Origin of the sequence: Azospirillum sp. (assembly GCF_035627195.1) — a bacterium.
In the GTDB taxonomy this organism is placed as follows: Bacteria; Pseudomonadota; Alphaproteobacteria; order Azospirillales; family Azospirillaceae; genus Azospirillum.
In genome coordinates this window covers 1-44,964 of record NZ_DASPMG010000064.1, presented here as the reverse complement: position 1 = coordinate 44,964, position 44,964 = coordinate 1, and the positions used below count along the sequence as shown (strand labels likewise).

Here is a 44,964-nt window from a genome sequence, read left to right as displayed (position 1 = left end):
GCACCGCCCTGCGGTTCAGGGTGAAGACCTTGCCGGCCTCCAGCGAGAGGTCGACCTTGTCCTCGTTGCGCGGCAGGAGCGGGATGATGCGGAAGATCTCGTGCACGGCGATGTCCAGCTCGTGCCGGCTCTTGCCCTGGGCGTCCGCCCACAGCGCCGTGATGAACTCCCACCCGTCCAGCAGCCAGGACAGGCGCGTGCACGCCTGCCGCACCACCTTGCGCTGGGTGTCCCACTGGCGCAGCAGCACCTCGAACGACGCCACGGCGCCGTCCAGGCGGCCGATCACCGTGCGCACGTGGTTCAGCGTGTGCTCCGCCACCTCCGCGCAGAAGCCGCCGATGGGTGCCGCCTCGGAGACGTTGTCGGTCGCCCAGTCGGCGATGGAATCGCGGAAGCGCACCAGCTCGCCCATCAGCCGGCGCAGCCGCGCCGGCTTGGGCGAGGAGACGAGGCCGATCGGCTCCATGGCGCTGGCCAGCTCGGCCACGCGCAGGTACAGCTCGGTCGGCTCGATGCCCAGGTGCTGGCCGGCCTTGATCATGTAGGTGCGGGTCAGCCGCTGCCCCTGCTCGGACGCCAGGCCGGCGCGCAGGATGTCGGTCGATTCCAGCCCCACCGCCTTCAGCACCTCGCCGATCAGCTGGAAGTTGATGAGCAGCCGCTGCTCCTCGTCGTCCTTGTGGGCGGCCTCCGCCGCCTCCTGCGCCTCTGGACCGGCGAGGCCCAGGCGCGCGACCTCCATCGCCGCCTTGCGCAGGTCGTCGGGCGAGCAGCCGCCGTTCCGCGCGATCAGGTCCTGCAGCATGCGGTCGTGCACCGTCATCGGGAAGGCCAGCGGCAGGCCCTTCCAGGCGACGACGTAGACGCCGCGCCCCTCCGACAGGTTGGGGATCAGCACTTCCAGCTGGTCGCGCTCGTCCTTTCGCACGCGGGTCTGCGCCAGCACGGGCGTGGTGAAGGCGACCGCGGCGCCGCGTTCCTCGAAGGTGGCGGGGGTGAAGTTGGTCAGCGAGCGCATGGGGCGGGCGGCGGTCGGCGGCGTCTGTGGTCGGCCCTGCATTGCAGCGCAGGCACCCTGAAAAATTTATGAAGATTTCGCGCCAAAAGCAACGAACCGCCGGCGCTCCGGCCTCGCGTTCATTGGAGGTATGCCGCTTCTGTGCCGCCCCACTATCCGGATGAGAAGCGTTGAGTCCCACGGGTCGCCCGCGTGGCGTCCGCTTGGGGAGGGAACGGCGCATGGCCGTGCTGAAGTGGATCGGCCTGGGGCTCCTGGGCCTCGCCGGGCTGGTGGTGGTGGGCGGCGGGCTGGCGCTCGCCCTGTTCGACTGGAACGACGCGCGCGGTTTCGCGGCGCGGCAGGCGAGCAAGGCGCTGGGGCGCGAGGTCGCCATCGACGGCACGCTCGACGTAAAGCTGGGCGATCCCATCCACATCCACATCGAAGGGCTGCGCGTCGCCAACACGGACTGGGCGAAGGAGCCGAACTTCGCCGAGGTGCGCGTGCTCGACGCGCAGGTTCGCCTGTGGCCCCTGCTGCGCGGCGACATCGAGGTGCCCGAGGTGAAGGTGTCCGGCCCCAAGCTGGCCATGGAGAAGAACGCCGAGGGCGCCAACAACTGGACCTTCGGCAACGACCCCCGCAAGGAGGCGGCGGAGGAGACGGTCAAGCCCGACGACCGCAGCGAGGTCCCGCTGATCGAAAGCCTCGTCATCGAGGACGGCCGCGTCGGCTACCTGGATCCCAAGAGCGAGATCGACATAAACAGCACCATCAACACCGCCACCGGCGGCAGCGGCGATGCCAGCGTGCGCCTGGACGGGCAGGGCAGCTTCGCCGGCAAGCCGTTCAAGCTGGCCGTCGACGGCGGCTCGCTGCTGTTCCTGCGCGACACCGCGCAGCCCTATCCCATCAAGGTCGAGGCGTCGGTCGGCAAGACCCGCGGCAAGGTCGAGGGCAAGATCGCCGAGCCGGTGAAGCTGGAGGGCGTCGACCTGTCCATCGAGGTGGCGGGCGACGACATGGCCGAGATCTTCCCGATCTTCGGCATCCCCACGCCGAAGACGCGCCCCTACGCGCTGTCCGGCCGGCTGGGCAAGGAGGGCAACGTCTGGCGCTTCGACGGCATGAACGGCAAGGTCGGCGAGAGCGACCTGGCCGGCAACCTGGCGATGGACACGGGCGGTGAGCGGCCGCGCATCACCGCCGACCTCACGTCGCGCCGGCTGGCGGCGGTGGACCTCGCCGGCTTCGTCGGCGCCTCGCCGCGCGGCAGCGGCGACTACCCCACCAAGGGCCCCGGCCGCATCCTGCCGGCCACCGAGGTGAACCTGGAGCGCCTGCGCTTCGCCGACATGGACGTGCGCTTCAAGGGCCAGCGGGTGGAGGCGCCCATGGCGCCGCTCGACGGCCTGGACGCGCACCTGAAGCTGGAGAACGGCAAGGCGACGCTGGAACCGCTGAGCGTCGGCATCGGCAAGGGCCGCGTCGCCGGCACGGTGGTGCTGGACGGGCAGGGCAGGTCGGCGGCGCTGCGCACCAACCTGGAGGTGCGCGGCGTGCAACTCGCCCAGTTCTTCCGCGACACGCCCTTCGCCAAGGAGATGGGCGGCACCGTCTCCGGCCGCGTCCAGCTGACCGGACGCGGCCCGACGGTGGCCGACATCCTGGCGGCGGCCGACGGCAAGGTCGGGCTGGCGGTGGACGGCGGGCGCATCAGCGCGCTGGCGGTCAAGGGGCTGAAGACCAACGTGCTGGAGACGCTGGGCGTGGTGCTGTCCGGCGACCGGCCGCTGCCCTTCAACTGCCTCGTCACCGACGTCGAGGCGCAGAACGGCGTGGCCAAGGTCAACGCCCTGGTGCTCGACACGCCGGAGACGCTGATCACCGGCCAGGGCGGCGTCAACCTGAAGGAGGAGCGCCTGAACATGCGCGTGCAGGGCAAGGCCAAGCACCCGCAGATCTTCGCCACGCACGTGCCGGTCACCGTCGGCGGCACGCTGGGCGACCCGGACATCGGCGTGGACGCGACCGAGACGGCGGCGCGCGGGGCGGCGGCGGTGGCGCTGGGCGTCCTGCTGACGCCGCTGGCCAGCATCCTGCCGCTGGTCGACACCGGCACGGACGAGGAGGCGCACTGCGGCTCCCTGATCCAGAACGCCAAGGCGCCCGCCGGCCCCGCCGGAAAGGCTGGCAACGGCAAGGACACCAACACCGGCCGCTCCGGCAACGGCACCCGCCAGCCATCGGGCAGCGGCCGATAACCCCAGGGTTTCATGACCACCGACCAGATCGTCGCCTTCTCCCTCGTCGGCGCGGTGATCGCGCTGCTCATCTGGGACCGCCTGCGCTATGACCTCGTGGGCATGCTGGCCCTGGTCGCCGGGCTCGTGGCCGGCGTCATCCCGACGAAGGAGGCGTTCACCGGCTTCTCCGACGACATCGTCATCATCGTCGGCTCGGCGCTGGTGGTCAGCGCCGGGGTGGGGCGGTCGGGCATCGTCGAGACGGCCATGCGCCCGCTGGCGCCGCTGATGCGCGTGCCGTGGACGCAGGTGGCGGTGCTGACCGGCGCCGTCACGCTGCTGTCGGCGGTGATGAAGAACGTGGGTGCCTTGGCCGTCTTCATGCCCATCGCCATCCAGGTCGCGCGCCGCACCGGCACGCCGGTGTCCTACCTGCTGATGCCGATGGCCTTCGGCTCGCTGATGGGCGGTCTGATGACGCTGGTCGGCACCTCGCCCAACATCATCGTCTCGCGCATGCGCGGCGAGATCCTGGGCCAGCCGTTCGGCATGTTCGACTTCACGCCGGTCGGCTTCGCCATCTCGGCGCTGGGCGTGGCGTTCCTCGCGTTGGGGGGCTGGCGGCTGCTGCCGGGCAAGCGCGGCTCCAACTCGGGGCAACCCGCCTTCTCGGTGGATGACTTCACCACCGAGGCGCGGCTGACCGCCGAATCCGCCTTCGTCGGCCGCACCGTGCACGACCTGGAGGAAGCGGGCGAGGGCGACGTGACCGTGGCGGCGATCATCCGCGAGGGGCACCGGCGCTACGTGCCGTCCGGCCACTGGACGCTGTTCGCCGACGACATCCTGGTGCTGGAGTGCGACACCCACGCGTTGGCCCGCATCGTGCCGGCCGCCGGGCTGCAGCTGGTGGCCGAGAAGGAGCTGCGGGGCGTCACCAGCGCCGACGAGCTGACCGTGGTCGAGGCGGTGGTGGCGCAAAGCTCGATGCTGATCGGCAACACGGTGGAGGACGTCTGCCTGCGCGAACGCTACGGCGCCAACCTGCTGGCGCTCAGCCGGCGCGGCCGGCCGATCCGCCAGCGGCTGCGCCGCATCCGCTTCCGGTTCGGCGACCTTGTGGTGCTCCAGGTCCGCGCCGCCGACGCGACCGCCACGCTGGCGGCGCTCGGCTGCCTGCCGTTGGCCGAACGCGACGTGGCGCTGGGCCGGCCGCGCAAGCAGCGTTTGGCACTGGCCATCGTGGCGGCGACCATCGCGCTGGTGGCGACCGGCACGGTGCCGGTGGCGCCGGCCTTCTTCGGCGCCGCCGTTGCCATGATGCTGACGCGCGTGCTCAGCCTGAAGGAGGCCTACGATTCGGTGGAATGGCCGATCCTCATCCTGCTCGGCAGCCTGATCCCGGTCAGCGAGGCGTTGCGCACCACCGGCGGCACCGACCTGATCGCCGGCCTCCTGTCGGACGTGGCGCAGGGGTTGCCGCCGCTGCTGGCGCTGGGCCTCATCCTGGTGGCGGCGATGGCGGTGACGCCGTTCCTCAACAACGCCGCCACCGTGCTGGTGATGGCGCCCATCGGCGCCAGCCTCGCCGGCCACCTGGGGCTGCGCCCCGACGCCTTCCTGATGGCGGTGGCGGTGGGGGCGGGGTGCGATTTCCTGACGCCCATCGGGCACCAGTGCAACACGCTGGTCATGGGCCCCGGCGGCTACCGGTTCGCCGACTACTCGCGCCTGGGGCTGCCGCTGTCGATCCTGGTGATCCTGGTCGGCACGCCGCTGATCGCCTTCGTCTGGCCCCTGGTGCCGCATTGACGGGCGTCCGGCGTGCCCGCGACGCCGGCGGAAACGCGACCCGGCCGACGCGCTACGGCGCGCGGTAGCCGGCCGCCAGCGGCTCGTCCAGCTCCGGGCTGTTCAGCAGCAGGATTTCCAGCGCGGGCAGCAGGTTGCCCTCCTCCGTCTGCAAATGGCGGGTCAGGCGGTCCGTCAGGTCCCAGCCGAAGTGCACGAAGGCGGCGTAGCTGTCCTCGTCGAACCCCTCGGCCAGCGCCAGCGCGCAGTAGCGCTGCAGCCGGCGCCCGATGGGGCGCATCGCCTCGTGCTCGTCGGTCAGCAGGCGGGTCAGCTCATAGGCGCCGCCCTGCGCGACCAGCGGGAACACCGCCTCCTCCTCGAAGTCGAAATGCGCGCCCAGTTCGCGGTCAAGCATGGCCGACAGGTCGGTGACCAGGGCGCGCACCGTCGGGTCGTCCAGGGACGGGATGCCGCGCGTCTCCGCCTCCGTCAGGTGCGCCTCCAGCCGGTTCAGCATGTCGGCGGTGCGGTGGTGGTCGTCGTGGACGAGGCGGCCGGTGTGCGTGTTCGTCTGCATCCCATCCCCCGTTAGTGGGCCTTCCTTCGCGGACGCCGCAGGATGCGCGCCACGGCGCCCAGGATCAACAGGTGCGCCACCGTCCAGGCCACCGCCGCGGCGGGCATCAGCCATGCCGGAGCCGCCCAGCCGGCGGCGACGCGCAACACGGCCGCGGCGCCGATCAGCACCACCGCCAGCGTCGCGGCCGGAGGGAAGTCCGCCGCCCACGCCTCGCGCTGCAAGGACACGCGCACCATCATGGACGCGGCGATGGTGCCCAGCGCCGCAGCACCCAGCAGGTGCCAGCCCGCCCCGCCCGGCAACGGCGCCACGCGCTCCACTCCTGCGGCGATCCAGCCCAGGCCCAGCCAGGCGTAGCCCAGATGCAGGCTCCACAGATCCGGCCGCCCCAGCGTCGCGTCGGTCCGCCAGCGCGCCAGCCGGGCGAGCGCGCAGACGCCGGTCAGCATACCGCCCGCCGCCCCCGCCTCCGGCAGCCATCCCGTGGCGACGGACAGCATCGCGGTGATGGCGCCACCGACGCCCAGCCATTCCAGCCGCGGCTGCACCCGCGCCACCAGCACGCCGCCCTGCTGGCGCACCGCGCCCGCCGTGGCCGACGGGATAATCCGCCCGCCCATGGTGAACAGCAGCAACCCCACGAGGTGCAGCGCCAGCAGCGCCCCCGCCCGGCCGCCGTCGCCGCCGGCCCAGACCAGCGCCTCGGCCGCCGCGAAGGCGCCGATCAGCGGGCCGAACACCGCGTTGTGGCCGCTCTTGGCGGCGCGCAGGAAGGGCAGGCCGCCGTGCACGAACAGCACCACGGGGTAGGCGAGGGTGGCCGGCACCGCCCAGGTCGGCGGCAGCCCGGCCAGCATCGCCGCGCGCCCCAGCAGCCACGCCCCCGCGGCCAGCGCCAGCACGGGCCGCGTCGGCTTGGTCAGCAGGAAGCCGCCGACCACCGCCAGCGCGAAGCCCATCACCATCTCGTGCGCGTGCACGGCGGGCGTCCACGCCACCGGCAGCCAGCCCAGGTAGCCGGCGGTCCAGTACGGCACGCCCAGCACCGCGAAGGCGAGCGCCAGCGGGAAGAACACGCGGTGCCCGCCCATCCGCCGGGCGGCGTCGGGGAAGACGAGCGTCATGCCGACGGCGCGCCCAGCCACGGCGTGACGGTGATCAGCGCCGGGTCGTCGGCATGGTCGACCAGCAGCCGCTTCACGCGGTCCTGCCACAGCGCCTGAAAGCGAAGCGCGTCATCCGCGTCGCCGTGGCCGTGCAGGACGGCCGGCAGCAGGTCGCGGATCTCCGCGGGCGAGGGGACCAGGGCGGCGTTGAAGCGCATCTGCACGCCCGTCCCGGTGTCCTGCCGCTGCAGCGCCATGTCGCCCTCCATGGGAACGGCGAAGCGCAGCAGGCCACGGCGGTCGAAGCGGCCGCCGATGCCCTTGAAGCCATCCTCGCCCGCCGCCCCGGTCAGCAGCGCCGCCACCCGGCCCATGACGCCGGTCACGCCGGCGGTTTCCGGATCGCGGAACGCCACCGCGACGTTGCCGCGCACCGGCGGCTCGGCGCCGTACAACGCTTGCAGACCGCGCACCGTCATCAGGTAGGCGCCGGCCACCGTGGGGCAGGAATGCCCGGCCAGCTTCACCGCGTCGGCATAGCCGTACGCGATGGTCCCGCCGTCGGAGGCGCCGAGGAAGGCGCTCAGGGGATCGATGACGCTCAGCCGCGGGGCGGCGTCGAAGAAGGCGGGAAAGGTCATGCCGGCAGCTCCTGCTCCGTCGATTCGGGAAGGCGCAGCTTAGCCCGGCGCCGGCGTGGTGGATTTGATCGCGGACAAACATCCGGACGCGTGCATTGCCGCCGAACAGGGCAGACGAACCGCAATCTTTTCCCATGAATGTCCATAAAATGTTCCGCCCTGAAAGTCTTCGCGACAGGGAAGAGGCGGAAATGTGACGAACAAGGGGTGTTGTCGCTTGACTTCACCCCCTTGTTGCTCGCAATAAACGGGTACGCCTATCGATCGTATGCCGTCAGCACGGACGACCCATAGTGGCAATTCAAAACGTTCCGGCCGTTCCGGCCAAGACCGCCCGGACGGCGTATGCCGCCGCCGTGGCGCTGTTCATCGGCCTGTCGCTCGCCGGCTGCGCCACGCAGCAGCCCACCGAGGTGGCCGCCGTCCCGGACCGGGGCGCAACACCCATCGACCCCTCCGATCCGCTCGGCCGCTGGGTGCCGCACATCCGCGAGGCGTCGGAGCGTTTCGACGTTCCCGAACGCTGGATCCGCGCGGTGATGATGCGCGAGAGCCACGGGCGGCACATGGTCAACGGCCGCGTGCTGACCAGCAAGGCCGGCGCCATCGGCCTGATGCAGGTCATGCCCGGCACCTACGAGCTGATGCGCGCACAATACGGCCTGGGCTCCGACCCGACCGACGTGCGCGACAACATCATGGCCGGCACCGCCTACATCCGCGAGATGTACGACCTGTTTGGCGCGCCGGGCTTCCTGGCCGCCTACAACTGCGGCCCGGCCTGCTACGCCAACGTTCTGGCGCGCAAGCAGAAGCTGCCCGGCGAGACGCGCTCCTATCTGGCGGCGCTGACCCCGCAGATCCGCGGGCACGAGCCGCAGCAGCCGTCCGCCTCCTCCGGCGCCGTCGCCATCGAGGTGGCGGTCCTGCCGAAGGACGCCCCGAAGCCCGCCCCGGCCGCTCCCGCCGCCGTTCCCGCCCCGGCGCAGCCGGAGGTGGTCGTGGCGCAGAAGCCGGCCGCTCCGGTTCAAGTGGCCCCCGTGCAGATCGCCAAGGCGCCGCCGCGCAGCGACAAGCCGGCCCCGGCTCCCGCACCGGTGCAGGTCGCCAAGGCCGAGCCGAAGCCGCAGATGCAGCTGGCCAAGGCCGGCAAGCCCCAGGGGCCGGCCCCCGCCACCCGCCTGGAGGTGGCGGAGGCGCTGCTGCCCGCCGGCGTCGACCGCGACCGCGTGCAGATCCGCTTCATCTCCCAGCGCAGCGATGGCTGCGGCAGCCTGAAGGGCAAGGACAGCGTCTGCGTCTCGCTGGAACGCTTCTGATCCGGTAGCGCAAGAACCGGGTGGCATCGGAGGGCGGGCGGCGGCATCGTCGGGGCATGACGAACGCCGCACCGCGCATGGGAGGGCTGGAATGGCTCCTCCTCATCCTCCTCTCCGTCCTGTGGGGCGGGTCCTTCTTCCTGGGCAAGGTGGCGCTGGCCGAACTGCCGCCGTTCACGATCGTGCTCGGCCGCGTCGGGCTGGCGGCGGCCGCACTGCTGCTGGCCGTCCGCGTCTCCGGGCTGCGCATGCCGGCACGACCGCGTGACTGGCTGCCATACTTCGCCCTGGGCCTGCTGAACAACTTCATTCCGTTCAGCCTCATCATGTGGGGCCAGACGCAGATCGCCAGCGGCCTCGCCGCCATCCTCAACGCCACCACGCCGCTGTTCACCGTGCTGCTCGCGCACGTCCTGACGCGGGACGAGCGGATGACGGCGAACCGCCTGTCCGGCGTGCTGGTGGGCTTGGCGGGCATCGTCGTGATGATCGGGCCGGCGGCTCTGGGCGGGCTGGGGCGCGACGTGGCCGGGCAGGTGGCGATTCTGGGCGCCGCGACCTCCTACGCCCTGGCCGGCATCTACGGCCGGCGCTTCCGCGGCACGCCGCCGCTGGTCACCGCCGCCGGGCAGGTGTCGGCGTCGACGGTCATGATGCTGCCCGTCGTGCTGCTGGTCGACCGCCCGTGGCTGAACCCGGCGCCGGGTGCCGTGACGCTGGGCGCGGTGGCGGCGCTGGCGCTGCTCGGCACGGCGGTGGCCTACATCCTGTACTTCCGCATCCTGGCGACGGCGGGCGCGACCAACGCGGTGCTGGTGACCTTCCTGGTGCCGGTCAGCGCCATGCTGCTGGGCATGGGCATCCTGGGCGAGGTGATCGAACCCCGGCAGTTCCTGGGCATGGCGCTGATCGGCCTGGGCTTGGCGGCCATCGACGGGCGCCCCGTCCGCGCCCTGCGCCCGCGCCCGGCGCCATAGGCTACGCCCCGCCCACCGCGTCGGCGGCAAGCTCCGGCGTGTCGGCTGCGGTCACGGGGCAGCGCGCGATGCAGGAGGCGCCGGTGATCGCACCGTTCTCGCGGATGGGCGACAGCGTCAGTTCCACCGCCAGCCGGCTGCCGTCCTTGCGCTGGCGCTCGGTCTCCAGGTTGTCGACGATGCCGCCTTCGGCGACGGCGACCAGCATGTCCATGAAGTCCGTTCGCCGGTCGGCCGGCACGATCAGGTCGGCCGCGGGCTTGCCCACCGCCTCGGCCGGCTTGAAGCCGTACAGGCGCTCCGCCCCCCGGTTCCAGTGCGTGACGATGCCGTCCAGCGTGATGGCGACGATGGCGTCGCCCGCACTTTGCACCAGCGCCGCCAGATGGGGGGCGGCGTCGTCCAGGCGCTGGCGCTCGCGGGTCTGGCGGCGCAGGCCCTCCAGTGCCGCGGCCATGGTGCCGAACTCGTCGCCGCGCCCGCGGCCGGGCATCGCCGCCGAGGCGTCGCCGCCGGTCAGGCGGTGCACCGCGTCGGTCAGCCGGCGCAGCGGGCGCCCGACCCGGCGCGCGAGCACCACCGCCGCCACCGCCGCCAGCCCCACCGCCATGGCGAAGCCCAGCAGTGCCTCGACCCAGGCCTGCGTGCGCCGCTGCAGGTAGCGCGTGCCGTCCATGCTGATCTCGGCCACGGCGATGGTCTTGCCGGCGTAGTCGCGCACCGGCCCGGTCAGCACCGCCTTGGGCTGTTCCGGGGTGGCCGGCGCGGTCACGACGGCGCCGTTCTGCGCCTGCGACAGCGCGGCGTAGGTGGCGAGCGTGGCCGCGTTGCCGGCCACGCGCCGGTGTCCGCCGTCGTCGCCGCGCACGTGCAGCAGGATGTCGGCGCCCAGGCGCTGCCTGAAGCCGGCGACGAACCGGTCGCCGACGTCGATGCCGAACTCGACCGTGCCCAGGAAGCGGTTGTCGCGCGACACCGGCTGCACCGCGCGGATGGTCGGGCCGACGCTTCCCGCCTCCACGCCCTGCGCCGGCCGCCGGGTGCGGTTCGCCTCGATCACGGTCAGGCGGAAGCCGGCGAGGTCGTCGCTGTGGTCCGGCCGGTGCAGCCGCAGGAACGAGATGGCCGGCGGCGTGTGGAACTGCATCTGCGTCACGCCGGTCTGCTCGGCCAGGGCCTTGAAGCCGGGCTCCAGCAGGGCGCGCAGCCGCTCGCGGTCGCTGGCGGCGAAGGCGTCCTGCACCTCCCGCAGGCTTGCGGTCTGGAGCGCCAGCGCCCGCGCCGTCTGCATCTCCGTGTCGATCTGGGCGCGCATGGCGGTGTAGTGGTCGCGCAGCGCCAGATCCTGCGCCTGGGCGAGCAGCGCGTCGGTGCGGTCCAGGTGCCAGAGCATCAGGCCGCCGGACACGACGGCCGCCAGTCCGGCGAAGCTGGCCAGCAGGCGGGAGCGCAGGGAGATGGCCATGACGGGCGCCGTTCGGGTTGGCAGGCGAATGTTACAGATTTGAAAGATAATCGAGCTTTGCTGGCAACGCCAGCGACAACGCGCGGCTGCGACGATCCGCCGGCCGGAAAAGCTGCGGCACGATGTACCGCGCGCGCCGATCGGAAATAGAATATCCATACGCCGCGTGCAACCCGCCGGTCGCCGCAAGGTGCCGTGAAGAGGACGACATGACCGCCCTGACCGTCTACTGGGACACCGACGCCGCCGTGCCGGAGCTGTCCAGCCGCGACTGGCTGGTGGTGTCCGCGCACCTCGCCCACGCCGGCATCCTGTTCGAGCGCTGGGCGGTCGAGCCGCAGCTTCCCGCCGACGCGGACGCGGCGCGCGTGCTCGCGGCCTATGCCGCGCCGATCGCGCGCCTGAAGGCCAGCCGCGGTTTCCGGTGCGCCGACGTGGTCCGCGTGGCGCCGGACACGCCGGGCGTGGACGACCTGCGGCGGAAATTCCTGTCCGAGCACACCCACACCGAGGACGAGGCGCGCTTCTTCGTCGAGGGCGGCGGCTGCTTCTGGCTGCACCTGGAGGACAAGGTCTTCCGCGTCGCGTGCGAGCGCGGCGACATGATCAGCATCCCGGCCGGCACGCGGCACTGGTTCGACATGGGGAATCCCCCGTCGTTCACCGCCGTGCGCCTGTTCACCCGCCCCGACGGCTGGGTGGCCGACTACACCGGCGACGCCATCGCCGGCCGCTTTCCGCGCCACGAACCGGCCTGAGCCGGCCAAGGCCGAGTTGATTCGCCGCACCCCCGCCCGATTGCCCGCCCGGTCACGGGATTGGTACAACTCATAAGCGCACGCATGCAGTATTCTGCCGATGCGCGGATGAAGACGCCGCCGAACGGCACGCCGCAGGGGGAGGCCATGAACGTCGACCATCACCCGGTGCCCGAGACCGGCAACCGCTTCATCGACGGCACGCACGCGGCGCTGGTGCGCCGCATCGGCCAGATCCGCGAACGCTGCGACGGCGGCGCCCCGCGCGAGCAGATCGCCCCCGTCCTCGACGCCCTCACCGCCGACCTGCACGCCCATTTCGCCTGCGAGGAGCTGATCATCCGCGCGCTGGGCCACGACGGCTGGGAGGAGCACGCCGAACAGCACGAGTTGCTGAACACGCAGGTCGGCCGCCTTGTCGCCTATGTGCGCGAGTGCGACGTGTCGCGGGATTTTCTGTCCACCGTGGCCGGCACGCTCGACACCGTGCTGTGCCGGCACGAAACCCGCTACGACGGCTCCTACGCCGCCCTGCTGAAGGCGGCGGCGCCCGGCGCCGGGCGCGACCTGATCGCCTGGGGTGCCGAGCACGAGACCGGCATCCCCACCATCGACCAGCAGCACCGCGGGCTCGTCGGCATGCTGAACGACCTGCACCGCGCCGCCGCCGCCGGGCTGGCGCCGGCCGATGCGCTCCGCCGCGTCGACGGGCTGCGCGACCACGTTCACGCCCATTTCGGGATGGAGGAGGGTGTGGTGCGCGCCATGGCCCCCGGCCGCTTCCTCCAGCACCGCGCCCACCACGCCGTCATGGCCCAGCAGTTCGAGGGCATCCGCGCGGAAATCGCCGACGGGACGCTCGACGTCGGGGTGGCGGTGCGGGACTTCTTGCGCTTTTGGCTGATGGACCACATCCTCGGCTGCGACCGTCCGCTGCTGTGCGGCGCGCACTGACGGTTCATCGACTGAAAAGGGAGAGGGCAGGGGTGGCGAACATCGGGATCGTGCTCGGCAAGTTCCATACGGCCGAGGTCACGGAGATGCTGGAGGAGGCGCGCGCCGTCGCGCGCAAACGGGGCCTGTCGATCGCGCCGGACGGCGAGGCGTGGGTGCCCGGCTCCATGGAGAAGCCGCTGGCGGTGAAGCGCCTGCTGATGCGCGCGGACGTCGACGCCGTGGTGGCGCTGGGCATCATCGAGCGCGGCGAGACCGAGCACGGATCGGTCATGGGCCACGCGGTGATCAAGAGCCTGATCGACCTGCAGCTGGAATTCATGAAGCCGGTGGGTGTCGGAATCCTGGGGCCGGGGATCAACCCGTCGCAGATCCCGCCGCGCATCCGCCCCTATGCCGCGGCGGCCGTCGACGCGGTCGCGGACATGCTGGCAACGCGTTGATCGGCCACGGGGAATGCGCCCCCGGCCGGGGGCGCGTTCAGCCCAAAAAATTCACTTGCATCTGCGGCGAAAGCGCGTATTTGAATGCGCACGACGCACTCGCACGTGCCTATGGCCCACTGTGGTTATGCAACGACGTACCGCGTCCTTTTTGGCAGAGCCGGTCATCAGTGGGCCGGTCCCGAGAGGGAGCACAGTATGTTGTCCAGTCGCCACGGCAGGGCCAGTAAACGGTAGCCCTCAGCCGGACATCGACGCCTTGAACGCCCGGAGCTGTTGAGCCCGGCCGCGCGCACGACTCCGGCCCACCCGTCGTTCCCCGCCACCTTGGTTCTGGTCTGCCCGCGCCGATGCGCGGCACCGGGCCGAAGTCCGCATATGGGCCCCCTCGCCGGGGCCCGGAACAGGAGTGCGCCATGGGCTACGCCCGCTCCCGATCCGCCGTCGCGCCTCTGCGCCGCGGCCTCGCCGCCGCCGGTCCGCGTCCCGCCGGCCCCCGTCCGTCCGTCCTCCAGGCCACGGCGCTGCACCGGCCGGAGGAGCCGATGCTCTGCGTCCGCCCCGGCGTGCTGGCCGAGACGGCCCGCTCCTTCGTCGCCGCCTTCGGCGCGGCGGTGGGCGGCGACGTGCTGTACGCCGTGAAGTGCAATCCCGACACCACGGTGCTGCGCGCGCTGTGGGCCGGCGGGGTGCGCCACTTCGACGTCGCCTCGCCGGGCGAGATCCGCCTGATCCGCCAGATGTTCCCGGACGCCGTGCTGCACTACATGCACCCGGTCAAGGGCCGCCAGGCGATCCGCGCGGCGTACGAGCAGTACGGCGTGCGCGACTTCGTCCTCGATTCCATGGAGGAGCTGGAGAAGATCCGGCAGGAGACCGGCGATGCCGCCGATCTCGGCCTCGTGGTGCGGCTGGCGCTGCCGAAGGGCAACGCGGTCTACGACCTGTCCGGCAAGTTCGGCGCCCCGGCCGCGGAGGCGGTGGCCCTGCTGCGCGCCGCCCGCGCGGTGGCGCCCAAGTTGGGCGTCAGCTTCCACGTCGGTTCGCAGATGCTGGACCCGGCGGCGTACGAGCGCGCCATCGCGCTGGCCGGCGCGGTGATCGCCGAGGCGGGCGTGGCCATCGACGTGCTGGACGTCGGCGGCGGCTTCCCGGTGTCCTACCCGGGCGTCACGCCGCCGCCGCTGGGCGACTTCATGGCCGCCATCGCGCGCGGCATCGCCACGCTGGACCTGCCCGCGCACTGCCGCATCTGGTGCGAGCCGGGGCGCGCGCTGGTGGCGCCGGGCGTGTCGCTGGTGGTGCGGATCACCAAGCGGCGCGGCGATGAGCTGTACATCACCGACGGCGTCTACGGCAGCCTGTCGGATGCCGGCGTACCGGGCTTCCGTTTCCCGGCGCGCCTGCTGCGCCCGTTCGAGCCGATGTCGGAGGCGCCGGTCGCGGCCTTCGCCTTCTACGGCCCGACGTGCGACAGTGCCGACCGGATGAACGGCCCGTTCCTCCTGCCCTCCGACGCCAGGGAGGGGGATTGGATCGAGCTGGGCCAGCTCGGCGCCTACGGGTCCTGCCTGCGCACGGCCTTCAACGGCTTCGAGCAGGCGCGGGTGGTCGAGGTGGCGGATCCCCCGCTGCTGGAGACGCCCGGATACGATCTCGCCGCCAGCGCAGCCTGAACGGGCTCGCTGGTTATTCCGCAACTCTGTTAGAAAGGACGACCGTCCCCCCGACCCGACAAACCCGCCCCCCTCCCAGGGGCGGGGACAAATCTTGGGATCACAGGGTGTGGCAGCTCCTCTCGCCGTTTCGGGGGAGGGGTGGGCCGGGGGGATGCCCGAAGACAGACAGCAGCACATCAAGCCTCGGGAGCACCCGTCTATGCCCTACAACCAGAAGCACTGCACCTTCTCCGGCCGCATGGTCATCGTCGGCTTCGGCTCGATCGGCCAGGGGGTCCTGCCGCTCATCTTCCGCCACATCGGCGTGGGCGCGGAGCAGATCACCATCATCACCGCGGAAGAGCGCGGGCACGCGGAAGCCGACGAATACAACGTCCGCTTCATGAACCTGCCGCTGACCAAGGACAATTACGTCCAGGTGCTGACGCCGCTTCTGGGCAAGGGCGACTTCCTCGTCAACCTGTCGGTGGACGTGTCGTCGGTCGCGCTGTTCGAGTTCTGCCACAAGGTGGGGGCGCTCTACCTCGACACCTGCATCGAGCCCTGGGCGGGCGGCTACACCGATTCGAGCCTGTCGCCCAGCTTGCGCTCCAACTACGCGCTGCGCGAATCGGCGCTGGCGCACAAGGCGGAGTTCGCCGGCGGGCCGACGGCGGTGCTGACGCACGGCGCCAACCCGGGTCTGGTGACGCACTTCATCAAGCAGGCGCTGCTGGACATCGCCCGCGACACCGGCGCGGACGCCGCCGTGCCGAAGGACCGCGCGGGCTGGGCCAAGCTGGCCATGGACCTGGGCGTGAAGGTCATCCACGTGGCCGAGCGCGACACCCAGGTGTCGAACCAGCCGAAGAAGGTGGGCGAGTTCGTCAACACTTGGTCCATCGACGGCTTCGTCGGCGAGGGCTGCCAGCCGGCCGAACTGGGCTGGGGCAGCCACGAGAAGGCGCTGCCGCCCGACGGCCGCCGGCACGAGTTCGGCTGCGACGCCGCCATCTACCTGATGCGCCCCGGCGCCTCGACCCGCGTGCGCACCTGGACGCCGCTGGAAGGTCCCTTCCACGGCTTCCTGATCACGCACAGCGAGGCCATCTCGACGGCCGACTACTACACGGTGAACGATGGCGGCACCGTCGCCTACCGCCCGACCGTGCACTACGCCTACCACCCGTGCGACGACGCGGTGAAGTCGGTGCACGAGCTGGCCGGCAAGAACTGGCACATGCAGCCGTCCAAGCGCCTGATGATGGACGAGATCGTCAGCGGCACCGACGAGCTGGGCGTGCTGCTGATGGGGCATAAGAAAGGCGTCTACTGGTACGGCTCGCGCCTGACGATCGACGAGGCCCGCAAGATCATCCCGTACAACAACGCCACGTCTCTGCAGGTGACCGTGGCGGTGCTGGCCGGCATCGTCTGGGCGATCGAGAACCCGACGCAGGGCGTGGTCGAGCCGGAGGAGATGGACTTCCAGCGCGTGCTGGAGGTTTGCCGCCCGTACCTGGGCGAGGTGGTCGGCGCCTACGGCGGCTGGACGCCGCTGGAGGATCGCGGCCGCCTGTTCCCGGAGGACGTGGACACCGACGACCCGTGGCAGTTCAAGAACTTCCGCGTCGTGTGACATCGCGCTCCCATGGCGCTTAGAATGATGGCGCCCCCGAACGGGGGCGCCATTTTTCGTCGATTGGTTTGCTAAGGGCCGCGCCCCACGTTCCATGGTGGGCCGGTAACGGACAGAAGGATCTCGAACATGTCGGACCTCCACAAACGAGCCATGGAAGCGGTGCTGCAGGCCGCCGACCAGGACATCGCGGTCACGCTCAAGGAACTGGACGTCAAGGACCGCTACAGCGAGGAAGCCGACGAGGCGGTCTACGACGTCGCCATCACGCACGCGTACCGGATCTTCATGCGCATCTGCGAGAAGCAGGGCCTGACGGTGGACGCCGGCCTGTTCGCCGACCTCGCCGGCGAGTTGGCCGAGGAGGTCGCGCAGGACGGCGACCAGGATTGACGGCGAAACCCCCTCCCCCGGCCCCGCCGGGGGAGGGAGGGGCCCGCCGAAGGCGGGAGGGTGGGGGCTAGGCGCTGCGGGACGACAGACGCCTTTGAGCCCGGACCTCCGCCGCCCCGAAAAACTTTGCCCCCACCCTCCCATGCTGCGCATGGGTCCCTCCCTCCCCCGCCGGGGGCGAGGGAGGGGCTAGGGGCACGTAGGTTGGGTTGAGGCCAAAGCCGAAAACCCAACATCGGGAGCAGGCAAGAACCATCAAGCAGCCTCCCGCGCCTTTAAATATTTGTACACCATTCAAGTAACGTTCGCGGATTTCAAAAATGAAATCCGCTCTCCCGTTGCCATCTCTTCTTGTCCCATGGGATAATGCCCGCCGTTAGGGGACCTTTTTTGGGAGATCCGGGGGATGAAGACGATCGCTGCCGTGTTCGGCGGGCTGTTGATGGCCACCGTTTCGGGAACGGCGCTGGCGCAAGTGCATGTCGAGAAGTTCGATGCCAACTCCGAATGGGATTGGGAAGGCGAACTGAAGTTCGAGAACGGGCGCATGTCGCTGTGCACCATCAAGTCGCCGTACGAAGACAAATCCGTCCTGATGTTCATGCTCGACCGTGACCGCGACTTCATGATGGGCATCGTCGCGCCGGACTGGAAGCTGAAGAAGGACACCAAGCAGCCGATCAAGTACTGGGTCGACAAGAAGGCGAAGAACAGCGGTACGGCGATCGTCGTCGACAAGACCGCCATCATCGTCGACCTGCCGGAGAGCGATACGCTCTACGAACAGCTGCGCATGGGCGACAAGCTGAACTTCGACTTCGATGACGAGGAGTTCTGGTACGGCCTGAACGGCACGAAGAAGGCGCTGGACGCGCTGTGGTCCTGCGTCGACCGTGGTCTGGCGACCGAGGCGATGGCCGCCAAGCTGGCCCCGAAGGCCCCGGCCGCGGCGGCTCCGGCTGCCGCTCCGGCACCCGCCGCGCCGCCTCCGGCTCCGGCACCCGCTCCGGCCCCGGCTGCCGCACCGGCTCCGGCCCCCGCACCGGCTCCGGCTCCGGCTCCTGCGGCAGCGCCGGCTCCGGCACCCGCGCCGGTCGCCGCTCCTGAACCTGCTCCCGCCGCTGCTCCGGCCCCGGCACCCGCACCGGCTCCCGCCGCCGCTCCGGAGCCGGCTCCGGCTCCTGCGCCCGCGCCGGCTCCCGCACCGGCCCCGGCTCCGAAGCCGTAAACCGACCGACGGCAGGGCGGGGTGCGATGCATCCCGCCCGTGCCGGTCGGCGGCGTGCCGGGGAACCCGGGGTCGCACTGTCTGTTCCTCCCTCGCCGAAGGAGGAATGAGACATGACGACACGAAGGATTGTGCTTGCGGTCGCTTGTGCGCTTCTCGCCGCGCCGGCGCTGGCCGACCAGCCGAAAAGCCCGAAGCTGAACGTCGAGCAGGAGGGCGGCGAGCCGGTGATCGTCCACGAGGGCGAAGCGTCGTTCTACGGCGACAAGTTCCACGGCCGCAAGACCGCCACGGGCGAGCGGTTCGACCAGAACGCGCCGACGGCCGCCTCGAAGGAACTGCCGCTGGGCAGCAAGGCCACGGTGACCAACCAGGAAACCGGCCAGAGCACCGACGTCACCATCAACGACCGCGGCCCCTACGTGAAGGGGCGTGTGATCGACCTGTCGAAGAAGGCGGCCGAGGACATCGGCATCACCAAGGAGGACGGCCTCGCCCCCGTCCGCGTCGAGGCCAAGCCCTCCGACCAGCCCTCGGCCGAGGCCAAGGAGAAGGTCGAGGACAAGGCCGAACAGCTCTCCGGCAGCAGCAACGGGAAGGACAAGCCGGGCTCCGGCTCCGGACGGTGAGCGGAGCGGGACGGCGGGCACGCGTTGACGGGGCGTCCTTGCTCAGGCATAAATTCCTCATGGCGGGCGGTGTGCCGCTCACGGAATTGAGGGACGTGCCGGAATGCAACACCCCTGGAAATCCGTTGCATCCGGTTGCATTGGGTTGCATTCGCGGCGGCGCCGTCGGGGGCGCATACCCCTCTTGACGCGCCGTCGCCGGCACGGGATTGAATGGGGCCGTCCCGTCCCGCGACCCCCGAGGCCGTCCGTTGCGCCCCGCCGTCCTGTTCCCCCTGTTCCGCCCGCTGTCGAGCCTGCCCGGCCTTGGCCCCAAGCTCGCCAAGCTGGCCGAGAAGCTGGCCGGCCCGCACGTGGTGGACCTGCTCTGGCACCTGCCCAGCGGCGTCATCGACCGCCGCTTCTCGCCCAAGATCGCCGAGGCGCCGAACGACCGCGTCGCCACTCTGACCGTGCGCGTCGACGGCCACGTCCCGCCGATCAACCCGCGCCATCCCTACAAGGTGCGCTGCACCGACGAGACCGGCGTGCTGGAGCTGGTCTACTTCCACGCCCGCGGCGAATGGCTGCAGAAGCAGCTCCCCGTCGGCACGACCGTGGTCGTCAGCGGCCGGGTGGAGTGGTTCCACGAAACCCTCCAGATGCCGCACCCCGACGCCGTCACCACGGTGGACGCCCGCGACGAGATCGAGCCGGTCGAGCCCGTCTACCCGATGACCGCCGGCCTGCCCGCCAAGACGCTGCGCAAGGCCATCCGCGCTGCCGTTTCCGACGTGCCGGAGCTGCCGGAATGGCAGGACGCCGCGTGGCTCGCCCGCCAGGGCTGGCCCACGTGGCACGACGCCATCCGCCGCGCCCACCACCCGGACGACGAGGCCGACCTCGCCGCGACCAACGCCAACCGCAAGCGCCTCGCCTTCGACGAGCTGCTGGCCAACCAGCTGGCCCTGGCGCTGGTCCGCCTGCACCAGCGCAGCCTTGCCGGCCGCGCGGTTGCCGGCGACGGCACCTTGCGCGCCAAGGTCACGGCGGCGCTGCCGTTCCAGCTGACCCCCTCGCAGCGGACGTCCCTGGCCGAGATCTACGAGGACATGGCCGCCGAGCGCCGTATGCTGCGCCTGCTCCAGGGCGACGTCGGCAGCGGCAAGACGGTGGTGGCGCTCCTGGCCATGCTGAACGCCGTGGAGGCCGGCAAGCAGGCCGCCCTGATGGCCCCCACCGAGATCCTGGCCCGCCAGCACGCCGAGAGTCTGGCGCCCCTGTGCGACGCCGCCGGCGTGCCGCTTGCCCTGCTGACCGGCCGCGACAAGGGCAAGGCGCGGCAGATGGTGCTGGACCGCTTGGCGTCGGGCGAACTGCCCCTCCTGGTCGGCACCCACGCCCTGTTCCAGGAGGACGTGGCCTTCAAGGATCTGGCGCTGGCGGTGATCGACGAGCAGCACCGCTTCGGCGTGCACCAGCGCCTGCAGCTCTCGGCCAAGGGGCGGGCGGTGGACGTGCTGGTGATGACCGCCACGCCGATCCCGCGCACGCTGACGCTGACCGCCTACGGCGACATGGACGTCTCCCGCCTGACCGAGAAGCCGGCCGGGCGCAAGCCGGTGCAGACCGTCACCGTGGCACTCGACCGGCTGGAGGAGGTGGCGGCCGGCATCCGCCGCAAGGTGGCCGAAGGTGCTCGCGCCTATTGGGTCTGCCCCCTGGTGGACGAGTCCGAACAGCTCGACCTCGCCGCCGCCACGGAGCGGCACGCCTTCCTGCGCGCCACCTTCGGCGACCGCGTCGGGCTGGTGCACGGCAAGATGCGCGGCCCCGACAAGGACGCGGTGATGACCGCCTTCGCCGAGGGCCGCCTGGACGTGCTGGTCGCCACCACGGTGATCGAGGTGGGCGTCAACGTGCCCGAGGCCACAGTCATGGTGGTGGAGCACGCCGAGCGCTTCGGCCTTGCCCAGCTGCACCAGCTGCGCGGCCGGGTGGGGCGGGGCGACAAGCCCTCCACCTGCCTGCTGCTGTTCGACCCGCACCTGACGGAGACGGCGCGCGCCCGCCTTAAGACCATCCGCGACACCGAGGACGGCTTCGTCATCGCCGAGGAGGACCTGCGCCTGCGCGGTGCCGGCGAGGTGCTGGGCACACGTCAGTCCGGCCTGCCGGAATTCCGCCTTGCCGATCTGGCCGTGCACGGCGACCTGCTGGCCGTGGCCCGCGACGACGCCCGCCTGATCGTCGACCGCGACCCCGACCTCGCCACCCCGCGCGGGCAGGCGCTGCGCACGCTGCTCTACCTGTTCGAACGCGACGCGGCGGCGAAGACGCTGCGGTCGGGGTGACGAACGAACAGCCAATGCTGCGCGGCGAACACCAGTGGAGTGCCCCCTAAACTGGGACAGTGAAACGTGTCACAGGTCTCATAGGAAGGAGAGCTGATCCCATTTTTTGGAAGGCGGCCTGGGCCTTGGCGTCGGACTGCGGGTGGCGGGGCCGCATCTTCTGCTTCGACAACTCCAGCCGCCGCACGATGCGCGACAGGCTGGCCGGATGCAGCGTCTTGGCGCAGCGCTCGGCGATCACCTCGCACAGGATCGGCAGGGTCCATTCCACGCAGCCGTGCCGCTTCGGATCGGGACCAGCGAGGATGATGGCCTTGAGCGTCGCCTGCTCGCCCTCGATCAGCCATTCCGGCCGGCCGGGCAGAGGGCGGTCGTAGAGCCCGGCCACGCCTTCGGCGTTGTAGCGCATCACGGCATCGCGCAGCGCTTGGCGGTCCATGCCGGCCAGCCGCCCCTTGCCCTCCCGACGCGCCAGGGCGCGCAACTCGCTGGCGCTCAGGTCTTTCCGGATCGGCAACGCTGCTGGCACGCGCTTCTCCCCATCATGGACAGGGAATCGAATCACGGATCGCTGGCCTTGGGAATCCCCCTCAGTGAGTCAGCGCCTCCGCTCGCCGGTATGACACCTTCTTTGTCTCATCCCAGGGATGCACTCCAGCATGATGTGGCATCCGGTTGCATTTACCCCGCCGGCCGCCCTACCGGCGGGGGTCGTTGAGGTCGTCCAGGTCGAAGGGGGCGGGGCCGGGGGGCGGGCGCGGGGCGGGGCGGGCGGGGATCATGTCGCCCAGGCGCGCGTAGGCCTGGTGGCGGAACAGGTCCAGCAGGTGCGTCACCTCGTCGGACGGCTTGCCGATGCCGCGCAGGACGGTGCCGCCCAGCTGCAGGCTGGCCTCCACCACCTCGGGCACCACGACGGTGGCGCCGGCCTTTTCCAGCTTCTCGCTGTGGCTGCCGTCCCTGGCCCGCACCACGATGGTCAGGTCCGGGCGCTGGCGGCGCAGGGCCAGGACGGCGCGCTCGGCGGCGCTGGGGTGGTCCAGCGTCACCACGGCGGCACGGGCGCGGGCGGCCCCGGCGGCGCGGAGCACGTCGGGGCGGGCGGCGTCGCCGTAATAGACGGGCAGCTCGCGCGCCCGGCCCTCGGCCACGCGCTTGGGCTCCAGGTCCAGGGCGACCCAGCCCACGCCGTTGGCCTCCAGCAGGCGGGCCAGGGTCTGGCCGACACGGCCGAAGCCGGCGATCAGCACGTGGCCCTGCAGGTCGCCGGTCTCCTCGCGCATCTGCTGGAGGGATTCGGTGGGCGGCGCGGTCAGCGCCTGCCCCAGGCGGCGGGCGCCGGCCATCAGGAAGGGCGTGGCGGCCATGGACAGCGCCACAACGGCCAGCAGAAGCTGCGCGGTGTCGGCCGGCAGCACGCCCTGGTCGCGGGCGAGGTCGAACAGGACGAAGGCGAACTCGCCGCCCTGGCTCAGGGTCAGGCCGATCTGCACCGACAGGCTGGGCACCATGCCGAACAGCCGGCACAGCACGGCCAGCACCGCCGCCTTCACCGCCACCAGCGCGGCCAGCAGGGCCAGCACCAGCCACCAGTCGCGAATGACCAGCGACAAATCGATGGTCATGCCGACGGTCATGAAGAACAGCGCCAGCAGGGTGCCGCGGAACGGCTCGATGTCGGCCTCGACCTGGTGGCGATACTCGGTCTCGGCGATGACGAGGCCGGCCAGGAAGGCGCCCAGCGCCATGGACAGGCCGGCCTGCTCGGTGATCCACCCCACGCCCAGCACGATCAGCAGGGTGACGCCGGTGAACAGCTCCGGGCTGCGGGCGGCGGCCACGGTGCGCAGGGCCGGGCGCAGGACGAGGCGGCCGAGGACGACGATGGCCAGCAGCGCCGCCACCGCCTTGACCGCCGCCAGGGCCAGCGCCGCCCCCACCTCCGTCTGGTACGAACCCAGCAGCGGCACCAGCGTCAGCAGCGGCACGACGGCGAGGTCCTGCATCAGCAGCACGGCGAAGGTTACGCGGCCGTGGCGAGCGGTCAGCTCGTTGCGCTCCAGCAGGATCTGGATGACGATGGCGGTGGACGACAGGGCGAGGCCGCCGGCCGCCACCAGCGCCGCCGGGCTGTCCAGCCCCAGCGCCAGCCCGGCCCCCCACAGCGCCGCGGCGGTGACGGTGACCTGCAGCGTGCCCAGGCCGAAGACCAGCCGGCGCATCACCGTCAGGCGCTCGATCGACAGCTCCAGCCCGATGGCGAACAGCAGGAAGACGACGCCGAAGTGGGCCAGCGTTGCCGCGTCGTCCGGCGATCCGATGATGCCCAGCGCGTGCGGGCCGATGATCACCCCGGCCACGAGGTAGCCCAGCACCGGGCTGGACTTCAGCCGCTGGAACAGCGGCACCACCAGCACCGCCGCCAGCAGGATGATCAGAACGTCTTGAAGCGCCGTGGCGTGCATCAGGCGCGGACCTCGGCGACCAGCGCCTCCAGCCGGGACAGGTCGCGGATGACCAGGGCGTCGGCCGTGCGCTCGACGATGCCGTCGCGGGCAAGGTCGTTCAGCACGCGGGCCACCGTCTCTCGCGTCGTGCTGACGCGGGCGCCGAGGTCGCCGTGCACGGGGATGGGGCGCAGGACCGCCGTGCCGTCCGGCCGGCGGTTGCGCCGGGCGAGGCGCAGCAGCTCCGCATGCACGCGGTTGTTGGCGCCGAGCGTGCTCAGCTCCATGACGCGCTCGGTGGCGCGCCGGGCGATGCCGGACAGGCGGCGCATGACGGCCAGCGCCACCTGCGGGTCGCCGGTCGCCACCTCCAGGAAGGTTTTGGCGCCCAGGAAGGCGATCAGCGTGCCGTCTTCCAGCGCCTCCACGGCCGCCGAGCGCGGCTGGCCGTCGACGGCCGCCATTTCGCCCACCGTGCCGCCGGCGCCGATGTCGTCGAAGCTGATCTCCCGGCCGGAGGCGGAGTGGCTGACCACCCGCACCGTCCCCTCCACGATGAAGCACACGTCGCGGCTGTCGGCGTGCTGGTCCAGGATCTGTTCGCCGGCCGAGAAATGGCGCCAGCGGCACTGGCGCGCCAGCTCGGCGCGGCGCTGGGGCGGCAGCGGCTTCAGCAGCTCGATGCGGTCGAGCGTGGCGTGGACGGCCTCGGTCACCGGCCTCAGTCTCCCTGGGGATGGGTTGATCGCCATCGTTCTTACCACCAATGCGCGCTGTGACCAAAGGGCGGCGCTAACCTCCCCTTAACCGGCCGGGCCGGAAAACCAAAGGGCACGCGACACCGGAGACCGGACCCATGCTGACCACCACCATCCCGACCGCCGCCCGCATCGATACCCAGCGCCTGCTGTCGGTGGTGGCCATCCCCTTCGCCGCCGCACTCGCCATGGCGACCGCCGTCGCCGCCACCGGCGGCTCCGTCGATCGCATCGCCGAGGCCGGCGGGGCGACGCCCTTCCTGCTGAACTTCGTGAAGTTCTGCTACCTCGCCGTCAGCATGGCCCACCTCTCCGGCGCGCTGGCGGAGCGGATGAACGGCGGCCTGCCCGCCGGCCTGTGGCTGGACGAGGTGGACGGCGCCGACCCGGCCCCCGCCGGGGCCGACGCCTTCTGGCACGCCTTCCCCAACCACGTGGACGGGGCGGCGATCGCCATGATGGTCACGCTGCTCTGCTGGCTGCTGGGCTGACGCGCGGGGCCAAGGCGGTCTCCTCCACGCGGATGCGGTGCCAGGTCAGCGGCACGTTCAGCAGCGAGAAGGCCACCGCCAGCCACACCTCCCCGAGGGCCAGGGGCAGCACCGCCAGCTCCCCCGCCACGATCAGGTAGTTCGGGTGCCGCACCCACCGGTACGGCCCCCGCCGCACCAGCGGCGCCCCCGGCAGGGTCAGGATGCGCGTCGTCCAGAACCGCCCCAGCGACGCGATGACCCACACCCGCCCCGCCTGCAAGGCAACGAAAAGGGCCAGCAGCCACGGGTCGACCGCCGCGCCGGCCGGCGTCAGCACGAACAGGCTGGCCAGCCAGCCGCCGTGCAGCAGGACGAACAGCGGGTAGTGCCCCGCCCCCTCCTCCCGCGCCCCCTCGGCCTTCAGCCGCCGGGTGTTGCGCGCGGCCAGGACCAGTTCCCCCAGCCGCTGCAGCGCCACTAGCAGGACGATGACCTGCGGCCAGCCCATCCCTACACCTCCAGCAGCAGGAAACCGGCGGTGAACCCCGGCCCCAGCGCGCTCATCAACTGAAGCCCCGCGGCCCCGGCCGCCAGCCGCCGCCCCAGCACGAACATCACGCTGGCCGCCGACATGTTGCCGCAGTCCCGCAGGACCGCCCAGGCGTCCGCCAGCCCCTCGCCCGCCGGCGCCATGGCCTCCTCGATGGCGTGCAGGACCTTGGCCCCGCCGGGATGGCAGACCAACCCGGCAAGGTCGCCCACAGCCACCCCATGCCGCGCCAGGAAGGCGTCGGCGACGCCCCGCATGCGGGTGCGGATCAGCTCCGGGATGTCCTGCGCGAAGACCACGCCCAGCCCGTCGTCCTCGACCCGCCACCCCATGACCCGCCGCGTGCCGGGCCAGGTGTGCTCCCCGCTGCCCAGGATCGCCGGCCCGCCCCCGGCCTCGTCCATCCGCACCACGGCGGCGGCGGCGCCGTCGGCGAACAGCGCGCTGGCCACCACGTTGGTCGGCGTTGCCTCCCCGCTGCGGAAGGCCAGCGTGCACAGCTCGACCACCAGGAACAGGACGGTGGCCCCCGGCATGGCCTGCGCCAGCGCCGCGGCGCGCGCCAGCCCCAGCACGCCACCGGCACAGCCCAAGCCGAACACCGGCAGCCGCACCGTGTCGGGGCGAAAGCCCATGCGCTCCAGCAGCAGGGCGTCCAGGCTGGGCGTGGCGATGCCGGTGGTGGAGGCGCAGACGATGGCGTCCACCGCGTCCGGCTGCAGCCCGGCGCGCGCCAGCGCCTGCCCGGCCGCGTCCTCCAGCAGGGCCAGCGCGCCGGCCTCGTAGGCGGCGGCGCGCTCGGCCCAGCCGCGCGGCTGCAGGTACCAGTCGATGGGCATCACCGCGTGGCGCGTGTCGATGCCGGTGTTGGGGAAGACGGGCGCCAGCCGGTCGAAGTCGCGCATGCGCCCACCGAACACGGCGCGGGCGGCGGCCAGCGTGTCGTCCTGGGTGAGCCGGTGCGGCGGCAGCGCCGTCGCTACCGCGCGCAGTCGGGGAAATCGGGTCATCACCCCTAATCTGTGGCGCATCATGACAGCCGCCATTCCCCCTGATGGGCGATGCGACGCCTGGACTATGCCACGCGGCAATGATGCCGGTTGAGCGCCCCGCCGTCCTGTATCACTATGGAGCGCATATATTTTTCCGGGGATTGCCGGTGACGACGACCGAAGAGCACGACGCCGACGACACGCCCCCGCCCCACCCGCGTCCGCCGCGGCAGGGCATCGGCCTGATGGCGCGGCTGCGCGCCTATTTCCTGGCCGGCGTGCTGGTGACGGCGCCGACGGCCATCACCGTCTATCTGGCGTGGTGGATCATCTCGTGGATCGACGGCTGGGTGCGCCCGCTGATCCCCGCCGCCTACAACCCGGAGCAGTTCCTGCCCTTCACCATCCCCGGCATCGGGCTGGTCGTGGTGATCATCGTGCTGACGCTGGTCGGCGCCTTCGCCGCCGGATACGTCGGGCGGCTGGTGCTGCGCATCGGCGAGGGGGCGTTCGCCCGCATGCCGGTGGTGCGCAGCGTCTACAGCGCGGTCAAGCAGATCATGGAGACGGTGCTCGCCAACAAGTCGAGCGCGTTCCGCGAGGTCGTGATGATCGAGTACCCGCGCAAGGGCCTATGGTCCCTGGGGTTCATCACCGGCCCGGCGCACCCGGAGGTGCAGCGCACCAACCCGGAGGAGATGGTCAACGTCTTCATCCCCTGCGCGCCGCCCACCGCCGGCTACATGGTGTTCGTGGCGCGGCGGGAGCTGACCGTGCTGGACATGACGGTGGAGGACGGGCTGAAGCTGGTCGTCTCCGCTGGCATCGTCAGCCCGCCCGACCGCAAGCCGCGCGAGGTGCCGGTGGCGGAGAGAATGAGGGCGTAGCGATGTTCAGTAGCGCACAGCAGTGGGTTCGGACGCCGTTCCATCGAACGAAAGGGTTGCCCGTACCATGAGGGCTATCGCATGTAAGCAAAGAGTTCAAAGAAGAATTCTTCGCTTGTCATGGCCCTGAACACTTCAGGCTCATTGACCGGTCCAACGGGTGCGCCCGCAAGATGTTCCGAGCCAACCGCCGTCAAGCCCGGCAAGGTGGCGGGGCGGACCAGGGACGTGGCCGGGATCACGCTCGCCTGGCGCCATTCGCTGCGGCCATGCCCACGCTCCTCGCAGCTGTAGGACGGCACCGCCGTGCCGACCTGGGCGAGGGCCTGTTCGGCCGCGGCGTGCAGCGGCCCGTTGTTGGCTTTCAGGGCCAGCGCGTAGTGCGCCTTGGCCTCCAGCACCGCTTCGGCCATCTTGGGATGGCAATGCAGGGCGTCCGCCGTCACCGTGCAGCCCTTGAGCACCAAGCCGCGCAGCACCGCCAGCGTCGCCGCCACCGCGTTGCCGCCCGGCGCCCGGGCCTGCGTCAGGGTCATCCGCGCTTGGCTGTCCCACACGCTGACCACCAGCGGCGGCACGCGCCGTCCTTGCCTCCCCGCGCCGGGGCGTGCAGGATGCGGGCGATGTGTCAACGCACCCCTGTCCCTGGCGGGACCAGGGGCTTTTGGTGTCGATGGTGATGACCGACAACGTCTCCGAATCCGTGGCCGATCCGCTGGCCGTGCGGCGCAAGCAGGTGAAGTTCCGCGCGTGGCATCGCGGCACGCGGGAGCTGGATTTCCTGATCGGCCGCTTCGCCGACCATCACGTCGACGCCATGACGGCGCCGCAGCTGGACCGCTTCCAGGGGCTGCTCGATCTGCCGGACGTGGACGTCTACAACTGGGTCATCGGTGCGCTGCCGGTGCCGGCGGAGCATGACCATGACGTCATGCGCCTGTTGATGGCGTTCCGCGACGACGAACGCTCGCGCGGCTGAGGCTCCGTCTTCTTCATCTTATTCTGACCCCGGTGGTGCCGTGATCAAGTTCGACCTGCAGCCCGGTCGTTCCGCCCGCCTGCTGATCGGCGGCGCGCCGGAAGGGCAAGACGCCCGCATCCTCGCCGAACTGGCCAAGCGCGCCGGGGCCTACGGCCTCGTGCACGTGGCGCTGGACGACGTGCGCACGGCGCGGCTGGCGGAGGCGCTGGCCTTCTTCGCGCCCGACGTGGAGGTGCTGGCGTTCCCGGCGTGGGACTGCCTGCCGTACGACCGCGTGTCGCCGAACGGCGAGATCGTGGCGCGGCGCATCGACACGCTGACCCGCCTGCTGGAGCGGCGGGAGGATGGGGCGGGGCCGCGCATCGTGCTGACCACCGTCAACGCGCTGCTGCAGAAGGTGCCGCCGCGCGCGGCGTTCCGGCACGCGACCTTCACGGCGAAGATCGGCGACCGGATCGACCTGGAGAAGCTGCAGCGCACGCTGACCAACAGCGGCTACACGCGGGCGCAGACGGTGCGCGAGCCGGGCGAGTTCGCCATCCGCGGCGGCATCGTCGACCTGTTCCCGCCGGGCACGGAGGAGCCGCTGCGCCTGGACCTGTTCGGCGACGAGCTGGACGGCGTGCGCGCCTTCGACCCCATGACCCAGCGCACGACGGAGAAGCGCGACGGGCTGGTGCTGAAGCCGGTGTCGGAGGTGTTTCTGGACGAGGCGGGGATCGCCCGCTTCCGCTCCGGCTATCGGGAGCTGTTCGGCGCGGTCACCGACGACGATCCGCTGTACGAGGGGATCTCGGCCGGGCGCAAGCACGGCGGCATGGAGCACTGGCTGCCGCTGTTCCACGACGGCATGGACACCCTGCTGGACTACGCGCCCAAGGCCATCGTCTCGCTGGACCATCAGGCGGAGGAGTCGCGCGACGCCCGCGTGACGCAGGTGGAGGATTTTTACCAAACGCGCGCGGCCATGGTGGCGGCCACCAAGAAGGCGGGTCAGCCGGCCTACAAGCCGATCCCCACGGGCATGCTGTTCCTCGACAAGAGCCAGTGGGACGCGCTGCTGCGCGAGCGGGCGGTGGCGCAGCTGCAGCCCTTCGCCACACCGCCGGGCATCATGGGCACGGCGGACGCCGGCGGGCGGCGCGGGCACGACTTCGCCGAGGAACGGGCGCGGCCGGACGTCAACGTGTTCGACGCGGTGAAGGCGCACATCCGCGCGCTGCGCGCGGACGGGCGCAAGGTGCTGGTGGCGGGGTACTCGGCAGGCTCGCGCGACCGGCTGATGAGCGTGCTGGCCGACCACGGCATCGACGGGCTGGAACCGGCGGAGACCATCGCCGACGTGCGCCGCTTCGACCGCCACGTCACCGGCATGGTGGTGCTGGGGATCGAGCACGGGTTCTCCGCCCCCGACATGGCGGTGATCACCGAACAGGACATCCTGGGCGACCGCATGGTCCGCCCGGCCAAGAAGAAGCGCAAGTCCGCCAACTTCATCGCCGAGCACACGGCGCTGAACGCCGGCGACCTGGTGGTGCACGTGGACCACGGCATCGGGCGCTACGACGGGCTGGAGACGCTGACGGTGTCCGGGGCGCCGCACGACTGCCTGCGCCTGATCTACGAGGGCGGCGACAAGCTGTACGTGCCGGTCGAGAACATCGAGGTGCTGTCGCGCTATGGCAGCGAGGACGCGGGCGCGCAGCTGGACAAGCTGGGCGGGGCCGGCTGGCAGGGGCGCAAGGCGCGCGTCAAGAAGCGCCTGAAGGACATGGCCGAGGCGCTCCTCAAGATCGCCGCCGAGCGCGAGCTGAAGCGGGCCGAGCCGGTGATGACGCCGGAGGGCGTGTACCAGGAGTTCGCGGCGCGCTTCCCCTATCCGGAGACGGACGACCAGCTGAAGGCGATCGAGGAGGTGTTCACCGACCTGTCGTCGGGCAAGCCGATGGACCGGCTGGTGTGCGGCGACGTGGGATTCGGCAAGACGGAGGTGGCGCTGCGCGCCGCCTTCATCGTCGCCATGTCGGGCCAGCAGGTGGCGGTGGTGGTGCCCACCACGCTGCTGGCGCGCCAGCACTTCAAGACGTTCACGACGCGCTTCGCCGGCCTGCCGATCCGCATCCAGCAGCTGTCGCGCATGGTGACGCCCAAGGAGCAGACCAAGATCAAGCAGGAGCTGGCCGAGGGCACGGTGGACATCGTCGTCGGCACCCACGCGCTGCTGGGCAAGGGCATCCAGTTCAAGCGCCTGGGCATGGTCATCGTGGACGAGGAGCAGCATTTCGGCGTGAAGCAGAAGGAGCGGCTGAAGGAGCTGCGCGCCGACGTGCACGTGCTGACGCTCACCGCCACGCCGATCCCGCGCACGCTGCAGATGGCGCTGGCCGGGGTGCGGGAGCTGTCGCTGATCGCCACACCTCCCGTCGATAGGCTGGCGGTGCGCACCTTCGTGCTGCCGTACGACCCCGTGGTGATCCGCGAGGCGATCCTGCGCGAGCACTACCGCGGCGGCCAGACCTTCTACGTCTGCCCGCGCGTCGAGGACCTGCCGAAGGTGGCGGAGCGGGTGCGGGAGCTGGTGCCGGAGGTGAAGATCGTCACCGCGCACGGCCAGATGCCGGCCAGCGAGCTGGAAGACGTGATGACCGCCTTCGACGAGGGCAAGTTCGAGGTGCTGCTGGCCACCAACATCATCGAGAGCGGCCTGGACATTCCGACGGCGAACACGATGATCGTGCACCGCGCCGACCTGTTCGGGCTGGCGCAGCTGTACCAGATCCGCGGGCGCGTCGGGCGGTCGAAGGTGCGCGGCTACGCCTACCTGACCTATGCGCCGAACAAGGCGCTGTCGACCACGGCGCAGCAGCGCCTGCACGTGATCGAGACGCTGGACAGCCTGGGTGCCGGCTTCCAGCTGGCCAGCCACGACATGGACATCCGCGGGGCCGGCAACCTGCTGGGCGAGGAGCAGTCGGGCCACGTGCGCGAGGTGGGCGTGGAGCTTTACCAGCACATGCTGGAGGAGGCGGTCGCCAACGCCCGCGCCGGCATCGGGCAGGAGGCCCCGGCCGCGGCCGAGGAATGGACGCCCACCATCAACCTGGGCAACGCCGTCCTGATCCCGGAGGAGTACGTCCCCGACCTCACCGTGCGCCTGTCGCTGTACCGACGCATCGCCGAGCTGGTGGACCGGGCGGAGATCGACGCCTTCGCGGCGGAACTGATCGACCGCTTCGGCAAGCTGCCGGCGGAGGTGGAGAACCTGCTGGACATCGTCACCATCAAGCAGCTGTGCCGGCAGGCCGGCGTGGACCGGGTGGACGCGGGGCCGAAGGGGGCGGTGCTGTCCTTCCACGGCAACACCTATGCCCGGCCGGACAAGCTGGTCGCCTACATCGCCAACCAGGGCGGGCTGATGAAGCTGCGCCCGGACCACAAGCTGGTCTACACGCGGGTGTGGGACGACGAGGCGCTGCGCGTCACCGGCGTCAAGCGCCTGATCAAGGCGCTGGCCGACATGGCGGCCGGCGGTGAGGTGCCGAAGGCGGAGGCCGTGCCGAAGCCGCCCGCCCCGCCGCCCCCGCCGCCGCGCCCCAACGCGCTGAAGGTCGGGTCGAAGTTCGGACGTTTCGTGCCGCCGGGCCGGCGCTGAGATGCCCCCGACGCTCGCGGAGCGCCTGCGCAAGGGTGACCGGCGCACCGTGGGCTCGGCGCCCGGCGTGGCGGAGTCCGTGCTGATGGACCCGGCGCAGATCCCCGAACTGGTGGACTGCCTGTTCGACGAACACGCCGGGGTGCGCATGCGCGCCGCCGACGCGCTGGAGCGCGTGTCGCGCACGCACGACCTGACGCCCTATGCCGAGCGGCTGCTGACCGAGGGGGCGGCGATCGAGCAGGCGGAGGTGCGCTGGCACCTGGCGCAGATCCTGCCCCGGCTGGCGCTGACCGAGCCGCAGCGCTGGCACGCGGCGTCGCTGATGGGCGCCTGGTTCCGCCGGGCGGAGAGCCGCATCGTCCGCACCTCCGCGCTGCAGGGCATGGTGGATCTGGCGGAACAGAACGCGCTGCTGCGCGACATGGCGGCGGACATGATCCGCGCCGCGCTGCGCTCCGGCATTCCGTCGCTGGCGGCGCGGGCGCGGCGGATCCTGAAGCCGGTGCAGGTGGACGCGGCGATGCTGGAGGCGGTGATGCTGCCGCCGGAGCCCGACCCGCTGGGCCTGACCCTGCTGCCCGACGCGCTGGCGGTGGCGCGGCCGGAAGCCGGGGAGGGCGTGCCGGCCTGGGTGGACTGGACCGACCCGCTGGTCAGCGTGACGCGCACGGCCGAGGAGCTGTCGGTGGTCTGCCCGGAACACCGCGTGCCGGATGACGTGCGGGCCGAACGCGGCTGGCGCGCGTTCAAGGTGGACGGGCCGCTGGACTTCGCGCTGACCGGCATCCTGGCCGGGCTGGCGGCGCCGCTGGCCGAGGCGGGGATCTCCATCTTCGCGCTGTCCACGTTCGACACCGACTATCTGCTCGTGCGCTCCGCCGACGTGGAGCGCGCGGTCACCATCCTGGAGAAGACATGCCGGATTCGGCGGGCGTGAGCCCCATACGGCCCGCCCGGCCGGACGACGCGGAGGCGATCGCCGAACTGGTGCGGCGCGCCTACGCGCGCTGGATCCCGGTCGCCGGGCCGGAGCCGCGCCCGCTGCCCGACGATTTCGCCGAGGCGATGGCCGACCACCCGGTGTGGGTGGCCGACGGGCCGGGCGGCGTGGAGGCGGTGCTGGAGCTGTTGCCGGCGCGCGACCATTTGCTGGTGGAGAACGTGGCGGTGGACCCGGACCGGCAGGGCTGCGGCCTGGGCCACCGGATGATGGGTTTCGCCGAGGCCGAGGCGCGCCGCCGGGGCCTGCCCGAGGTGCGGCTGTATACGGACGAGCGCTTCGCCGACAACGTGACCTTCTACGCGCGGCAAGGCTACCACGTGTTCGACCGCGCGGCGAACGGTGCGGCGCGGCTGGTGTTCATGGCGAAGCGGGTGACGGCTTGCCCTCCCTCCCTCGCCTCCGGCGGGGGAGGGAAGGGGCCCGCCGAAGGCGGGAAGGGTGGGGGCAACGGCCTTTGCGGGTGACAGGAGGACACTGATCCTCGGCAAGCAACTTGCCCCCACCCTCCCACGCTGCGCGTGGGTCCCTCCCTCCCCCGCCGGAGGCGGGGGAGGGGATTAAAAAACACTACGCCTTCACGTCGACGCCCTTGGTCGTGGCGGCGGCGTCCTTGGTGAAGTCGGGCAGGGGGACGGAGAGGTCGACCGTCATGCGGGTGACGCCGTCCGCACCCTTTTCCGGCTTGAAGGCGGCGAGGCCGTTCAGGCCGCCCTTTTCCATGATGCCGTTCAGCTTGTCGACGATGCCCTGGATCTCCTCGTCGCTGAAGCCGTTGGCCTTGACGATCATGCCCGTCGCCTTGCCGTCCACCGTGGTGCTGCTGCGGTCGAGGCTGAAGTCGAAGTTGCCGCCCTTGTCGAGCGAGGCCTGCAGGCGCTGGTCGTCCATCTCCATGTGCAGCTCCGACTTGCCGTAGGAGATGCGCACCGAGCGGTCGCCGTCCTGGATCACCAGCTCCATGCCGCGCGATTCGAGCGTCATGTTCATGCTGGACTGCTGGATGTCGAGCGCGACCTTGTTGAAGTCGAAGCCCTTCATCTGGTCCTGCATGTGCTTGCCGAAGCCGCCGAGGATGGCGTTCACGTCGTCGTCCGACATGCCGAAGCCGCCCAGCACCTTGCCCATGTCGCCCTTGATAAGGTCCATGGCCTTGGTGGTGGCCTCGCTGATCGCCTTGCTCATGGCCTGGACGCCGGCCATGATCCGCTCCGCCTCGCGGGCGCGGGCGAGCGACGGGTCGACCGCCTTCTTGCCGTTGATGCCGTCGAGCAGCGATTCCACGGACTGGCTGAGCGTGTAGGCGGGGTCCTGCTTGGCGGCCGGAGCCCCGGACGCGTCGGTTGCGGCCTTGTCGTCCGTCTTCTTGGCGGCGGCGGTGGACTTCGTGGTGGGGACGGTCGCGGCGGCAGCGCCGCCTAATCCGGCCAGCTCCGTGGTGCTCATTGGCGTACCCTCTCGTTCCGGTTGTTTGTGGAACCAGGATGCGCAGGCACGGTGTATCAAATCTTAAAATGCGGCGAAATAGATGGGCGGCAGGTGCGACGGATTGTTGCGTTTCGGTTACCGCGCGAACGGTTTCAGCGCCACGCCCTGACGCAGCGCCGCCAGCGCGATGCCGGCGCAGGCCTGGGCGTCGGACAGCGCGTCGTGGTGCTTCAGCGCGATGTTCAGGTGGCGGCAGACGTCCGGCAGCTTGGTCGGGTAGAGGTTCCAGACGGCGCGCGCGATGCGCACGGTGCAGGCGAAGGGCTTGGCCGGGTTCGGCAGGCCATAGGTGGCGCAGCAGGCGTTCAGCACGCCCTTGTCGAACGGCGCGTTGTGGGCGACCAGCAGCTCCGCCCGCGCCAGCAGCGGCGCCAGTTGCGGCCAGATCCCGGCGAAGTCCGGCTGCTCGCAGCAGTGCTTCCAAGTCAGGCCGTGGATGTGGGTGAAGAGGAAGGTGCGGCGCGGCGGCCGGATCAGCGCGGAGAGCTGGTCGACGATCCGCCCGCCCTCCACCAGCACCACGGCGACGGAACAGGCGCTGTCCCGCCCGTTGTCGGCGGTCTCGAAATCGATGGCGGCGAAGCAGGTCATGCCGCCGTTGTAGCGTGGCGGGCAGGGGTGGGGGAAGTGTCAGAGATGGGGAAGGGGGACGAAAGCCTGCTCGAAAACGCCACTGCGTTTCGTGCATTCACTCAAATGATTACGTCATGCCCGGCCTTGTGCTGGGCACCCACGCACTCCGACCAAGCCAAAGCACGTGGGTGCCCGGGACTGGGCCCGGGCATGACGAACTCTCTGACGGGAAAAGATCACTCCGGCGGCACGGGCATCCGTGTTCATCCATGTCCTTCGTTCTCGCGCAGCAGCGTCTCGTCCGCCTCGGCCTTCGCCTCCGCCACCTCCGGCCGCGCGGTGATGATGCCCAGTTCCTCCAGGTGCAGGACGGCGCCGGACAGGTTGGTGGCGACGCGGTCGGCGGCGGTCTCGGCCGTCGCGCGGTCGGGGGCGTCGGCTTCGGGATGGGCGCTCCACAGCCCGATCAGGACGGGCACGCGCGGGCCGAAGTGCATGCGCAGGCGGCGCACCATCCGGCGCGCGTGCGGCAGCGCCGACGGGTTGAGGTAGGAGATCACCACCGCCGCCACGCCGCCCGTGCCGAGGCTGGAGATCACCCGCGGGCTCACCGCGTCGCACGACACCACGGATGCCTCCACGCCGTTGCGGCGCAGCAGGTCGGCCAGCAGGCGGGCCGCCGCCTCGTCCAAATCGTTGCGGGCACCGACGCAGAGGATGGAGCCGGTGGTCTGCGGCGCCTCCCCGGCCGGTTCGCCCAGTTCGGACAGGGCATCGACCAGTTCGGCGAAGCCCTCGGCGACGCCGGTGCGGCGTTCGGGGTCCAGGGCGCCGCGCTGGCGATCCTGCTCGGCCAGCGACAGGGCGGGGAGCAGGACGCCGCCATAGAGTTCGGGGACGGTGCGTTCCTGAAGCAGTTCCTCGCACACCTCGGCGGCCTCGTCGGGGTCGCGGGCGAGCAGGCGCTGGTAGACCTTGGCCTCGTCCGGCAGCACCGGGCGGTCGCCGAACATGACGTCGAGGAAGCGCAGGCGCGGCACGTAGCGGCCGAGCACCACGAGGCAGACGGTGAGCGGCGTGGACAGCAGCAGCCCCACCGGCCCCCACAACGCCGTCCAGAACACCGCGGCGACGATGATGGCGACCGGCGACAGGCCGGTGGCCGAGCCGTACAGCCAGGGCTCCATCACGTTGTTGGAGAACAGCTCCACCACCACGAACAGCGCGATGGTGAGCAGCGGCAGCGTCCAGCCGGAATCGACGGCGAAGGACAGCAGGATCGGCATGCTGGCCGCGATCACCGGCCCCAGGAAGGGAACGAAGCGCAGCACCGTCGCCAGCATGCCCCACAAGAGCGGGTTCGGCACGCCCAGCAGCGCCAGCCCGATGCCGATCGGGATGGCATAGGTGACGTTCACCACCACCTGCATGAGCAGGTAGCGGCTGACGCGGCCGGCGGCGTCGTTCATCGCCTCCGTCGTGCGCGACAGGTCGCCGGAACCGGCGAGGCGGATGAGGCGGTCGCGCAGGTCCTCGCGCTGGAGCAGCATGAAGATGGTGAAGACCAGCACCATGCCGGTGGTCGCCAGCGGCCCGGCGAGCGGGCCCAGCACGCGCTGCACCATCTCCAGCGGCTTGGCCTCCGGTTCCTGCACCACCACCGGCACGGGCGGGGGCGGGGGCGGTGGCGCGGCGGCCGTGCCGCCGGGGGCGGTGCCGGCGGGCGGCGGCGGCTGGCCGTTCGGGCGTTCGATCTCCGTTCGCAGGTTGCGGAACATGTCGGTGGCGCGGCTGAGCACGCCGCCGCTGGTGGCGGCCGTCTGCTCCTGCACCGAACGGACCTTGTTGCGGATGTTGCGCTCGTACTGCGGCAGGTTGCCGGCGAGGTCGGCGACCTGGCTGCCGACCACCACGGCGAAGCCGCCGATGGCCGCGAACACCACCACCACGGCCAGCAGCACCGACGGGATGCGGCCGAGACGAAGACGCTGCAGCCGCGACACCACCGGCGTCAGCACGAAGGCGAGCAGCACCGCCAGCGCCAGCGGCACCAGCAGGTCGCGCCCGAAGTAGAGCGCCACCACCGCGACGGTCAGCACGATCAGCGTCGTCTGGGCGGAGGCCGGCGCGGGCGCCGGCGGCACCGGAATGGGCCGCGCCTGGAGCAGGGACGCGGTGGAGCCGTGCGGGGCTGGGGGCATGGGGGCGGCCTTTTCCGGTTGCGCCCATGCCAGAACACCCCCGCGGCAAGTGGGGTTCCGGGTTTGGTCCGCCGTCTACAGTGCGGCGGTGGCGTATTCGTCCAGCGAGAGGTCGAGGAGGGGGAGGAAGCTGGTCGGCTCCTGCGCGCCGGACAGGGCGTAGCGCCGGTCGAAGATGTAGCAGGGGACCGCCTGCAGGCCGAGCTGCCGGGCCAGCTTGTCGGCCGACTGCACGGCGGTGGATTCGGCGTCGGAGGCCAGAAGCGCCTTCATTTCGTGGGCGTCGAAGCCGACGGCGGCGGCGGTGGCGGCCAGCGTGTCGCGGTCGCCGATGTCCAGCCCGTCGGCGAAATAGACGCGGAACAGCGCGTCCGCCATGGCGTCGCCCAGGCCATAGCGCGCGGCGATGCGGATGGAGCGGTGGGCGTCCAGCGTGTTGGGCGTGCGGCGGATGCGGTCGAGATAAAGCGGCAGGCCGTCGCGCTCCGCCGTTTCCTCCACCACCGCGTAGATCTGCCGCGCCCGCTCCGGCCCGCCGAACTTGGCCGACAGGTAGGCGTCGCGCTCCATGCCGGCGCGCGGCATGTCGGGGTTCAGCTGGAAGGGCTGCCAGCGCATCTCCGGCCGCACGCGGGGCCGTTCGGCCAAGGCCCGCATCAGACGGTGCTTGCCGATGTAGCACCAGGGGCAGATCAGGTCGGCGAAGGTCTCGATCAGCATGGCGCACACTATCGGGCAATCGGGCGGGCGGGGCAACGGTACGCACGGCGGATGCCGGGGAGGGGGAGGGCGGACAACGCTTTATTAACCGTTCGGGACGACAGTCGAGGCCGGTGGTGGAGGCCGGATCCGATGAGCGATTCCTACGTCGATGGCAAGGTGCGCGAGGCGCTGACGGCGGCCAAGGGCAGCCGGACGGTGGCGCAGCAGATGCTGATGGCCTGGGCGGTGCAGGACGAGCGCCTGCTGCTGGGCATGGCGCAGCCCTTCCTGAAGGCGATCGCCGCCGCCGCCATCGAACGCGTCGGTCGCGGCGCCGGCGCCACCCCGGCGCGTGCCCCGCAGCCCGGCCGGCCCAGCGGCCAGGGGAGCGCGCCGCGCGCCATGTCGCGCGAGGCGCTGGAGCGCGTGCTGAGCCGGATGGGCGAGGAACCCGCGGCGCCGGCCCGGCCGGCGGCGTCGCCCGCGCGGCCCGCCGCCCCGGCGCAGGCGCCGGCCGCCCAGGGCGGGCAGGGCGTCAACCACGAGAAGTCGATGATGGCCATCGCGAAGGCGTTCGCCGCCAAGAAGATGGGGTGAGCCGTTATCATCGGCTCAGTCGAACCAGCCCTTTTCCTGGATCGGCTTGCGCACCGGCGGCGGGCTGGCCAGCGCGGTGTGGCCGTTCTTGTAGGGGTCGGGGATGTAGTGGCAGTTGACGTCGGCCAGCGTGCGGTAGCAGTAGACGTTGGAGCGGTCGACGACGACGCGTTCCGGGCAGTACTGCCCGCTCTCCTCCAGGCTGAGGATCGAGCAGTCGCGGCCGGTGACGCCGGATACGACGTGGTCGCCCAGCGTCTTCTTCGTGGTGTTCAGCGAGCCGAAGTCGGCGGCGGTGGTGGCGACGCCCAGCGGCCAGCAGGCCGACAGCGCCGGCGCCGTCAGCAGGACCAGGACCATCGCGCGCAACGACCTCATGGCGGCCACCGTTCCTCTCCCCTCCACGGCGCCATTGCACGCCGGGGCGGTTAACAACGGGTGAATGATCAGCGCAGCAGGATGCAACTGCGGCCGCGGCACTGCACCAGCACGAAGGCGTCCTTGTTTTCCGAGCAGTTGATCTTGAACACCACGTCGTTCTGGCGGCCGGGGCCGTAGCGCATCACCTCGACCTTGGTGGGCGTGCAGTTGCCGGCGCGCGCCGCCTCCTTGGCTTCGGCCTGGCCGCTCGACACGGTGGCAGCGGCGGCCGGGGGGGCGGCCGGGGCGGCGGACAGGAGCAGCGCCAGGACGGCGAGGGGGAACGGCGGCGGGCGCATGGACGGGACACGGGCGACGGTTGCGGGGCGGCCGAGTATGCCACGGCGCGCCCCGCGGTTGCGCGTCGATTTCAGCCCAGCGTGGCGAACCAGTCGGCCAGCACCTGGCTGTCGCTGACGCCCGCCAGGGTGACGGTGTTGCCGCCGCCGAAATCGATCACCGTGCCGCCCTCGGCCGAGCGGATGGTGTAGGTGGTGCCGGGCGCCACGGCGATCCGGTCGCCGTGCCCGAAGTTGAAGTTGTAGACGGTGTCCTGGCCGAAGGTGCCGGTGAACACGAAGCTGTCGGCGCCGGTGCCGCCGTCCAGCGAATCGTTGCCGTCGCCGCCCGACAGCGTGTCGTCGCCCAGGTTGCCGACCACGCTGTCGTCGCCGGTGCCGCCGGCCACCTCGTCGTTGCCCTGGCCGCCGAACAGCGTGTCGCTGCCGTCGCCGCCGTTCAGCGTGTCGCTGCCCAGGTTGCCGTACAGGTCGTCGGCGCCGATGCCGCCATCGATGCCGTCGCCGTCCTGGCCGCCGAACAGGGTGTCGCTGTCCTGCCCGCCGTAGAGCGTGTCGCTGCCGATGTTGCCGTACAGCTCGTCGCCGCCCTGGCCGCCGTAGAGCGTGTCGTTGCCCAGGCCCCCCGACAGGGTGTCGTCGCCGATGTCGCCGTCGACCTCGTCGTCGTCCTCGCCGGCGTCCAGGGTGTCGTTGCCCTCGCCGCCGTACATGGTGTCGCGCCCGCCGCCGCCGAAGGCGCGGTCGTTGCCCAGGTTGAAGTGCAGCACCTGGTGGCCGTTGTCGCCGGCGTAGTCGTCGTCGCCGTCCGATCCCTTGTGGTCGCGCACGCGGATGTGCATGACCTGGCTGTTGACGGTGATCTTGACGTCGTATTCGGTGTCCGGGGTGGCGGTGGTGGCGTCGTCGGTCTTGCCCTTGCCGCTGTTGTCGCTGCCGTTGTTGCCGTTGCCGCCGCCGTTGTTCTCCTTGTCGTTCTTCGCCGCCGCGCGGGCGAAGGACGGCGGCGGCGACGCCGCCTGTTCCGACAGGATGAGATCGTCAAGGACGCTGGACATGCTCGCCTCTTTTGTTGGCTGGTCTTGTTTGGTTGGCGGCACTGTCGCGCTTAATTACTTAGAAGGCAAATATTTTATACATTAAGTACTTTGTCGGCGGATTGCTTTGAATTTCGAACCAGTTTTGCGTGTGAAGGGAGGACGGAATGAGCGCGGAGGACAGGGCGCGGCGCCGGGCCGGCGTGGCGGAGGTGCGGGCGCTGGCCGGGCAGGGGCTGGCGGCGGCGGAGATCGCCCGGCGCCTGGGCATCGGCGAGGCGGACGTCTGGCGCCTGCTTCAGGCCGGCGACTGCATGGGCCGGGCGAAGGACGAGGAGGAGTAAACGAAAAGGGCCGCCCCGAGGGGCGGCCCTTCGCGTCCGACAACCGGAAACCGGCCGATCAGACCGAGTAGTACATCTTGTACTCGATCGGGTGCGGCATGGTCTCGAAGGCCATCATCTCTTCCGTGCGCAGCTCGATGTAGGCCTCGATCATGTCCTTGGTGAACACATCGCCCTTCATCAGGAAGCCGGCGTCGGCGCGCAGGCTGTCCAGCGCCTCGCGCAGCGAGCCGCAGACGGTCGGAACCTTGGCCAGCTCCTCCGGCGGGAGGTCGTACAGGTTCTTGTCCATCGCGTCGCCCGGATGGATCTTGTTCTGGATGCCGTCCAGACCGGCCATCAGCATGGCGGCGAACGCCAGGTACGGGTTGGCCGACGGATCCGGGAAGCGGACCTCGACGCGCTTGCCCTTCGGGCTCGCCACGTACGGGATGCGGCAGGACGCCGAGCGGTTGCGGGCCGAGTAGGCCAGCAGCACCGGGGCCTCATAGCCCGGGACCAGACGCTTGTAGCTGTTGGTCGACGGGTTGGTGAAGGCGTTCAGCGCCTTGGCGTGCTTGATGATGCCGCCGATGTAGTACAGCGCCAGCTCCGACAGGTCGGCGTAGCCCGAGCCCGCGAACAGCGGCTGGCCTTCCTTCCAGATCGACTGGTGGCAGTGCATGCCCGAGCCGTTGTCGCCGTACACCGGCTTCGGCATGAAGGTGGCCGACTTGCCGTAGGCGTGGGCGACGTTGTGCACCACGTACTTGTAGTACTGCATGTTGTCGCCGGTGCGGACCAGCGTGTCGAACTTGATGCCCAGCTCGTGCTGGGCGGCGGCCACCTCGTGGTGGTGCTTCTCGACCGGCACGCCCATCTCGGCCAGCACGCTCAGCATCTCGGCGCGCAGGTCGTTGCCGCTGTCGATCGGCGCGACCGGGAAGTAGCCGCCCTTGATGCCCGGACGGTGACCCAGGTTGCCGTCCTCATAGGCGCGGTCCGAGTTGTAGTGACCTTCCTCGGAGTCGATCTGGTAGGAGACCTTGTTCATCTCGACCGTGAACTTCACGTCGTCGAAGACGAAGAACTCGGCTTCCGGACCGAAGTAGACGGTGTCGCCGATGCCGGCCGACGCGGTGTAGCGCTCGGCGGCCTTGGCGATCGAGCGCGGGCAGCGGCCGTACGGCTGGCCGGTCGACGGCTCGTACACGTCGCACAGGATGTTCAGCGTCGGCTGGGCGGCGAACGGGTCCATGACGGCCGTCGCCGGGTCCAGCTTCAGGATCATGTCCGACTCGTTGATCGCCTTCCAGCCGGCGATCGACGAACCGTCGAACATGATGCCGTCCTCGAAGACGTCCTCGTCGATCGTCGAGATATGCTGCGCCGTGTGGTGCAGCTTGCCGCGCGGATCGGTGAAGCGGAGGTCCACGTACTTGACGTCGTGCTCCTTGATCAGGTCGAAGACCTTGCTGATGTCGGACATGTCTTGGTTTTCCACGCTTTTGAGGTTGGGTCCCGCTGCGTCGGTGCCGGCCTTCGGAAGGGCGGGTGCGGCGCGTGCGGCGGTGTTATGTCACGCCTTTTCCGTTCGCACAACGCACCCGCGACGATCGGCCTAGGACCGGGGGCGCGGACGCACGGATGTCACCGGTGCGCGACCGGTGTTCCGTGGTGCCGGGGAGTGCAGCGGCAAGGCGCATGATGTGGGCGGTAAGATGCTGTGGCTGCGGCTAGATCGCGTCGGCGCCCTTTTCGCCGGTGCGGATCCGGATCACTTCCTCCACGGGAGTGACGAAGATCTTGCCGTCGCCGATCCGGCCGGTGTGGGCCGCCTGCTGGATCGCCTCGATCGCGCGTTCCACCAGGGAGTCCTCCATCACCACCTCGATCTTCACCTTCGGCAGGAAGTCGACGACGTATTCCGCGCCGCGGTACAGCTCGGTATGGCCCTTCTGACGGCCGAAGCCCTTGGCTTCGGTGACGGTAATTCCCTTGATGCCGACCTCGTGAAGCGCCTCCTTCACTTCGTCGAGCTTGAACGGCTTGATGATGGCTTCGATCTTCTTCATGGGTCTCTCGTTTACGAGGTGCCAACGCCGGCAGGCACCGTCCGCGCACCGCCGACGCCGCTTGGTTAGCACGGATCGTGCCAGCGGCGCGGGGATTGATCGAACGGGGTGCGTCACCACCGGACGCGCGGCATCTGCCGCTCCCGGCGGCATCCTGCTGCCGCTCAATGCGGCGGAGTGAACATTATTTGTGCAGACGACGCAAGCGGCCGTGTGTTTCCGGCGGAAAAACGGGCGTCTGGAAAAATCGCCGCATCATCCCAATCTTCCGCTTGACCTGGGGGCGGGCTCTGGCCTAGAAACCCGCCCACGGCGGCGGTGGTAGCTCAGTTGGTAGAGCCCTCGGTTGTGGTCCGAGTGGTCGTGGGTTCGAATCCCATCCATCGCCCCATTCCCCCTTCCATATAGTGTCCGTCATAGGCCGCGTTTCACGCGGCGGCGCCCGGCGGAAACCCGTATAGTTCGGTTCGACCGGACTGATCCGGGGAGGATGGGGAGGACGCGCATGTTCCGCGAAAACACCCTGAAGCGCACGCTGGCCGCCGGACGGCCGGCGCTCGGCTGCTGGCTCAACATGGCCAGCCCGGTCGCCGCCGAGATCATCGGCCTGGCCGGATTCGACTTCGTCGTCATCGACCATGAACACGGACCCGGCACGCTGGCCGACGGGCTGGCCCTTCTGCAGGCCGTGTCCGGCACCGGCGCCACGGCGCTGATGCGCGTGCCGGCCAACGATCCCGTCTACGTCAAGCGCGCCCTCGACCTCGGAGTCGAGGGGCTGATGTTCCCCAACATCAACTCGGCCGAAGAGGCGCGGGCGGCGGTGGCCGCCTGCCACTACCCGCCGCGCGGCGCGCGCGGCGCCGCCTACGCGCTGGCGCGCGGGGCCGATTATGGCCTGTGCGGCGAGCGCTACCGCGACACCTGCAGCGACGAGTTGGTGGTCGTCTGCCAGATCGAGACGGTGGCGGCGGTGGATGCGATTCCCGAGATCGCGGCGGTGCCGGGCGTGGATTCGCTGTTCGTCGGGCCGTACGACCTGTCCGCCGACTTCGGGCGGATCGGGCGGTTCGACGACCCGGAGGTGCTGGCCCTGCTGGACCGGGCCGAGCAGGCGATCCTCGCCAGCGGCAGCACCTACGGCACCATCCCGGTGAAGGGCCGGCCGACGGACATGCTGGTCGAGCGCGGCGCCCGCCTGATCGTCGCCGGCGGCGACGTCGGATTCGTGCGCAACGGCGCGCGGGCGATGGTGGAGGACTTCCGCGCGGTGCGGGAGAAGCGTGTGGGCGGGAGCCAAGAAGGATCCCAAGAAGGATCCCAGGAAGGATAGTGAGACACGGATGAACACGGATCCGGCACGGATGAACACGGATAGGGATTGATCAAAGCCCGTGTTCATCCGTGGCCGGCGCTGGCCGGCATCCGTGTTCATCCGTGTCTCCAAAAACGCATGCAACGCGAGGAACCCAGCATGGACGCCGGGCATGAACTGTTGAGCGTCGCCGGGATGTACCGGGCGGATTCGCTGGCCATGGCGGCCGGGGTGGCGGGGCCGGTGCTGATGGAGAACGCCGGGGCGGCCATCGCGCGGGAGATCCGGGCGCGCTGGGCGCCGCGGCCCGCCGTGGTGCTGTGCGGGCCGGGCAACAACGGCGGCGACGGGTTCGTGGTGGCGCGGCTGCTGCAGGAGGCCGGGTGGCCGGTGCGGCTGGCGCTGCTCGGCTCCTACACGGCGTTGCGCGGCGACGCGGCCCAGGCGGCGCAGCGCTGGACCGGGCCGGTGGAGGCGCCGGACCCGGCGCTGCTGGACGGTGACCCGCTGGTGGTGGACGCGCTGTTCGGCGCCGGTTTGGCCCGGCCGCTGGAGGGCATGGCGCGCACGCTGGTGGACGCCATGGCGGGGCGGACCGTCGTGGCGGTGGACGTGCCGAGCGGCGTGCACGGCGACAGCGGCGCCATCCTGGGCGCGGCACCGCAGGTGGCGCTGACCGTCACCTTCTTCCGGGCCAAGCCGGGGCACCGGCTGCTGCCGGGGCGGCTGCGCTGCGGCGAGACGGTGGTGGCCGACATCGGCATTCCGCCCGCCGTGCTGGACGACATCCGGCCGCGGCAGTGGGAGAACGGGCCGGCGCTGTGGCTGGGCCATTATCCCTGGCCGCGCGCCGACGCGCACAAGTACGCGCGCGGCCACGCCGTGGTGGCGGGGGGCGGGCGCATGACCGGCGCCGGCCGGCTGGCGGCGCGGGCGGCGTTGCGCGCGGGCGCCGGGCTGGTCACCGTCGCCTGCCCGCCGGAGGCCTTCGCCGTGTACGCGGCGTCCTCGCCCAGCGTGATCG

General features: G+C 70.9%; 43 protein-coding genes, 1 tRNA gene and 1 pseudogene. 24 read left to right on the top strand and 21 right to left on the bottom strand.

The features are described 5' to 3' along the window. A partial coding sequence (locus VED21_RS05515) for a hypothetical protein (RefSeq protein ID WP_324881319.1) occupies positions 1 to 1,063 on the bottom strand: 1,063 nt, incomplete at its 3' end. A 179-nt stretch (positions 1,064 to 1,242) separates the two neighbouring features. Between VED21_RS05515 and VED21_RS05510 the strand changes: the two genes are divergently transcribed. Both VED21_RS05510 and VED21_RS05505 read left to right on the top strand, forming a co-directional pair. Continuing rightward, positions 1,243 to 3,267: an AsmA family protein gene (locus VED21_RS05510; RefSeq protein ID WP_324881318.1), complete on the top strand. Its 2,025-nt coding sequence runs from the start codon at positions 1,243 to 1,245 to the stop codon at positions 3,265 to 3,267. 12 nt (positions 3,268 to 3,279) lie between these two features. After that, complete coding sequence (locus tag VED21_RS05505; protein WP_324881317.1) at positions 3,280 to 5,061, top strand: SLC13 family permease; 1,782 nt, start codon at positions 3,280 to 3,282, stop codon at positions 5,059 to 5,061. A 52-nt stretch (positions 5,062 to 5,113) separates the two neighbouring features. Here VED21_RS05505 and VED21_RS05500 read toward each other — a convergent pair whose 3' ends face one another. From VED21_RS05500 to VED21_RS05490, 3 genes are read right to left on the bottom strand one after another with little or no spacing between them, the layout of a single operon-like run. Further along, on the bottom strand, positions 5,114 to 5,620 hold the full coding sequence (locus tag VED21_RS05500; protein ID WP_324881316.1) for a hemerythrin domain-containing protein: 507 nt from the start codon (positions 5,618 to 5,620) through the stop codon (positions 5,114 to 5,116). 11 nt (positions 5,621 to 5,631) lie between these two features. Further along, positions 5,632 to 6,747 carry an NnrS family protein gene (locus tag VED21_RS05495; protein WP_324881315.1) on the bottom strand — a complete coding sequence of 372 codons (1,116 nt, stop codon included), beginning with the start codon at positions 6,745 to 6,747 and terminating at the stop codon, positions 5,632 to 5,634. Then, positions 6,744 to 7,370, bottom strand: a complete 627-nt coding sequence (locus VED21_RS05490) for a hypothetical protein (protein WP_324881314.1) — start codon at positions 7,368 to 7,370, stop codon at positions 6,744 to 6,746. Before VED21_RS05490 ends, VED21_RS05495 begins: the two co-directional genes overlap by 4 nt. 293 nt (positions 7,371 to 7,663) lie before the next feature. Here VED21_RS05490 and VED21_RS05485 point away from each other — a divergent pair, with 293 nt between their 5' ends. Together VED21_RS05485 and VED21_RS05480 are read left to right on the top strand one after the other, a co-directional pair. Then, a complete protein-coding gene (locus VED21_RS05485) occupies positions 7,664 to 8,689 on the top strand; it encodes a transglycosylase SLT domain-containing protein (RefSeq protein ID WP_324881313.1) in 1,026 nt (341 codons plus the stop codon). A 56-nt stretch (positions 8,690 to 8,745) separates the two neighbouring features. Then, positions 8,746 to 9,666, top strand: a complete 921-nt coding sequence (locus VED21_RS05480; RefSeq protein WP_324881312.1) for a DMT family transporter — start codon at positions 8,746 to 8,748, stop codon at positions 9,664 to 9,666. Position 9,667: 1 nt separating this feature from the next. Here the strand turns inward: VED21_RS05480 and VED21_RS05475 are convergent, their stop codons facing one another. Further along, entirely contained in the window at positions 9,668 to 11,131 is a 1,464-nt protein-coding gene (locus tag VED21_RS05475; protein WP_324881311.1) for a cache domain-containing protein, read from the bottom strand. A gap of 209 nt (positions 11,132 to 11,340) precedes the next feature. On the opposite strand from VED21_RS05475, the gene VED21_RS05470 reads away from it, so the two are divergent. From VED21_RS05470 to recG, 9 genes are all read left to right on the top strand, one after another. Further along, entirely contained in the window at positions 11,341 to 11,889 is a 549-nt protein-coding gene (locus tag VED21_RS05470) for an acireductone dioxygenase (protein WP_324881310.1), read from the top strand. A gap of 108 nt (positions 11,890 to 11,997) precedes the next feature. Next, positions 11,998 to 12,843: a hemerythrin domain-containing protein gene (locus VED21_RS05465; protein ID WP_324881309.1), complete on the top strand. Its 846-nt coding sequence runs from the start codon at positions 11,998 to 12,000 to the stop codon at positions 12,841 to 12,843. A 32-nt stretch (positions 12,844 to 12,875) separates the two neighbouring features. Next, positions 12,876 to 13,286 (top strand): 6,7-dimethyl-8-ribityllumazine synthase, encoded by a 411-nt coding sequence (locus VED21_RS05460; RefSeq protein WP_324881308.1) that lies wholly within the window; start codon positions 12,876 to 12,878, stop codon positions 13,284 to 13,286. A gap of 416 nt (positions 13,287 to 13,702) precedes the next feature. After that, positions 13,703 to 14,962, top strand: a complete 1,260-nt coding sequence (locus VED21_RS05455; protein ID WP_324881307.1) for a type III PLP-dependent enzyme — start codon at positions 13,703 to 13,705, stop codon at positions 14,960 to 14,962. A 202-nt stretch (positions 14,963 to 15,164) separates the two neighbouring features. Then, positions 15,165 to 16,583 carry a homospermidine synthase gene (locus tag VED21_RS05450; protein WP_324881306.1) on the top strand — a complete coding sequence of 473 codons (1,419 nt, stop codon included), beginning with the start codon at positions 15,165 to 15,167 and terminating at the stop codon, positions 16,581 to 16,583. A 129-nt stretch (positions 16,584 to 16,712) separates the two neighbouring features. Further along, positions 16,713 to 16,976: a hypothetical protein gene (locus VED21_RS05445; protein WP_324881305.1), complete on the top strand. Its 264-nt coding sequence runs from the start codon at positions 16,713 to 16,715 to the stop codon at positions 16,974 to 16,976. 406 nt (positions 16,977 to 17,382) lie between these two features. Then, entirely contained in the window at positions 17,383 to 18,204 is an 822-nt protein-coding gene (locus VED21_RS05440) for a hypothetical protein (RefSeq protein ID WP_324881304.1), read from the top strand. Positions 18,205 to 18,317: 113 nt separating this feature from the next. Further along, complete coding sequence (locus VED21_RS05435) at positions 18,318 to 18,833, top strand: septal ring lytic transglycosylase RlpA family protein (RefSeq protein ID WP_324881303.1); 516 nt, start codon at positions 18,318 to 18,320, stop codon at positions 18,831 to 18,833. 251 nt (positions 18,834 to 19,084) lie between these two features. Continuing rightward, on the top strand, positions 19,085 to 21,166 hold the full coding sequence (recG, locus tag VED21_RS05430; protein ID WP_324881302.1) for an ATP-dependent DNA helicase RecG: 2,082 nt from the start codon (positions 19,085 to 19,087) through the stop codon (positions 21,164 to 21,166). A 46-nt stretch (positions 21,167 to 21,212) separates the two neighbouring features. Here recG and VED21_RS05425 read toward each other — a convergent pair whose 3' ends face one another. From VED21_RS05425 to VED21_RS05415, 4 genes and pseudogenes are all read right to left on the bottom strand, one after another. After that, positions 21,213 to 21,530, bottom strand: coding sequence for a helix-turn-helix domain-containing protein (locus VED21_RS05425; protein ID WP_414638155.1), 318 nt, complete (start codon positions 21,528 to 21,530; stop codon positions 21,213 to 21,215). Beyond that, a pseudogene (locus VED21_RS38955) lies at positions 21,521 to 21,617 on the bottom strand (helix-turn-helix domain-containing protein); the annotation flags it as partial. The gene VED21_RS05425 and the pseudogene VED21_RS38955, both read right to left, overlap by 10 nt. 247 nt (positions 21,618 to 21,864) lie before the next feature. Then, positions 21,865 to 23,631: a monovalent cation:proton antiporter-2 (CPA2) family protein gene (locus VED21_RS05420; protein WP_324881300.1), complete on the bottom strand. Its 1,767-nt coding sequence runs from the start codon at positions 23,629 to 23,631 to the stop codon at positions 21,865 to 21,867. Continuing rightward, a complete protein-coding gene (locus VED21_RS05415) occupies positions 23,631 to 24,329 on the bottom strand; it encodes a Crp/Fnr family transcriptional regulator (protein WP_324881299.1) in 699 nt (232 codons plus the stop codon). Before VED21_RS05415 ends, VED21_RS05420 begins: the two co-directional genes overlap by 1 nt. 140 nt (positions 24,330 to 24,469) lie before the next feature. Here VED21_RS05415 and VED21_RS05410 point away from each other — a divergent pair, with 140 nt between their 5' ends. Next, on the top strand, positions 24,470 to 24,862 hold the full coding sequence (locus tag VED21_RS05410; RefSeq protein WP_324881298.1) for a hypothetical protein: 393 nt from the start codon (positions 24,470 to 24,472) through the stop codon (positions 24,860 to 24,862). On the opposite strand, the gene VED21_RS05405 is transcribed toward VED21_RS05410, so the two are convergent. Beyond that, positions 24,834 to 25,352, bottom strand: a complete 519-nt coding sequence (locus tag VED21_RS05405) for an isoprenylcysteine carboxyl methyltransferase family protein (RefSeq protein WP_324881297.1) — start codon at positions 25,350 to 25,352, stop codon at positions 24,834 to 24,836. The two genes, VED21_RS05410 and VED21_RS05405, sit on opposite strands and share 29 nt — an antisense overlap. 2 nt (positions 25,353 to 25,354) lie before the next feature. Next, positions 25,355 to 26,404 (bottom strand): type III polyketide synthase, encoded by a 1,050-nt coding sequence (locus tag VED21_RS05400; protein ID WP_324881296.1) that lies wholly within the window; start codon positions 26,402 to 26,404, stop codon positions 25,355 to 25,357. A 149-nt stretch (positions 26,405 to 26,553) separates the two neighbouring features. Here VED21_RS05400 and VED21_RS05395 point away from each other — a divergent pair, with 149 nt between their 5' ends. Next, positions 26,554 to 27,273, top strand: a complete 720-nt coding sequence (locus VED21_RS05395) for a DUF502 domain-containing protein (protein ID WP_324881295.1) — start codon at positions 26,554 to 26,556, stop codon at positions 27,271 to 27,273. 74 nt (positions 27,274 to 27,347) lie between these two features. On the opposite strand, the gene VED21_RS05390 is transcribed toward VED21_RS05395, so the two are convergent. Beyond that, positions 27,348 to 27,905: an ISAs1 family transposase gene (locus tag VED21_RS05390; protein WP_324881294.1), complete on the bottom strand. Its 558-nt coding sequence runs from the start codon at positions 27,903 to 27,905 to the stop codon at positions 27,348 to 27,350. A gap of 47 nt (positions 27,906 to 27,952) precedes the next feature. Between VED21_RS05390 and VED21_RS05385 the strand changes: the two genes are divergently transcribed. Genes VED21_RS05385 through VED21_RS05370 form a run of 4 tightly spaced genes read left to right on the top strand, consistent with a single transcriptional unit; the run spans position 27,953 to position 33,377 of the window. Beyond that, complete coding sequence (locus VED21_RS05385; RefSeq protein WP_324881293.1) at positions 27,953 to 28,252, top strand: succinate dehydrogenase assembly factor 2; 300 nt, start codon at positions 27,953 to 27,955, stop codon at positions 28,250 to 28,252. 40 nt (positions 28,253 to 28,292) lie between these two features. Next, complete coding sequence (gene mfd / locus VED21_RS05380; RefSeq protein WP_324881292.1) at positions 28,293 to 31,907, top strand: transcription-repair coupling factor; 3,615 nt, start codon at positions 28,293 to 28,295, stop codon at positions 31,905 to 31,907. Between the two features lies 1 nt (position 31,908). Further along, the gene (locus VED21_RS05375; protein WP_324881291.1) at positions 31,909 to 32,847 is read left to right on the top strand and encodes an ACT domain-containing protein; all 939 of its coding nucleotides are present in this window, start codon (positions 31,909 to 31,911) and stop codon (positions 32,845 to 32,847) included. Then, complete coding sequence (locus tag VED21_RS05370) at positions 32,826 to 33,377, top strand: GNAT family N-acetyltransferase (RefSeq protein WP_324881290.1); 552 nt, start codon at positions 32,826 to 32,828, stop codon at positions 33,375 to 33,377. Before VED21_RS05375 ends, VED21_RS05370 begins: the two co-directional genes overlap by 22 nt. 103 nt (positions 33,378 to 33,480) lie before the next feature. Here the strand turns inward: VED21_RS05370 and VED21_RS05365 are convergent, their stop codons facing one another. From VED21_RS05365 to VED21_RS05350, 4 genes are all read right to left on the bottom strand, one after another. Then, entirely contained in the window at positions 33,481 to 34,356 is an 876-nt protein-coding gene (locus tag VED21_RS05365; RefSeq protein WP_324881289.1) for a hypothetical protein, read from the bottom strand. A gap of 117 nt (positions 34,357 to 34,473) precedes the next feature. After that, the gene (locus tag VED21_RS05360) at positions 34,474 to 34,989 is read right to left on the bottom strand and encodes a 3'-5' exonuclease (RefSeq protein WP_324881288.1); all 516 of its coding nucleotides are present in this window, start codon (positions 34,987 to 34,989) and stop codon (positions 34,474 to 34,476) included. A 245-nt stretch (positions 34,990 to 35,234) separates the two neighbouring features. Then, a complete protein-coding gene (locus VED21_RS05355) occupies positions 35,235 to 37,172 on the bottom strand; it encodes an AI-2E family transporter (protein WP_324881287.1) in 1,938 nt (645 codons plus the stop codon). Positions 37,173 to 37,247: 75 nt separating this feature from the next. After that, the gene (locus VED21_RS05350; protein WP_324881286.1) at positions 37,248 to 37,892 is read right to left on the bottom strand and encodes a DsbA family oxidoreductase; all 645 of its coding nucleotides are present in this window, start codon (positions 37,890 to 37,892) and stop codon (positions 37,248 to 37,250) included. A gap of 132 nt (positions 37,893 to 38,024) precedes the next feature. Here VED21_RS05350 and VED21_RS05345 point away from each other — a divergent pair, with 132 nt between their 5' ends. Beyond that, a complete protein-coding gene (locus tag VED21_RS05345) occupies positions 38,025 to 38,471 on the top strand; it encodes a hypothetical protein (protein ID WP_324881285.1) in 447 nt (148 codons plus the stop codon). Between the two features lie 15 nt (positions 38,472 to 38,486). Here the strand turns inward: VED21_RS05345 and VED21_RS05340 are convergent, their stop codons facing one another. The 3 genes from VED21_RS05340 to VED21_RS05330 all read right to left on the bottom strand — a co-directional run bounded on the left by VED21_RS05340 (position 38,487) and on the right by VED21_RS05330 (position 40,248). After that, entirely contained in the window at positions 38,487 to 38,849 is a 363-nt protein-coding gene (locus tag VED21_RS05340; RefSeq protein ID WP_324881284.1) for a hypothetical protein, read from the bottom strand. A gap of 68 nt (positions 38,850 to 38,917) precedes the next feature. Further along, positions 38,918 to 39,190, bottom strand: coding sequence for a hypothetical protein (locus VED21_RS05335; RefSeq protein WP_324881283.1), 273 nt, complete (start codon positions 39,188 to 39,190; stop codon positions 38,918 to 38,920). 71 nt (positions 39,191 to 39,261) lie between these two features. Further along, positions 39,262 to 40,248: a calcium-binding protein gene (locus VED21_RS05330; protein WP_324881282.1), complete on the bottom strand. Its 987-nt coding sequence runs from the start codon at positions 40,246 to 40,248 to the stop codon at positions 39,262 to 39,264. Between the two features lie 146 nt (positions 40,249 to 40,394). Between VED21_RS05330 and VED21_RS05325 the strand changes: the two genes are divergently transcribed. Continuing rightward, positions 40,395 to 40,571: a hypothetical protein gene (locus VED21_RS05325; RefSeq protein WP_324881281.1), complete on the top strand. Its 177-nt coding sequence runs from the start codon at positions 40,395 to 40,397 to the stop codon at positions 40,569 to 40,571. A 58-nt stretch (positions 40,572 to 40,629) separates the two neighbouring features. Here the strand turns inward: VED21_RS05325 and glnA are convergent, their stop codons facing one another. Together glnA and VED21_RS05315 are read right to left on the bottom strand one after the other, a co-directional pair. After that, positions 40,630 to 42,039: a type I glutamate--ammonia ligase gene (gene glnA, locus VED21_RS05320; protein WP_324881280.1), complete on the bottom strand. Its 1,410-nt coding sequence runs from the start codon at positions 42,037 to 42,039 to the stop codon at positions 40,630 to 40,632. 247 nt (positions 42,040 to 42,286) lie between these two features. Further along, positions 42,287 to 42,625 carry a P-II family nitrogen regulator gene (locus VED21_RS05315; protein WP_029008550.1) on the bottom strand — a complete coding sequence of 113 codons (339 nt, stop codon included), beginning with the start codon at positions 42,623 to 42,625 and terminating at the stop codon, positions 42,287 to 42,289. Positions 42,626 to 42,940: 315 nt separating this feature from the next. Between VED21_RS05315 and VED21_RS05310 the strand changes: the two genes are divergently transcribed. The 3 genes from VED21_RS05310 to VED21_RS05300 form a co-directional block, all read left to right on the top strand. Next, positions 42,941 to 43,016, top strand: a tRNA-His gene (locus tag VED21_RS05310). A 114-nt stretch (positions 43,017 to 43,130) separates the two neighbouring features. Then, entirely contained in the window at positions 43,131 to 43,958 is an 828-nt protein-coding gene (locus VED21_RS05305; RefSeq protein WP_324881279.1) for an HpcH/HpaI aldolase family protein, read from the top strand. A 141-nt stretch (positions 43,959 to 44,099) separates the two neighbouring features. Next, a partial coding sequence (locus tag VED21_RS05300) for an NAD(P)H-hydrate epimerase (RefSeq protein WP_324881278.1) occupies positions 44,100 to 44,964 on the top strand: 865 nt, incomplete at its 3' end.

What these genes read in the sequence shown, in the direction of transcription:
- VED21_RS05510 (WP_324881318.1), top strand. Translation starts at nt 1,243, where the DNA reads ATGGCCGTGCTGAAGTGGATCGGCCTGGGGCTCCTGGGCCTCGCCGGG.
- VED21_RS05505 (WP_324881317.1), top strand. Translation starts at nt 3,280, where the DNA reads ATGACCACCGACCAGATCGTCGCCTTCTCCCTCGTCGGCGCGGTGATC.
- VED21_RS05500 (WP_324881316.1), bottom strand. Translation starts at nt 5,620, where the DNA reads ATGCAGACGAACACGCACACCGGCCGCCTCGTCCACGACGACCACCAC.
- VED21_RS05495 (WP_324881315.1), bottom strand. Translation starts at nt 6,747, where the DNA reads ATGACGCTCGTCTTCCCCGACGCCGCCCGGCGGATGGGCGGGCACCGC.
- VED21_RS05490 (WP_324881314.1), bottom strand. Translation starts at nt 7,370, where the DNA reads ATGACCTTTCCCGCCTTCTTCGACGCCGCCCCGCGGCTGAGCGTCATC.
- VED21_RS05480 (WP_324881312.1), top strand. Translation starts at nt 8,746, where the DNA reads ATGACGAACGCCGCACCGCGCATGGGAGGGCTGGAATGGCTCCTCCTC.
- VED21_RS05475 (WP_324881311.1), bottom strand. Translation starts at nt 11,131, where the DNA reads ATGGCCATCTCCCTGCGCTCCCGCCTGCTGGCCAGCTTCGCCGGACTG.
- VED21_RS05470 (WP_324881310.1), top strand. Translation starts at nt 11,341, where the DNA reads ATGACCGCCCTGACCGTCTACTGGGACACCGACGCCGCCGTGCCGGAG.
- VED21_RS05465 (WP_324881309.1), top strand. Translation starts at nt 11,998, where the DNA reads ATGAAGACGCCGCCGAACGGCACGCCGCAGGGGGAGGCCATGAACGTC.
- VED21_RS05455 (WP_324881307.1), top strand. Translation starts at nt 13,703, where the DNA reads ATGGGCTACGCCCGCTCCCGATCCGCCGTCGCGCCTCTGCGCCGCGGC.
- VED21_RS05450 (WP_324881306.1), top strand. Translation starts at nt 15,165, where the DNA reads ATGCCCTACAACCAGAAGCACTGCACCTTCTCCGGCCGCATGGTCATC.
- VED21_RS05445 (WP_324881305.1), top strand. Translation starts at nt 16,713, where the DNA reads ATGTCGGACCTCCACAAACGAGCCATGGAAGCGGTGCTGCAGGCCGCC.
- VED21_RS05440 (WP_324881304.1), top strand. Translation starts at nt 17,383, where the DNA reads ATGAAGACGATCGCTGCCGTGTTCGGCGGGCTGTTGATGGCCACCGTT.
- VED21_RS05435 (WP_324881303.1), top strand. Translation starts at nt 18,318, where the DNA reads ATGACGACACGAAGGATTGTGCTTGCGGTCGCTTGTGCGCTTCTCGCC.
- VED21_RS05420 (WP_324881300.1), bottom strand. Translation starts at nt 23,631, where the DNA reads ATGCACGCCACGGCGCTTCAAGACGTTCTGATCATCCTGCTGGCGGCG.
- VED21_RS05410 (WP_324881298.1), top strand. Translation starts at nt 24,470, where the DNA reads ATGCTGACCACCACCATCCCGACCGCCGCCCGCATCGATACCCAGCGC.
- VED21_RS05405 (WP_324881297.1), bottom strand. Translation starts at nt 25,352, where the DNA reads ATGGGCTGGCCGCAGGTCATCGTCCTGCTAGTGGCGCTGCAGCGGCTG.
- VED21_RS05400 (WP_324881296.1), bottom strand. Translation starts at nt 26,404, where the DNA reads ATGACCCGATTTCCCCGACTGCGCGCGGTAGCGACGGCGCTGCCGCCG.
- VED21_RS05385 (WP_324881293.1), top strand. Translation starts at nt 27,953, where the DNA reads ATGACCGACAACGTCTCCGAATCCGTGGCCGATCCGCTGGCCGTGCGG.
- VED21_RS05375 (WP_324881291.1), top strand. Translation starts at nt 31,909, where the DNA reads ATGCCCCCGACGCTCGCGGAGCGCCTGCGCAAGGGTGACCGGCGCACC.
- VED21_RS05370 (WP_324881290.1), top strand. Translation starts at nt 32,826, where the DNA reads ATGCCGGATTCGGCGGGCGTGAGCCCCATACGGCCCGCCCGGCCGGAC.
- VED21_RS05365 (WP_324881289.1), bottom strand. Translation starts at nt 34,356, where the DNA reads ATGAGCACCACGGAGCTGGCCGGATTAGGCGGCGCTGCCGCCGCGACC.
- VED21_RS05360 (WP_324881288.1), bottom strand. Translation starts at nt 34,989, where the DNA reads ATGACCTGCTTCGCCGCCATCGATTTCGAGACCGCCGACAACGGGCGG.
- VED21_RS05355 (WP_324881287.1), bottom strand. Translation starts at nt 37,172, where the DNA reads ATGCCCCCAGCCCCGCACGGCTCCACCGCGTCCCTGCTCCAGGCGCGG.
- VED21_RS05350 (WP_324881286.1), bottom strand. Translation starts at nt 37,892, where the DNA reads ATGCTGATCGAGACCTTCGCCGACCTGATCTGCCCCTGGTGCTACATC.
- VED21_RS05345 (WP_324881285.1), top strand. Translation starts at nt 38,025, where the DNA reads ATGAGCGATTCCTACGTCGATGGCAAGGTGCGCGAGGCGCTGACGGCG.
- VED21_RS05340 (WP_324881284.1), bottom strand. Translation starts at nt 38,849, where the DNA reads ATGAGGTCGTTGCGCGCGATGGTCCTGGTCCTGCTGACGGCGCCGGCG.
- VED21_RS05335 (WP_324881283.1), bottom strand. Translation starts at nt 39,190, where the DNA reads ATGCGCCCGCCGCCGTTCCCCCTCGCCGTCCTGGCGCTGCTCCTGTCC.
- VED21_RS05330 (WP_324881282.1), bottom strand. Translation starts at nt 40,248, where the DNA reads ATGTCCAGCGTCCTTGACGATCTCATCCTGTCGGAACAGGCGGCGTCG.
- VED21_RS05325 (WP_324881281.1), top strand. Translation starts at nt 40,395, where the DNA reads ATGAGCGCGGAGGACAGGGCGCGGCGCCGGGCCGGCGTGGCGGAGGTG.
- glnA (WP_324881280.1), bottom strand. Translation starts at nt 42,039, where the DNA reads ATGTCCGACATCAGCAAGGTCTTCGACCTGATCAAGGAGCACGACGTC.
- VED21_RS05315 (WP_029008550.1), bottom strand. Translation starts at nt 42,625, where the DNA reads ATGAAGAAGATCGAAGCCATCATCAAGCCGTTCAAGCTCGACGAAGTG.
- VED21_RS05305 (WP_324881279.1), top strand. Translation starts at nt 43,131, where the DNA reads ATGTTCCGCGAAAACACCCTGAAGCGCACGCTGGCCGCCGGACGGCCG.